The sequence below is a fragment of the Leisingera sp. ANG-DT genome, assembly GCF_000813785.1.
Classification (GTDB): Bacteria; Pseudomonadota; Alphaproteobacteria; order Rhodobacterales; family Rhodobacteraceae; genus Leisingera.
Window position 1 is genome coordinate 54,324 of the sequence record NZ_JWLE01000005.1, and the last position, 54,744, is coordinate 109,067.

Sequence of the window (54,744 nt, forward strand, 5' to 3'; positions counted from 1 at the left end):
CGTCACCTCAGCCCGCAGCGCGCCCAGCTCGCCCTCTGCCTCAGAGCGCTGCGAGCGTGCCTCGGCCTCGCGGGCCTGAGTTTCGGTGCGCGCCTCGTCCGCCGCTTCCAGCGCCTCCTCAGCCATCTCAGAGGCTTCACGCGCCTCTTCCTCAGCCGAGACAGCCGCCTCAAACTTCTCCGCCGCCAGCTTCAGCGCCTCCTGCGCCTCGCCTTGGGCAGCGCGGGCCTTCTCTGCCTCGCCCTCGGAACGGCCCAAGGCGCGCTGGCAGTCCTCGACCGCGCGCCGCGCCGACTGGTGGCGGGCCGCCAGACGGGCGACATCCTCTGTCACCTGCGCCAGGTGATCTTCACGCGCCTGCAGGATGGAGCCCGCATCGCGTGCCAGCTCAGCAGCCTCCATCAACTTGCCGTCATGGCCGTCGCCGGCCTTGGACAGCTCGCGCTGTTCCCATTCCAGCCGCTCGATGGTTTCGCCAGCGTCCTTGTTCAGGCCGGTCTCGCGTTCGATATCGTTGCCCAGCTGCACGATCCGGCTGCTGAGCCGTTCGATGGTCTGGCGCGCCTGCGCCTCCTGATCGCCCAGCGAGTCGCGCTGCACCACCAGCCGCTGCAGGATAGCGGCCGCAATAGCCTCTTCCTCGCGCAGGGGGGGCAGTTTTTCCTCAAACGTGCCGCGCTGAGCGGCAGCGGCGCGCACCAGCGCTTCCGCCTTGGCGGCCTGCTCGACGCGCACCCGCAGCTCATCCTCTGAAGACAGCCGCGCCTCATCCGCCTCGCGCCAGCGGCGGTAGAGCAGCATGCCCTCGGCCAGCCGCAGCTTCTCGCCGATCTCGCGATAGCGCTGCGCCTGCCGCGCCTGTTTGGCCAGCTGCGCCAGCTGTGCCGCCAACTGCTCGATCACGTCATCGACGCGCAGCAGGTTGGCCTCGGTGTTCTTCAGCTTCAGCTCCGCCTCGTGGCGGCGCTGATAAAGCCCCGAAATACCAGCCGCCTCTTCCAGAATGCGCCGCCGTGCCTTGGGTTTGGCGTTGATCAGCTCCGCGATCTGCCCCTGCCGCACCAGCGCCGGCGAATGCGCACCGGTGGAGGCATCGGCAAACAGCATCTGCACATCGCGCGCCCGCACGTCCTTGCCGTTGGACTTATAGGCGCTGCCCACATCGCGGGTGATGCGGCGCACGATCTCCAGACCGTCGGCATCATTGAACCCCGACGGCGCCAGCCGCTCGGAGTTGTCGATGTTGAGGCTCACCTCGGCAAAGTTGCGCGCGGGCCGCGACGAGGTGCCGGCAAAGATCACGTCCTCCATGCCGCCGCCGCGCATCGCCTTGGCGCGGGTTTCCCCCATCACCCAGCGCAATGCCTCCAGAAGATTGGATTTGCCGCAACCGTTTGGACCCACAACCCCTGTCAGCCCATCGGCAATGACCAGTTCGGTAGGATCGACAAAGCTTTTGAAGCCGTTCAGCCTGAGCTTGGAAAACCGCAAAGCTGCCCCTTCGTGATTCCGTATCGAGAAAGTTCAGCGGTTCCTACCCGCTGAGTCAACGCTCCGCACCCCCAAATCGGGGCAAAATCTGTTCAAACCACACCATATCTTGTGGATAACCCGCAGGATCCGGCGGTGTTTTGCCAAACAGCAGCCTGTCAGGCCTCAAAGGGACCGCAACAACCGCCCCAGCCGGGCAATGCCTTCCTCGATGGCTGTATGGTTGGAATTGGAGAAACTCAACCGGATCGTGTTCTGGCCGCTGCCATCGGCGAAAAACGCCTGACCGGGGACAAAGGCCACCCGCTCCGTCTCCAGCGAACGCGCCAGCAAGTCTGCCCCGCTCATGCCATCCGGCAGGGTCACCCAGATGAACATCCCACCCTCGGGCCGGGTCCACTCCACGCCCTCCGGCATATGTTCCGCCATGGCCGCCAGCATCACGTCGCGGCGGCGCTGATAAACCGCGCGCAGCTGTTCGACATGTGCGTCGAAACAGGTCTCTGCCACGCCATGCACAGCCATCTGGTTGATCGACGAGGTATGCAGGTCCGCCGCCTGTTTCAGCAGCACCATCTGCGCAATCACCGGCTTGGCCGCCACCGCCCAGCCGATCCGCACGCCCGGCGCCAGCGTCTTGCTGAAGGTGCCGCAGTAAATCGTCCGGCAGTCCTCAATTGAGCCCTTCTGTTCAATCTCCAGCGCCAGCACCGGCGGCACCGGCTCCCCGTCATAGCGCAGCGACTGATAGGCCGCGTCCTCAATGACCGCGCAGTCCAGCGCATCCGCGATGTTCAGCAGCCGCAACCGCCCGGCACGGTCCAGCGTCTCGCCGGTCGGGTTGGCAAAATCCGGCGACAGATAGGCGAATTTCACCGCACTGCCCGCCTCTGATGCACCCTCGGCATAGCTTTCCGCAGTGCGGTTCCCGGTCAGTGACAGCCGGTCATAGCGCGGCTCATAAGCGTTGAAGGCCGCCAGCGCCCCCAGGTAGGTCGGCCAGCCGACCAGAGCAGTGTCACCCGGCGACAGGAACAGCTTGCCCAGGTAATCCAGCGCCTGCTGCGAGCCGGAGGTGATCAGCACGTTCTCAGCCTCGCAGACAATCCCGATCTTCGCCATCTCCGCCACGATCCACTGGCGCAGCGGCAGGTAGCCTTCGCTCACGGAATACTGCAGCGCCTGCACCTGCCGCTCCGGCGTCAGCGCGGTCTTGAAGGCTTCGGCGAACTCATCCGCCGGGAACAACGCCGGATCGGGGATACCGCCGGCAAAGGAGATGATGTCCGGCTGGTCCAGCAGTTTCAGCAATTCACGGATTTCGGACGCCTTCATCCGGCTGTTGCGGGTGGCAAAGATCTGGTCCAGCTGCATGGCTCTCTCCTCGCTGAGCTTCCATGATCACGGTAGGAGGCTCCAAAATAAAGTCAATAATGCTGACCTATTGTTACAGCCTTCGTGATGCGTTGCTCTTGCAGCCACCCGCCCCGCGTGGTCATATAAATTGACCAATCCGCCAGAGCGACCAGATGCCCTTCCAGAAAGTCCAGCCCGAGAAACTCTCCGCCTCCGTCGTCAAGCAGATCGAGCAGCTGATCCTGCGCGGCATCCTGTCGCCCGGTGAACGGCTGCCTGCCGAACGGGAACTGGCCGAACGGCTCGGCGTTTCCCGCCCCTCCTTGCGCGATGCCATCGGTGAGTTGCAAGACCGCGGCCTGCTGGCGTCCAAGGCCGGCTCCGGCGTGTTTGTGGCCGATGTTCTGGGTTCCGCCTTCTCCCCTGCCCTGATCCAGCTTTTCGCCACCCATGATGAGGCGGTGTTCGACTACCTCTCCTTCCGCCGCGACATGGAAGGGCTCGCTGCCGAGCGCGCAGCCCGGTTCGGGTCGGACTACGACCTGCAGGTGATCCAGGCGATCTTCGACAAGATGGAAGCAGCCGGCAATCCCGCCGTGTCCGAGGAAGCGGCCAAGCTCGACGCCCAGTTCCACTCCGCCATCATGGACGCCAGCCACAACGTGATCATGCTGCACATGATGCGCTCAATGTTCGATCTGCTGCGTGAGGGCGTGTTCTACAACCGCCGAATCATGTTCCAGCAGCACACCACCTATGAGGCGCTTCTGGAGCAGCACCGCGCCATCAACGCCGCTTTGCAGGCCCGCGACCCGCAAGCCGCCCGCACCGCGGTCGAGGCGCATCTGGATTATGTCAAACAGGCCCTCACCGACCACCAACGGGCTGAGCGCAACGCCGAGGTGGCAAAGCAGCGGCTGGAGCATGAGACGGGGAAGGGGTAACCGTCAGCGTTGCAGTTGCCGGATAGCATCTTCTATGGACTGAATACGGGCCGCTGAGTTCGGATGCGATGACATCCACTCCGGTGGCTCGGCCATTTCGGACTGCACGGTTTCAAAGAAGGTTATCAGCCCTTCGGGCGCATACCCCGCACGCGCGGCCAGCTGAACGCCGAATTCATCCGCCAAAGCCTCCTGCTCCCGGCCGTACTGCAGCGACAGCAGTACATTGCCTTCAAGCAGAATGTCCTCAAGCAAGGGCCCGGTGTCCCCGGCCACAAATGCTACAACCGCATACAGGCCGAGTGAGCGGTAAACCTGGCGAAGTCCGTGCTGCTCTACCACATGACCGATTTCGTGCCCGAGGACCCCGGCCAGAACGTCCTCGCCAGGAAAACGGTCCATGAACGCGTCGGACACCATAACGGTGCCGCCAGGCAAGGCGACAGCATTGGGTCCCATTCCAGGCATCTCGCGGAACAGCAATTGAAAACTGACACCATTCGGGGTGTCCTGCAGATGTTCCAGAAGCGTCTGGAATACCCTTCTGGCGCGTTCCTTTTCATCTGCACCAAGTTCGGAGGGCTCCATCAGAGCAAAATCCACAGCTTCAATGGTGCCCCGGTCCATCTGCTGCAGCACGACAGGAGGGGTCATCGCCGCAGCTGCCGACGCCAGCACGTCCAGGCCGTATTTCCAGACCAGGAATGCGGACAGGACCGCCAGGGCCGTAAATGCGGCAAGACGCGGCCGGAATTGCTCAAGCGCATGCAACCAATCGCCGCCGGCGCCGCCGCTCAGCGTCAGGACGGCATCGTGGTCATCCGTTTCAAACATCGTGCCATCCGGCAGCGTCAGCCGGCGCGGCTGGCGCCCCAGCGGCGGATCCAGCGAGACGTCCGCCCAGGCGGAACTGCCAAGCGTCTCCCCATCACGGGTGACGATATCCACCTGCCTCACGGCCGTGCCTTGAGGCTCAAGGTGCAACAGCAAGTCTGCCTGCATCAAGCGGGACGAAAGGCGCGCATAGGCGCGCCCTTCGATCTTTACCGGCAAAGGATAGTTTGCTCCCATTTAGACCGGGAGCCCCACGTCAATGCCTTCGAAATCGGTATAGGCATCGCCCACAGCAGAGGTCCGGCGGCCCTGCACGTCAACAAAGCTGTCCAGAGACGATCCCAGCACCACCCCGGTATGGGCGGTCAGATACCGGACCATGCGGACCTGAGCCCACGGCAAAAGCAAACCCAGGCTGCAGACCACGGCAACCATGTTGGTCACAGCGAGCCACATAAGGGTGCCTGCGGAGATATCGGACCTGAACTGATGTCCCCCTTCCAACGCGGTGTTGTTGTACACGGCGTTCCGGGTCATCGCGTGATACAGCAGGACAGCCGGCAGGAACGCGAGGAAAAAGATCCCGTAGAAGCCGGCCATGAAGAGCAGCACCGCGGTTGGGTCCGGATTCGGCGATGCAAAGGAGTCCTGGAAGGAAGTCATTACCGTTGTGCCCAGCGGTGCAAAAACCGCGGCCCCGACGATCACCACCCATGCCAGAGCGGCAAAGAAGGCTTTGTAGAATGGCCCCAAAGGCGCCTCGAAATGAAACGCTGCGGTGCCCAGGCTGTGGTTGTCAATGCTGAAGCGTTTGACTGCCCGGTCCAGCAGCGGGAAGGTCAGATAGGCGGTGAGCGCAGTAAGGATGGGATAGATCAAGTAGACGAGAAAGGCCTTTCCGTACCCCGCCGAGAAACCGAAGCGGACGTTGGAAAAGCTTGTCATCCGCGCATTGAACATCATCGCCCGGATGATCAGCCAGGGAAAGACGAAAACCAATGCCAGCAGCAGAACCGGAGCCAGCATGGGTACCATCGTCAGAATAATGTTGTAGATCACAAAGGCCCCGAAAACGATCAGCCGCCCGACAAGAATCTGGCCTCCGGTTGCGTGATAGTCGAAGTTGCGGCCTTCGACATAAGTGTTGTTGTAGAAATACTTGTGACGGCGGACTTTAGCCCAAGCCGAATAGATGCCCAGCGTCAGGATGCTGAGCAAAAGATTTACAATCCAGATCCCAAACCATTCTTTCGCATTGCCGCGAAACTCAAATCCGCTGATGTTTGCGCTCATTTGCCAATGTCTCCAATAATGCCGCAGGCCGCTTTTCCGTAATCCGGCCATGCCCAAAAAACATGCGGGTTGCCTACCTGCATAGGAAGAACATTTCCAGACTGGACAACTTTAAATGCAGTCCTGTTGCCCAAAGGCGCGCCTCATGCCGGGAAAGGTTGCACTTGCAAGTCAAAACGCCAGCGTTGCCTGCCGCCAGTAAAAAACCCGGCCACTCGGACCGGGTTCTTTTAACTTGTCTGTATCAGCCAGCGCTTAGTGCAGCTTGGCGTCCACATCCGCGATGGCGGCGTCGATCAGCTTGTTGGCCTCGGCGGCGGTCATCTGCTTGGAGATCACCTGGTCCGCAGCGGCAACAGCGATGGAGATCGCCTGGTCGCGCACTTCCTTCACAGCCGAAGCCTCTGCCGAAGCGATCTGCTCCTCGGCAGCCGCCAGACGGCGGGCGATGGAGGTTTGCAGATCGGCCTTGGCCTGCTCGGCTGCGCGGGCAGCTTCGTCACGGGCGGCAGCCACGATCTGATCGGCCTGGGCCTGAACTTCCTGCTGCTTGCGCTCATAAGACGCCAGAACGGTCTGGGCCTCTTCACGCAGGGCGCGGGCTTCGTCCAGTTCCTTCTGGATGCCTTCGGCGCGGTTGTCGAGCTGGCCAGCCAGCAGCGACGGCACCTTGGCAAACAGCAGGATGCCGATGAACAGGATGAACGCCAGCGCAACAACCAGGTTGGTGTTGGACAGGTCCATGCCGCCGCCGGCCGCAAACGCGGGCGAAGCCGCGCCAAGGGTCAGGGCAAGAGCGAGAATATTGCGCATGTCCTTATCCTTTCGTCCGCTCGGCAACTGCCGCGGCAACTGCGTCTTTGTCTGCCGAACCGCCCAGAGCAGAAACCAGCGCTTCTGCAGTATCGGTGGCCACGGCCTTCACGCTTTCCAGCGCGCCGGCCTTGATTTCGGCGATAGCCTTCTCGGATTCGGCAGCCTTGGCAGCGATCTGTTCGTCTGCTTTGGCGATGGCCTCATCCAGCCCGGCCTGAATTTCTGCGCGGGTCTCGGCAGCAATGCGCTGCGCTTCCGCACGGGCATCCGCCAGAGCTTTGTTATATGCGTTTTCGGCCTCGACAGCCTTGGCTTTCAGGTCTTCAGCCGCGGCGAGGTCGTTGGTGATGGTCCCCTGACGCTCGGCCAGCACCGCAGCAATGCGGGGCAGCGCGACGCGCGACAGGATGAGGTAGATCACGACCAGGGCGACCACGAGCCAGAAGATCTGGTTCCCGAAGGTCGAGAAGTCCAGCTGCGGCATTGCGGAACCGCCGCCGTGTGCTGCCTCTTGCGTATTTGATGCCATGTCGTCCTCCCAGGAACTTGCCGTTACACCGGGCAGCGCAGGATCTGCACTGCCCGGCCGTAAGGAAATAGGTTCCTAAGGTCTTAGACGGCGAACATCAGCAGCAGAGCGACCAGGAACGAGAAGATGCCCAGTGCTTCTGCAAACGCGATGCCGATGAACAGGGTTGCGGTCTGGCCGGCAGCTGCCGACGGGTTACGCAGAGCGCCTGCCAGGAAGTTGCCAGCCACGTGGCCCACACCGATTGCGGCTGCGCCGGAACCGATTGCTGCCAGGCCTGCGCCGACGAACTGACCGAGTTGTGCGATATCGCCTTCCATGATTTCTCTCCTTACGATGGAATGTGGTGATTTCTAGTTTGGGCGGGGCCGGTCATGGCACCGCCCGGTAAGCTTTCAGATCCTGGCCTTAGTGGCTCGGGTGCAGTGCATCCTTCAGGTACACGCAGGTCAGGATGGTGAACACGTAGGCCTGAATGAAGGCCACCAGAACTTCGAGTGCATAAACCGCGGTGATGGCAAAGATCGGCAGGAAGCTGAACATGCCCAGTGCTGCGGCGAAGCCTGCGAACACTTTCAGAACCGCGTGGCCGGCCATCACGTTACCGGCAAGACGGATGGAGTGGCTGACGGGGCGCACGAAGTAGGAAATCAGTTCGATGATGGCCAGGATCGGGCGGAGCGCCAGCGGCGCGCTCGACACCCAGAACAGGCCCAGGAAGCCAACACCGTTCTTGACGAAGCCAACAACGGTCACGGTCACGAACACCAGCGCTGCCAGAACCGCGGTCACCGCGATGTGCGAGGTGGTGGTGAAGGAGCCGGGGATCAGACCCAGGAAGTTGGCCATCACGATGAACATGAACAGAGTCATGATGTAGGGGAAGAACTTGACGCCGTCCTTGCCGGCCACGTCCTCAACCATCTTGTAGATGAAGCCATAGGCCAGTTCCGCAACCGACTGGGCGCGGCCCGGCACGATGGCGCGGCGCGAGGAGCCCAGAACCAGCAGCGCGAACACGGCGGCAACAGCCAGCGCCATCCACAGGGTCACGTTGGTCGGGGTGTACCAGGAGATGTGATCGCCGAACAGCGCGCTCACCTGGAACTGATCCATCGGATGGATCGCCAGCTTTGCTTCCGCCGGAGCGAAAATCAGACCCGACACAACTACCAGTGCCAGAGCTGCGAAAAAGAAAATTTTGCCCATCGGTCCGCTTCTCCTGTCGCCGGTCGCCGATCCCGTCGGATCAATCCCGGTCTTGCGCATTTTTGTCGGCCTCTTCGGCCAGTTTCTCTTTCTGGATCTCCTGCGCGGTGCGAAGCATTGTCTTCACCCCAGCCGCCAGGCCCAGCATTATGAACAGCACCATGAAGATGGGCAGGGTTCCAAACAGATGGTCCAGCCCGTATCCGATGCCAAAGCCGATCCCGAGACCGGCCACCAATTCGATCACCATCCGCCAGGCCTGATTGGCCAGGGAATAATGCTCATCCGCGCGCGGCTTGGGCTCCTGGGCCTTACGCGCCGCCGCCAATTTCTCCTCCAGCTGCGCCATGCGCTGCTTTTGGTCGTCATCGGTCACGGGCGCCATCCTCACGCGAATTTCTAGTGAGGGTGCTAAGGCCACGGAGCCGAGGAGTCAATTACAAGGATTGAAGATTCAAAATACCCCCATTCCATTGTTTATGCGCAGTATTTTTCTAACTCCTATGCGCCGCGCCGCTCTGCCGCAGGTGCCGTTAGCGCCAAACTGCACCGGAATCCATATTCAACCAAAAGGTTGATTTTAGCCGGCGGGCGGTTTCGGCAGCCGCCAGCGCACAATCCGCCCGTCAATCAGCAGCAGCCCTGCCAAGATTGCTGCCATGCCCCACAGGTGCTCTGCCAGCAGCGTCTCGCCCAGAATGTAAGTGCCCAGAAACAGCGCCGACACCGGCGCAATCAGCGTCGGCATGGTGATATTGGTCGGCCCCACCTTGGGCAGCACCCAGTAGAACGCGATGAAGGCCGCCGAGGTCAGCACAAAGCCGATCACCAGCAGCGACGCCCAAGTCTCCGCCTTTGTGATCACCGGCATCCCTTCGCTCCACAGCGCCAGCGGCGCAATCGCCGCGGTCGACCCGGTCAGCGCGATCGCCACCAGCACCACCGGCTCCATATCCCGGAAGCTGCGCGCGAAATTGACGGAGAAGGCATAACACAGCGGCGCGCACAGGGTGATCAGCACCGCCCAGGCTTCCGAGGACTGGCCGCCCTCCAGGATCGGCAGCGACAACAGCACTATCCCGAGGAACCCGCAGATCACTCCCAGCGATTTCAGCACCGTCGCCCGCTCGCCGCCGGGCCAGAAATGCGACACCACCACCGCCAGCGCAGGTGTGGTCGCATTGACGATCCCCGCCACGCCGCTGGCGATGTGCTGCTGGCCCAGCGCGTAGAAAGCAAACGGCCCCGCATAACTGAGCACGCCAAAACCGAACAGCGCCAGCCAGCGCCGCGCATTGACCGGCACGGTCTTCCGCGCCGCCAGCACATAGATCCAGCAGCCCAGCGCTCCAAAGCCCACACGGCCCATGGAAACCGACAGCGGCCCCAGCTCGCGCAACAGGATGGCGTTGAACATGAAGGACATGCCCCAGCCGATGCCGAGAATGAAGATCACCGCCCAATAGCGCAACGCCATGCCAACTGCCCTCTCGAAATGCCTTGCACCGATCCATCGCAGTTTTTGCAGGATTGTCGACCCGCTTCTTGCCCTTTAGGAGTATCAGGCATGAGCGACACCCTCGACACCGTCTTTGCAGCCTTGGCCGACCCGACCCGCAGGGCGATCCTGACCATGCTGCTGGAGGACGACATGGCCGTGACCGACGTGGCAGAGCCGTTCGAGATGTCACTGGCGGCCATTTCCAAGCACCTGACCATCCTCACCCGCGCCGGCCTCATCGCGCAGGAAAAGCGCGGCCGGGTCAAATGGTGCAAGCTGCAGCCCGACGCCATGCGCGCCGCCTCTGTCTGGATGCAGGGCTTCGGCCAGTTCGAGCCGGTGAACCTGGATGCCTTCGAGCGCTTCCTGGAGGCAGAGCACCTGTCAGAGGACAGCCAGACCGGCAGTTAGGGCCACTGGCCCCTAGCGGACGACAAACACCGAAATTTCGGAATGCAGCACCAGATGGCTGGCGTGGGACGAGAACACATAGTCCAGGATGCCGGGCATATGTGTTGCGATCACGATCAGGTCCACCTCCAGCTCCTTGGCTGTCCGGGCCAGGATAGAGTCCATCTCCGACCCCACATCCACGGAATGCACTGGCAGCGCCTCAACCCTTGCGCCACTGCTTTCGGCCATCTTGCTGGCCAGTGCAGCCAATTCATCCCCGGACGGCCCCAGGGTGTGTGCGCCTTCAATCTGCTCGCCCGTCACATGGACCAGCGTCACGCGTGAGCCATGATTGGCGGCAAAATCCGCGGCCACGTTCAAGGCCTTCTTGACCGCCGGGGGCATGTGCAGGTCGACGGGCACCATGATATGTCTGAACATCTTTCCCTCCTTCTCCTGACGTGTCCCTCGGGACCAGTATACAGGAAAACAGGGGGCTTGCGTTGACCTGCCGCAAGCGCGCCCAGCAGGAAGTGCTCAGGCGGGCAGCGTTCAGGCGCGCACCGGCTTGGCGTCGCCTTCCAGCAGCATCACCAGTGCGGCCACCGACATCACCACCCCGATCAGCACCATGCCCGGCGGCGCGCCGCGGCCCAGCGCAATCTCCCACAGGATCACCCAGCTGGGGGTCAGATAGGTATAGGCCATGACCTTGGCCGATGGCAGCCGCAGGGTGGCGTATTGCAGCAGCACAAAGGTGGCAGCACTGGCAAAAAACGCCAGATAAAACAGGCCGATCCAGACTATGCCCGGCAGCTGCATCCAATCAGTCGCCAGAATGTCCTGCCAGCCGAACGCCGCCAGCAGCCCGCCGCCCGCCAGCAGCATGCCGAAGGTGAACACCACCGCAGGCTCACCCCGGTTCAGCTTGCGCACCATCGGCGTGTAAATGGCGTGCAGCACGCAGCCCCAGAAATAAATTATCTCGCCCTGGCCGATCTGAAATGCCGCCAGCGCCTGCAGGTCACCGCGCACGATCACCCAGACTGCGCCCGCGGCCCCGATCGACAGCGCCAGCGCCATCCAGCGGGTGGTGACCTGCCGCAACAGCAGCCAGCCGAACCCCGCGCTCATCACCGGCACCAGCGTGAACACCGCCGCCGCGCTGACCGGCGCCGCGGTCTGCAGCCCGTAGAACATCAGCACGAAGTAGCCGCCGAACAGCCCGCCCAGAACCGCAAACCGCCAGGGCGCCTGAAAATGCACCCGCCGCATTCCGGTGGTCGCCATGGCGGCAACGCCAATGACCACTGCAGCAATGCCGAACCGCGCCGCGTTCAGCGCCGCCGGCGCAATCTCATTCGCCACCATCACGCCCAGCGAGAACGACCCCGCCACCAGCGCCGAGAACAGCAGCATCGCCAGATGCCCGCGCAGCGCCTCGCTCACAGCTGCCATTCCTTGGCCTGTTCCTTGAGGAACTTCAAAAACGCCTGCACCTTGGTGGTGCGGTGCAGGTCCACATGGGTCACCAGCCAAAGGGTGCCCTCCCATTCTTCCTGCGGCGCCATCATTTCCACCAGGTTCGGGTTCTGCCGGGCCTCCCAGGCTGCCATGAATCCAATGCCCGCGCCGCTGTGCACCGCGTTCTGCATGGTGAACCCGTTGGAGCAGCGGAACGAGATCGCCTCAGCCGGCGCATGGGTCCGCAGCCAGCGCGAAAACGGCGCGCGGCTGTTTTCATCGTCATTGCCGATGAAGCGGTGATTGGCCATGTCCTCGACACCCTGCAGCACGCCGTATTTTTCGGCATAGGCCTTGGAGGCATAAAGCCCGACCTGCTGCTTGATGAAGGGCTGCACCACATTGTCCGGCTGATCCGGGGCGTTGCCCGCCCGCACCGCCACATGCGCCTCGCCGTATTCCAGCCGGAACAGGCGGTCGCCGGTCAGATAGCGGATGATAAGCCCCGGGTGCATGTCCTGGAATTCCTTCAGCGCCGGCACCAGCATAGGTGCAAAAGACGCCAGCGACGTCACCACCAGCTCACCGGAGACATCATCACCCTGCCCCTTCAGCCGGCCGACCAGCTGGCTGAACTGGTCATCGGTTGCCTGCGCCACTCGCAAAAGGTCCTGCCCAGCCTCCGTCGGCGTGTAACCGCGGGCGTGGCGCTGGAACAGCTTCACCCCCAGCCGTGCCTCGATGGCGTCGATATGGCGGATCACCGTGGCATGGTGCACGCCCAGCACTTCGGCCGCACCGCTGACCGTGCCCATCCGGGCGACCTGATAGGCGGTGCGCACCTCATCCCAATTGTCCATGGCTGCCTCCTTGCCAATCCGCGCGACATGCGCACACGCGCACACTCGATGTTACTTTTGCGGCGTTGCGTTCGCAAATGCAATAACCCAAATCTCTGTCAGCAACAAGCACAGGAACACCAAAATGACCCGCACCGTTCTGCACCTCGACTCCTCCGCCCGCACCGAAGGCTCGGTGACCCGGGACCTCTCCGCACAGATCGTCAGCCGCCTGGACGCGGACACTGTGATCCGCCGCGACCTCGCCGCGCCGCTGCCGCTGCTGGACGGCGCCTGGATCGGCGCCAACTTCACCCCGGCCGACCAGCGCAGCGAGGCAGACAAGCAGCTGCTCGCCCTCTCCGATGCGCTGGTCGCGGAACTGAAACAGGCCGACACCATCGTGATCGGCGCGCCGATCTACAATTTCTCGGTGCCCTCCACGCTCAAGGCCTGGATTGACCTGGTGGCCCGCGTCGGCGTCACCTTCCGCTACGAGGAAACCGGCCCCATCGGCCTGCTGGAAGGCAAACGCGCCATTGTCGCGGTGGCCTCCGGCGGCACCCAGGCCGGATCCGACATCGACTTTGCCACCACCTACCTGCGCCATGTGCTGGGCTTCATCGGCATCACCGAGGTTGAGATCGTGGCCGCCGACGCCATGTCCATCGACGCCGAGGGCGCCCTGGCCAAAGCGAAAAACCAAATCGAAGCGCTGGCGGCCTGATCCCCGCACTGCCCCGCGCTCCTGCCGCCAGCCACCCCCGGCTGGCGGCCTTTTTGCGTTTGGCAGCGCGGCGGGGCCTGTGCCACTCTGCCCGCATCCGCATTTCAAACCACAGGCATTCCCATGAAGAAGATCGGCATTCTCGGCGGCGTCGGCTGGGCCTCCACCCTCGATTACTACCGCGCCATCTGCGAGGGCGCCGGGCGGTTCTTTGCGGACCGCGGCGCGGGCTCGCCGCTACCGGTGCCGCCGATCACCATCGAATCCGTAGTGCAGGCCCAGACCCGCGCCTTGCGCGGCCGCCCGGGGGATGAGGCCAGCTGGGCCGCTTTTGATGCCGTCTTCCGCGAGGCGATGCTGACGCTGGAACGCGCCGGCTGCGACTTCGCCCTCATCGCCTCCAACACCCCGCACGCCCGCCTGCACGCGATCCGCGAGGGCGTGGTGATGCCGATCCTCAGCATCTTCGACGCCACCGCAGAAGCCACCGCCGCAACCGGCGCCAGCCGCGCGCTGGTGCTCGGCACCGCCGTCACCATGCAGGCCCGCAACTATGCCAGCGTGCTCGCCGCACACGGGGTCGGTGCGAACGATACCCTGCCGCAGGACGAGATCGCCGAAATGCAGATGATGATCGACGAAGACTTCTACGGCGGCGCTTCCGCCACCGCACAGGCCCGCCTGCTGCGGTTCTGCAAGAAACACGCGCAGCCCGGCACCGCCATCCTGCTGGCCTGCACCGAACTGCCGCTGGCCTTCCCCGATCATATCGACGACGTCAGCTTCGAGGCAGGCGGCTTCCTGTTCGTGAACCCCTCCGCCGCCCATGTTACCGCCGCGCTGGATCTGGCGCTGGCGGACGAAAGGGCCGGTTAGACCCAGCGCACCTCAACGCCGATGCGCTCAAAGAACGCCATCACATCATCGCGCTTCATCGCCACCGTGCGGTCGTTGACCAGCGGATGCATATAGATCACGTCGGCCTCCTGCGCCTGCGCATCCATATAGAAGGTGACGCCTTTCTCCGCGCCGGTGATCATTGCCAGCGGGCTGACCGCGCCGGGACGGATGCCGAGGTTCTCCAGCAGCCGGTCAGCGGAACCAAAGGACAGGTTTCCGATGCCCAGCTCAGCGCCCAGCGCCTTCAGGTCGATCTCGCGGTCCTGCTGCAGCGTCACCAGATAATTCCGCTTCTTCTTGTCCCGCAGGAACAGGTTCTTCAGCCGCAGCGCGTTTTCACCCGGCACCATGAACTGCTCCTCGACGCCCTTGGCGTCCTCCACCGTGCGCAGCGGCACATGGGTATGCAGCTGATAAGCAATACCCCAGTCGTCCAGCTGCTTCAGCAGCGCATCCGAGGAGATGGGCAGGCTATCCTGATAGGCCGATGACGCATCCATGATCTTACTCCGCAAGCCGTTCCGGTTTGCAGCGCAGATCACAAAAAACGGACACGGGACGCAAGAGGTGTTCCGCCCCCTGCGCCCCGTTTTGCGCCATCTCTGTGAAGGGCGGGCGCGACCGCCCGCCGCCCGGCCAGATCACGCCTCGGCGAAATCCGCCCGCCGCGCCTCCTCGTAGTGGTCGAAGTCGGTGCTGAACCAGCCGGTGCCGCGGGTGGCGCTGGCCAGGGTACTGCACAGATCATCCTGCGCCGACATCGGCAGCAGCGTCTCGAACACGTCCCAGCCCGCGACGCCGTCTTCGGCCTCGAAGCCCAGGATCTGGCCTTTCATGCCGCTCACCACCGGCACCAGCCCGCCGGTGAACACCGACGGCACATGGATATGCACCCGCATGATCGGCTGCAGCAGCACCGCGCCGGCCTCCGCCAGCGCCTCCTTCACCGCGTTCTTGCCCGCGGTGCGGAACGCATAGTCGGAGCTGTCGACCGAATGGTGCTTGCCATCTTTCAGCGTCACGCAGACATCCACCACCGGATGGCCATTGAGGCCCAGCGCCAGCGCCTCGCGCGCGCCCGCCTCGACCGAGGGGATGTAGTTCTTGGGCACCGCGCCGCCCTTCACCGTTTCCTCGAACACAAACCCGCTGCCGCGCGGCAGGGGCTTCACCTCGATCACCACATCGGCGAATTGGCCGGCCCCGCCGGACTGTTTGCGGTGGCGGTGATGCACCTGCACGGGTTTCTTGATGGTTTCACGCAGGGCCGGCGGCACCGCCCCTTCTTCCACCTCGACGCCGAACTCGTCCTTCAGCGCCTGCTTGATCCGGCGCATGTGCAGCGGCCCCTGCAGGTTCAAGAGCACATGGCCGCTGGCCTCGTCCTGGCCCAGCACCAGCGCCGGGTCGATTTCCGCCAGCCGTTCCAGCGCGGTGGACAGGCGCGCATCGTCGCGCTCATTCACCGGGGTGATCACCCGCCGGAAGGTCGAGGGCCGCGGCTGCGCCCACTCCGGCAGCGGCGATGCTCCGTCCGGCCCATAGGCAAAGCCCAGGTTCAGATGGTCAGACTTCACCGCCTGCCCCATGTCGCCCGGCGTCAGGCTGGTATTGGCTGCCGATCCCATGCCGGTCAGCGATCCCAGCGCCGCACCGCCAACCGGCACGCCGTTGCCGACACTGCCGTCCAGCGCCCGCACCATCACCGTCTTGCCCAGATGCTTGACCAGATCCGCCATACAGCCGACCGCCACCACTTTGCCGTCCTGCGACAGCCGCTCCAGCGCCACACCCACATCCGGGGCCTCATGGCGCAGCGACTTCATCAGCCGCATAATCCCGTTCTTATGCTCTGCCGATCCCATCAGCGCCGGGATCAGGTCGTTGTGCTGCAGCACCTTGGTGGCCACCTCATAGGCCTCCTCCGCCATCACCTGCTGATCCTCGATCAGCTCCTCCAGCAGCGTGTCGTCAAAATCCGCCAGCGCCTCCAAAAGCTCAGTGCGCGCCTCCTGCTCACGCGCGTACATCGCCACCGGCAGCTCGATCAGCGCCGAGGGCTTGCCCTCCTGATACTGCCATGCGCGTTCGGAAATCAGATCCACAGCACCCACAACCTGACCATCCTCGCGGATCGGCACCTGCCGCAGGATGATGTTGTGGCTGCAATAGGCCTGAAGCGCGGCAACGATCTCTGCCACCCGGTCCGCTGCCTGGTCCATACGATTGACAAAAATAAAGGCGGGAACTCCCGCCTCCTCCAGCTTGCGCAAGTAAGGCGCGCTGAGGACCGCAGCGCCGGCATCCGCCGGAACGCAGAGGACGGCAGCATCGCTGGCCGCCAAGGCCGGTCCCGCCTGCGCCAGGTTATCGGCGCCGCCCGCAATGTCGATCGCGGCCCAGTCCTCCCCCATAAATGAAAAAGGCTGCAAAGCGGCGACGCCTGCAACCTCCTGCCTCTTGCCCGCGGCACTGTCCAGATTGGCCAGCGCCGTAGCCAGCGTTGATTTGCCAGACTGCGACGGTCCCAGAATAGTGAAAACGCGCATGTTCTCAGATCCTCCCTTAGCTGATGCGAATGCCCGCCTAGGACCGCAGCCGCCAAGGGCGTGCAGCTTGCCTGTGCCAAAGATCTGCCTCGGTGCTCTTCTGAGCGCCCCCTGCCGGTGAGTGGACAGCAAGGGGCCGTTCTCGATGTTGGCCAAGCGTCCGCCCCTGAGTCAAGCGCGCAGAGGGCGTAGCGGCGGCACCCCGCGCACAGTTTTGACGCATCCGCCGCCGATTTCCCCTCTCCCCCGGCCTTCCCTTGGGTAAGCTATCCCCATGAAAATCACCCGCAACACGCCCGAACAGCTGATCCTGTCCGATACACCCTGGCTGATCGGCATCATGCTTGTCTTTTTCATCCTGGTCTTTGCCGGCGCCGGCCTCGGCATGCTCAGCCAGGGCGGCGACCTGATCCTGCCAGGCCTCGTCTTTGCCCTGGTTGGCGGCGGCATGGGCGCGCTGGCCTTCTGCCTGTTCGTGCGCCGGGTGCAGGTGATCCTCGACCGCCCCGGCGGCAGCGTGGTGATCCGGCGCCAGTCGGTGTTCGGCTACAGCAAGGTGGAGCACCATCTCGCCGACCTCTCCCACGCCGAGGTGGAAAGCACCACCAGCCGCCGCGAGGGCCGCACCCGCACGCTCCACCGCCCGGTTCTGGTGCTCGACGGCGGCATGAGCGCCGGCCGCCACCCGGTGGTCGAGGCCTACACCAGCGGCCGCGGCGCCCAGCACCTGGCGGAGGCGATCAATGCCTGGCTGCCGGCCAGCGAACAAATGCAGGAACACTCTCAGTAACTGACAAGCATCTTCGCCATCCCGTTCCAGGCACGTTTTTTAGTTGAAACCGTCGCTATTGTCAGAGCTACTAACTCCTGCTCGCACAATTTCAGAATTCTCCTGAGCCATTTCCCCTCTGCCAAGCAAGGCATAACTACAGATGCAGATCACCCGTGAAACGCCGGATCAATTGATATTAGAGTATCAAGACTGGCTGGCGCCGGTTGCGCTGAGCATCATCGCACTGGTCCCGGCCTTTTATTCTCTTAGGTGGACTTGGCACGGAGACATCTCAATTGCTGCGGTTCTGGCAGCTATAGCAGTTGTTTTGCTCGGACTGGCCGCATTGAGCCTGGATCGAAGCCAACTGATTTTCGACCGGCAAAGTGATCAAATGACCCATCGCAGAAAGACAGCCCTCCAATTCGATGAACTGAAGGTCCCACTAGCTGCGGTAGAAACCTACACGCTCGACATTGCGGCATCAGAAACGGGCAAGCCGGAATACCAGCCCTCACTGCTGATCAAATCGGATGAAGGCTACTTCTTCCGCCCGCTGATCTCGCGCCCTGGCACTTCCTCTGCACATATTGAAACAGCAAACCGCGTCAACGACTGGCTGGAAGCCGCAAAGGTTGACTCCGGCCCCTAATCCGCGTATCGCCTGCCCAAACATCCGGGAGATCTGAGTCTTCCGGTCCCTGCCCGTGCCAGGGATCGCCCCCCACCAGCGTGTTACGCCCGTGGGGGCAAACTCGTTTGGTTTGCCCCCACGACTGACACCAGGACCGGCGGGCATTTGCGCATGGTTCGCTTGTCCCCTACATACGGGGGCGCCACACGTTGAAACCGGCATTAGGAGGCCGCAGGCATGTTTGAAAATCTATCCGAACGCCTTTCCGGCGTCTTTGACCGGCTGACCAAACAGGGCGCCCTGAACGAGGAAGACGTCAAATCCGCCCTGCGCGAAGTCCGCGTGGCCCTGCTGGAAGCCGACGTCTCGCTGCCGGTTGCCCGCGATTTCGTCAAGAAGGTTCAGGAACAGGCCACCGGCCAGGCCGTCACCAAATCGGTGACCCCGGGCCAGCAGGTCGTGAAGATCGTCCACGACGCGCTGGTCGACGTGCTGCGCGGCGAGGAAGACCCCGGCAAGCTCAAGGTCGACAACCCGCCCGCCCCCGTTCTGATGGTCGGCCTGCAGGGCTCCGGTAAGACCACCACCACCGGCAAGCTGGCGAAACGGCTGAAGGAGAAAGAGGGCAAGAAGGTCCTGATGGCCTCGCTCGACGTCTACCGCCCGGCGGCGATGGACCAGTTGGCTGTCCTCGGCACCCAGATCGGCGTCGACACCCTGCCCATCGTGCCCGGCCAGAAACCCGTCGACATCGCCAAACGCGCCAAGCAGCAGGCGACGCTCGGCGGCTATGACGTCTACATGCTGGACACCGCCGGCCGCCTGCACATCGACGAGACCCTGATGCAGGAGGTCGAAGACGTCCGCAACGTGGTCTCCCCGCGCGAGACCCTGCTGGTGGTCGACGGCCTGACCGGCCAGGTCGCCGTTGAGGTGGCCGAGGAATTCGACGCCAAGATCGGCATCTCCGGCGTGGTCCTCACCCGGATGGACGGCGACGGCCGCGGCGGTGCGGCGCTGTCGATGCGCGCTGTCACCGGCAAACCGATCCGCTTTGTCGGCCTGGGCGAGAAGATGGACGCGCTGGAGACTTTCGAGGCAGACCGGATCGCCGGCCGCATCCTGGGCATGGGCGACATCGTGGCGCTGGTCGAAAAGGCCCAGGAAACCATCGAGGCCGAACAGGCCGAGAAGATGATGAAGCGCATGATGAAGGGTCAGTTCAACATGAACGACCTGAAGATGCAGCTTGAACAGATGCTCCAGATGGGCGGCATGGAGGGCATGATGCAGATGATGCCTGGCATGGGCAAAATGGCCAAGCAGGTGCAGGACGCCGGCATGGACGACAAGGTGCTGAAGCGCCAGATCGCCATGATCCAGTCGATGACCAAGAAGGAACGCGCCAACCCCGCCCTGCTGCAGGCCTCCCGCAAGAAGCGCATCGCGGCCGGTTCTGGCATGGAAGTCTCCGACCTCAACAAGCTTCTGAAGATGCACCGGCAGATGGCCGATGTGATGAAGAAGATGGGCAAGATGGGCAAAGGCAAGATGCTGAAACAGGCCATGAAGGGCATGTTCGGCAAAGGCGGCATGCCGGATATGGGCGGCATGGATCCCAGCCAGATGGACCCCAAGGCGCTGGAAGCGGCAGCCAAGGCCATGGGCGGCAAAGGCGGCCTGCCCGGCGGCCTCCCCGGTCTCGGCGGCGGCATGGGCCTGCCCGCGGGCCTCAGCGGATTTGGCAAGAAGAAGTAATCATGCAGCTCCCCGCCATCCCTCAGCTTGAAACCGAACGCCTGGTCCTGCGCGGACCGGAGGCGGCGGATTTCGGGCCGGTGGCAGCGTTCTTCGCGGATGAAGCACGCTCCTGGGGATTTGGCGGGCCGCTGGACCGCAACGAGGCCTGGCGCTGGTTCACCATGTCGGTGGGCCACTGGGCGATGCGCGGCTTCGGCTTCTGGACCATCACCTGCAAGCAGACCGGCGAGCCGCTTGGCATCACCGGCATCTGGCAGCCCGAGGGCTGGCCGGAACCTGAATTAGGCTGGGTTGCCTTCCCGGCGGGCGAAGGCCGCGGCATCATGGCAGAGGCCGCACTGGCCGCCCGCACCCACGCCTATGAGGTGATGGGCCTGCCCGCACTGTGCTCCAACATCTTCCCGGGCAACACCCGCTCGGTGGCGCTTGCCGAACGGCTGGGCGCGGTGTTCGAAGCTGAATTCGACAACCCCAAGCACGGGCGCGAACTGGTCTACCGCCACCCTGCCCCAGAGGCGCCTTGCGACGGCGGGATGGAGGCCTACGCATGATCTCCCATCTGTCCCGCACTGCGCAGCCCGGCGCGTCCCGCAGCCGTTTAACGGAAAATTACGCAGTCTCCACGATACTCCTTCACCGGATGGGTGAAAAAGACGCCGGGCGGCCTGCCGCCCGGGCAATGGGGTACGATATGAAAGACGCGCAACGGCGGTATCCACGGCTGGTTTCCAAGCGGCTGATGCTGATTTCTCCGGCGGATCCGGATTTTGACGCCCAGGCTGCCTTCCTGGCGCCGGACGCGCCGCGGTTTATCAATGTTGCGGATGACGCCGATTCTCTGTGGTGGTCGATCGCCACCATCATCGGCCATTGGCACCTGCACGGCTACGGCCTGTTTGCCGTGGTGGAGCGCAGCACCGGCGACACCGTGGGCCTGGTCGGCCCCTGGTTCCCCAAGGGCTGGCCGGAACCGGAACTGTCCTGGCACCTGATGGAGACCGGCGAGGGCAAGGGCTATGCCAGCGAAGCCGTGCAATGCGTGCTGGACTGGCTGTTCAACGCGGCCGGCTGGGACACCATCGTCTCCTACGTGCCGGAAGAAAACACCGCCTCCATCGCCCTGGCCCGCCGCGCCGGCGCCCAGCCGGAACGGCTGGTCTCCTTCCCGCTGCAGCCGGCGCCCGGCCTGCGCTGCTGGCGCCACTCGCCCGCCGCCCGCCGCTCCGGCCCTGAAGCCGCCCGGGGGCTTTTGCACTGATGCGCCTGCGCGGGATCATATCCTGGCGCCGCCGCGCCCTTCCGCTGGAAGGAGCGCGCTGATGCCGTTTGACATCCCGGTGATCGAAACCCGCCGCCTGGTGCTGCGCGGCCCCGAAGCGCAGGATTACCCTGACTTCAAGGCCACCTTCAGCTCTTACCGCTCGCGCTTCATGGGCGGGCCGCTGAACACTTACGAGGCCTGGATGCTCTATGCCGCCGAGATCGGCCACTGGCAGGTGCGCGGCTTCGGCATGTGGATGATCCACGACAAGGCCAGCGGCGAAACCTATGGCATGGCCGGCGGCTGGCAGCCCGCAGGCTGGCCGGAGCGCGAGATCGCCTGGATCATCTGGCCCGGTGCCGCTGGCAAGGGCTATGCGCTGGAGGCAGCCCATGCCGCCCGCCAGCATTTCTATTCAAATCTGGGCTGGGAGACTGCGGTCAGCTATATCGACCCCAAGAATCTCGACTCGATCCGGCTCGCGGAACGGCTCGGCGCTGCCAAGGACCACGGCGCCGCCACCATCGACGGCAACGACGCCGTCTACCGCCACCCCGCGCCGGACGCCCTGAAGGACAGCCAGATTGCGCATGGGATCGACATGGAAATCAGCCATTACGCCGACCCGCTCTTCAAACCGGAGGGCTGGGCCATTGACTAATGTGCGCGCGATTTCCCGGATGCTGCGCTGCGGCGGTGCACAGGTGGTGCACAGCCGGCGCACGCCTGGCACCCCCTCGACGGCACCCCGCCCTGCTGTATTGCGGAGACCCCGATGACAACAGATATCCAAGATCCCGTTGCCCGCGCAGCCGCGCTGCTGAAGGGCCACCGCGAAAGCATCGACCGTCTGGATGCAATCCTCGTCTATACTCTGGGCGAGCGGTTCAAGCACACCCAGGCGGTGGGCCGGCTCAAGGCCGAACACGACCTTCCCCCGTCCGATCCCACCCGCGAAGCGGCCCAGATCGCACGGCTCGAAGACCTGGCGGATCAGGCCGATCTGGACCCTGAATTCGCCAAGGCATTCCTGAACTTCATCATTGATGAAGTCATCCGCCACCACAAGAAACACCAAGAATAACAACCAACAACAGGACAACCGGGGCATACCCCGGACAACGCCATCAAAGGAGATGTACCCATGGCAATGAAAATCCGTTTGGCCCGCGGCGGCTCCAAAAAACGCCCCTTCTACCGCATCGTGGCTGCTGACAGCCGCATGCCGCGCGACGGCCGCTTCATCGAGAAGCTGGGCACCTACAACCCGCTGCTGCCGAAAGATTCGGAAGACCGCGTGAAAATGGACCTGGAGCGCGTGCAGCACTGGCTGGACCAGGGCGCGCAGCCGACCGACCGTATCGCCCGCATGCTGGAAGCCGCAGGCGTCCGCGCCAAGGCCGAGCGCAGCAACCCGAAAAAAGGCACCCCGGGCAAGAAAGCCCAGGAGCGCGCAGAAGAGAAAGCTGCAAAGGCTGCTGAAGCCGCCGAAGCAGCTGCAGACGCGGAATAATTCCGTGGAGCTGCGGGGCGCTTTTCCCGAAGAGTTCCGCAGCCAGCTTGATCTGCTGATGCGGCTCCGGCGCGACGTGCGCCGGTTCCGCAGCGATCCGGTGGAGGAGGCAGTGCTGATGCGCTGCCTCTCTGCCATTCAGCTCGCCCCGTCCGTGGGCTTGAGCGAACCCTGGCGCATCCTGCGGGTGGAAAGCGAAACCGCCCGCGCCTCTGCGCTGAAGAATTTCGAAGCCGCCAATGCCCAGGCGCTGACCGGGTATTCCGGCGAAAAGGCTGAGCGTTATGCGGAACTGAAACTGTCCGGCATGCGCGATGCTCCGGTGCAGCTGGCCGTCTACTGCGACGATGAGACCACCCAGGGCCACGGCCTGGGCGCCGCCACCATGCCGGAGATGCGCCGCTATTCGGTGGTCACCGCCATCACCCTGTTCTGGCTGGTGCTGCGCGCCGAAGGGCTGGGGCTGGGCTGGGTTTCGGTGCTGGAGCCCCAGCAGCTGAACCGCGACCTGAACGCGCCCAAGGGCTGGCAGCTGATCGGCTATTTCTGCATCGGCTACCCGGAGCGGCTGTCGGACACGCCGGAACTGGAAGAAACCGGCTGGGAAAGCCGGATGGCGGACCTGCCGCTTGAAACCCGCTGAGGCCTGTCATGGGACGGTTGATAAGGCTTGTGTTTTTTGTTGCAGTGGCCTTTACCGCGGGCATCTTCTTTGAACGCAACCATCAAAGTGAACTCTGCGAACAATCCGGCGGCCAATGGCTGCGCGCGGGGTTCTGTGCAAAGGACTGACAGCATGAGCGATCTGATCTGCGTAGGCGCCATTTCCGGGTCCTTCGGGGTGCGCGGCGAGGTGCGGCTCAAGAGCTTCTGTGCCATCCCGGAAGAGATCGAGGACTACTCGCCGCTCAGCAATGAGGACGGGAGCAAGACCTACTCCCTGACCATCACCCGCCCGATCAAGAACGGCTTTGCCGCGTTGCTGGAAGGTGTTGAAACCAAGGAAGAGGCCGACGCCATCAAGGGATTGCGGCTGTTTGCCCGCCGCGATCAGCTGCCGCAGCTGCCGGATGACGAGTTCTACCATACCGACCTGATCGGGCTGGAAGTCTATGACACCGGCGGCACGCTGCTGGGCACGGTGAAATCGGTGCAGAACCACGGCGCCTCCGACCTGCTGGAGATCCACGGCCCCGGCCTCAAGGCAACCGTGCTGCTGCCCTTCACCCTGGAAGCGGTGCCAACCGTGGATCTGACCCAGCGCCGCATTGTCGCCGACCCGCCCGAAGGGCTGTTCTGAAAGGTGCATTAGGGGCTTTGCTCCCTCGCGCTACTGGCGCTCAGCCCCAGGATACTACCTGCCAGAAGAAGACTGGATCTCTTGTACATCTGGCCGAAAATATCCCGGAGCGCGAGGCAGAGCCTCGCATAACTCCGCTTTCTTCGCAGCGCGCCATCGCCTATGAGGACGCCATGACAGACACGCCCTCCCGCTCCCATGGCCGCAAGGCCATCCGCCCCACGCTGAAACCGCGCGAGCTGATGACGCCGACGCCGGACCTGGCTGGCGTGTGGAAGGCCAAGATCATCACCCTGTTTCCCGCGGCCTTTCCCGGTGTGCTGGGCGAAAGCCTGACCGGCAAGGCGCTGCAGGAGGGCCTTTGGCAGCTGGAGACCACCGATCTGCGCGAATTCGGCGTTGGCAAGCACCGCAATGTCGATGACACGCCCGCAGGCGGCGGCGCCGGCATGGTGCTGCGCGCCGATGTGCTGGGCGAAGCGATCGAACACACGATGGCGGATACCCGCGGCAACTGGCCCCTGGTCTACCTGACCCCGCGCGGGCGGCCGATGAACCAGCAGATGATGCATAATTTTGCCCAATGCGACGGCATCACCCTGCTTTGCGGGCGGTTCGAGGGTGTCGATGAACGGGTGCTGGAGCATTACGGCATTCAGGAGGTCTCATTGGGGGACTTCGTGATGACTGGCGGCGAACTGGCGGCACAGGCGCTCATTGACGCCACCGTGCGGCTGATTCCGGGGGTTCTGGGCAACCACGCCTCGACCGAGGAGGAGAGCTTTTCCTCGGGCCTTTTGGAACACCCGCAATACACCCGCCCTGCCGAATGGAAGGGCCGGGAAATCCCCGATGTGCTGATGTCCGGCCATCACGGCAAGATCGCAGACTGGCGCCACGGGATGAGCGAAGAGATCACCAAGGCCCGCCGCCCGGACCTGTGGGAGGCCTACATCCGCTCCAAGGACAGCGGCAAGCCATAGCGCAAGTGACGCACCAGCCTGGCTTTTCCCCAATGCAAGCCGTTGCCGCATTGGCGAACCCGTGTTTTACTCCTCCTGCATAAGTTAAATGACAGGAGACAGCAGGGTGGCTGGGAAATTTGAACTCTACACCGACAACGCAGGCGAATTCCGCTTCCGCCTGAAGGCAGGCAATGGCGAAAACATTCTGGCCAGCGAAGGCTACAAGCAGAAGGCCAGCGCCGAGAACGGTATTGAATCGGTCCGCAAGAATGCCGGCGACGACGCGCGCTATGAGCGCAAGGAAACTGCCGCGGGCAAACACATGTTCAACCTCAAGGCCACCAACGGCCAGGTGATCGGCACCTCGCAAAGCTACGCCAGTGCCTCTGGCCGCGATAACGGCATCGAGTCGGTCAAGAAGAACGCGCCAGACGCGGCGCTGGACGACCAGACCGCCTGAAACAGCACCGGGCCCTGTCCGGGCCCGGCCGCAGCCGGCTAGTTCGGCATCTTGTTGTTTTTCCAGACCGTCAGCGTTGTTCCCTGCTTGAAGGTGACATCGCCCTTGGACTGGTTCCGCTCCGTTTCCCAGCCAATATCACTGCTGCCCAGCCGGTCATCCGGGAAGTGGGTCTTGAACTTCCAGTCGCCAGCCGTGGACGAGCGGGTCAGCACAACCAGGCAGTGGGGCACCATCTTCACACCGCCGCCACCGGATTTTTCAACCAGTTTCACGTTCAGGGCCTTGAACATGTCATCCAGGCTGGATTTGCCCTGTTCAAAGTCGGAAACCGCGGATTTGATATCGTTGAGCGAAACGGCAGCCCCGTCACGCTTGAGCGCATAGCCCCAGCCCGGCGCCGAGGCCGGCGGCCCCATCTTCAAGGTCAGCGAGGTCAGTTCGTCCGTCACCTGATTGGCCTGGGTCTTTTTGCCGGTGGCATAATGCGTGAACCCCTTGAACTTTGCGGCAATGGACGTTGCCCGGTCGAAGGCTTCCTTTTCAAGAACCGGGGTTGCCCACATTGAGGCATTGCCGCCGCTGTACTGCTTGCGGTCAAAGCTGGCTGCGATCTGCTTTTCGACTTCCGAACGGTTGGCAATCACCCGTTTCCCGTCCTCCTCGGTATAGGTGATTTTCACCTTATTCCACTTCTCGGTCACCTGCGCGGTGCCGGCGGAATTGCCGCTCTGATCCGGGGTCACCCCGTCCTGCGAAGAGGCCCGCATCGCCTGCCGTTCCATGCCGGTCTGCGCACCGTGGCGGCCGGTGCCGTGGCCTTCGCCGCCGTCCTCTGCCTTGATGCGCTCTTCCTGCCATTGCTGTGCCTCGGCCTGCTTCTTGATCAGCGCCTCGATCTGGCTGCGGGCCTGATCCACCGGCACGCTGTCCAGCATTTCATCCAATGCCGTGATGCGGGACTTGATATTGCCCAAGGCTGTGACAAAGGCTTTTTCTTTTTCCAGCTTCTCGGCCTTCATCTCCTCGACATTTTTCAGCAGCTGGCCGCGGGACTGCTCCAGCACCTGTTTGGCCTTCTCAAGCCGCTCGGCGCTGGCATCGACCTGCTGTTGCTTCTTGCTGATATCCTTGGCTTTGGTCAGCCCTGACAGGGTTTCCTGCAAGTCCTTCAGCACCCCGGCTTCGCGGGTCACGGCCGTTTCCAGCTTGCCCAGCTTCGCGATTTCCTCCTTGATCCGGCTGGCCAGCATCTTGGCTGCTTTGCCGCTATCCGACTGCGCGAACTCCTCGCTGCGCTTTTCCGCGTCTTGCTCATCCGATGCCAGCGCCGCCTTCACATATCCGACCATTTCCTTGTCGAGCACCTCCAGCCGGGCATAGGCCTGCTTCCATTCGCCCTTCTCGAAATGTTCGGCCACAGCCCCGAAATGCTGGCGCAGTGCCTTGCGCTCATCATCCATGATCTTGCCCTTGACCTTGTCGAACCGGGCGGTTGTGGCCTTGAGCCGGGTCTTGGCGTTGGTTTCTTCCTTGGAGGCCTCCTTGCCGCCGCCGATCAGCTTGATCAGCTCCTCCATCCGGGTGTTGAGAGCGATCAGGGTCTTGGCCGCTTGTGCCTGGTCCGTGTCCTTCTGCTCCTCGATCTGCCCGAACAGGATGCGCAGCTCCTTGCGCTCGTCATCCGTGATCCTGCCCTTGATTTTGTCAAAGCGGCTTTCCACCGCCTGCAGCCGTTTCAGGAAACGCTTGTCCGGATCAACTTCGCCGCCCGCATCCAGGTCCACGGCCACAAGCTCGTAGCCGAACTGGGTGCCCTTCATCAGCGGCTTCAGTTTCTTTTCAGGCATCCTGCCCTTCACCAGGCTGAGCCGCAGCGTGCCGTCCTTGACAGAACACTGCCCCACCGCCCGCTGTTTGGCTTTGGACTTCAGCTCCTTCAGCAGGGGCGGTGCCGCCTCGCCGACAATCAGGATGGACTGGGCTGCACCGTTCAGCGTGACCTCATCATAGAAGTAGAAATCGCCCGGTGTGGTATCCAGCTTCTTGAGCTCTTTCTTCAATTCCGCCTTGTAGGATTGTTCGCTGTTGAAAATATCCATCTTTTTGAATGGCATGCTGTCTCCCCTCCCTGGTGAGGCGCGCCCGGCCGGCTGCATATGCTGACGCTGCGTAAATAAATGTATTTGAACGGTAACCGCAGATCCGCAGCCGATCAAAAGGAAATCAATGCCTGCGATCCGGGCGCCGCCGCAGAATTCCCTTGAAACATTGGCGCAGCAGGCCTAAAAGCCGCTCGTCTGGTGCCGGGAATCGGCCCCGGGCCGTTGGCTGTTGGATCAGCCCCGGAAATCTTCTTCGGTTTCCTTCAGGATCCAACCCGCCAGCAGCAAGGAACAGACGGCGTGATCTCTGGCGGGCTGCCTTTGGCGGGACCCGGTGAAGACCAGGAGCTCTCATGACGGCACAAACCTCTGCGGAATGAACCGCAGGCAATTTAGGAGAGTTGCGATGGACCTGATCGCACAGCTGGAGGCGGAACAGATCGCCGCCCTGGGGAAAGAGATCCCCGACTTCAAAGCCGGTGACACCATCCGTGTCGGCTACAAGGTGACCGAAGGCTCGCGTTCGCGCGTGCAGATGTACGAAGGCGTTTGCATCAGCCGCAAAAACGGCTCGGGCATTGCCGGTTCGTTCACCGTCCGCAAGATTTCGTTCGGCGAAGGCGTGGAGCGTGTGTTCCCGCTGTTCTCGACCAACATCGACTCGATCGAAGTGGTGCGCCGCGGCCGCGTCCGCCGCGCCAAGCTGTACTACCTGCGCGCCCGCCGCGGTAAGTCGGCCCGTATCGCAGAAGATGCGAACTACAAGCCCAAGAAAGCCTGAGGAGCGGTATCATGAAAAAAGACACCCATCCCGATTACCACTTCATCGACGTCAAAATGACCGACGGCACCGTCCTCAAGATGCGCTCCACCTGGGGTGCTGAGGGTGATCAGCTGGCCCTGGACATCGACCCGACCGTGCACCCGGCCTGGACCGGCGGCACCTCGCGCCTGCTGGACGCCGGCGGCCGCGTGTCCAAGTTCAAGAAGAAATACGAAGGCCTGGGCTTCTAAGCCGCCTGCCGTATTTTGCAGAACTCCCGAAGGCTGCCCCGGACGGGCAGCCTTCTTTCTTTTTCTCCTGACGCTGGGGCCGGACGTGCGCCCCGCGGGAAAGACAGCCCCCTCGTGAAACAAGCCCTGGCCAACGCACTGCAAGAGCGCGGATATGAAACCCTGACCCAAGTGCAGGAGGCTGTGACCCAGCCTGACGTGGAAGGGCGCGACCTGCTGGTGTCTGCACAGACCGGATCGGGCAAAACTGTCGGCTTCGGCCTGGCGCTGGCCCAGGATCTGCTGGGCGAAGAGGACGCGTTCGGCGAGGCCGCGGCACCGCTGGCGCTGGTGATCGCCCCGACCCGCGAACTGGCGCTGCAGGTGAAACACGAACTTGGCTGGCTCTACCGCGAGGCAGGCGCACGGATTGCGTCCTGCGTCGGCGGCATGGACATGCGCGATGAGCGCCGGGCGCTGGAACGCGGTGCCCATATCGTGGCGGCCACTCCGGGCCGTTTGCGCGACCATATCGCGCGCGGCTCCATCGACCTCAGCCAGGTACGCGGCGTGGTGCTGGACGAGGCCGACGAGATGCTGGACCTCGGCTTCCGCGAGGATCTGGAGTTCATCCTGGGCGAAGCGCCCGAAGACCGCCGCACCCTGCTGTTCTCCGCCACCGTGCCGCCGGCAATCGCCAGCCTGGCCGAGACCTTCCAGCGCGACGCGATGCGGATCAAGACCGCAGGCGAGACCAAGCAGCACGCGGATATCGAATACCGTCTGATGAGCGTCGCGCAAGCGGACGCGGAAAACGCCATCATCAACGTGCTGCGCTACTATGAGGCGCCCAGCTCCATCGTCTTTGCCAACACCCGCGCAGCGGTGAACCGTCTGGCCGCGCGCCTGACCAACCGCGGCCTGCCGGTGGTGACCTTGTCGGGCGAGCTGTCCCAGACCGAACGCAGCCATGCGCTGCAGGCAATGCGCGACGGGCGTGCCCGGGTTTGCGTGGCCACCGATGTGGCGGCCCGCGGCATTGACCTGCCGGGGCTGGAACTGGTGGTCCATGCGGAGCTGCCCTCGAACCACGAAACCCTGCTGCACCGCTCCGGCCGCACCGGCCGCGCGGGCCGCAAGGGCGTCAGCGCCCTGATCGCTCCGCCCAAAGCGCGCTCCAAGGCCCTGCGCCTGCTGAAATGGGCCAAGCTGACCGCTGAGCATTGCGAAGCGCCGTCTGCCGACGACGTGCTGGCCCGCGACGAAGAGCGGATGCTGGCCGATCCGGTCTGGCAGGAGCCGGTAGCCGAAAACGAACAGGCAGGCGTGCAGACCCTGCTGGACACATTCACACCCGAACAGATCGCCGCAACCTATCTGCGCCTGTTCCGCAGCCGCCACTCGGCGCCTGAGGACCTGCGCCCGGCAGACACGCCGGAGCCGCGCAAGGAGCGTAAGGAACGCAAAGCCTTCGGCCCCTCTGTCTGGTTCTCCCTGTCGGGCGGCCGCGAGGCCGGCGCCGACCCGCGCAAGGTGCTGCCGATGCTGTGCAAGGCCGGTAATATCGACCGCGACGCCATCGGCGCAATCCGGGTGCAGGATAACGAAACCTTTGCCGAAATCAGCAAAGACGCGGTTGAGGGCTTCCTCAAGGCGCTGGACGGCAAGACAGAGCTGGAGCCGGGCGCTGTGCTGACGCAGCTGGCAGAGGCACCCGAACTGGCCCCTGCCCCGCGCCGCGGCCCCGGCGGGCCGAAGGGCGGCTTCAAAGGCGACCGGAAACCGCATCGCGGCAAGGACGATGGCGCCAAGCCCTACCGTGCCAAATCCGATCACCGCGAAGACAGCCGCCCGCCCCGCAAGGAATGGAGCGACAAGCCGGAGCGCAAGGAACGGAGCGACAAGACTGCAGGCAAGGACTGGGGCGGCAAGCCCGCGCGCAAAGACTGGGACAGCAAACCGGCCCGCAAGGAGGACCGCCCCAGCAAGCCCAAGCCGGCTGTGACCGCCAAGCCCAAAGGCGCATCGGATCCCTCCAAGCGGATGACCCGGCCCGGCGCACCCGCGGCCAAGCCGTTCAAGGCCAAAGGCCCCAAGCCGCCGGTCGGCAAGCCCAACAGCAAGAAGAACAAGGCGCGCGCCGCTGCAGCCGTGTCCGCAAAGGGCGGCAAGGGCGGCGACGCCCGCCCCAAGCGCAAGCCTGCGGGTCCTGCAAAACACAGGTGATACACTAAGTTTACCAGACTGCCCGCACCGCTTTTCTTGGCGGAATCCAGAGCCTATACAGGGGCCCAAAGCGAAAGACGTGCACAAAAGCACGAGCGAAGGGACCTGTACATGGCGCATATCATTGTCGTCGGCAACGAGAAGGGCGGCGCGGGCAAATCGACCGTTTCCATGCATGTCGCAACCACCCTGGCCCGTCTGGGCCACAAGGTCGCGGCGCTGGATCTGGATCTGCGGCAGCGCTCGATGGGGCGCTACCTGGAGAACCGCAAGGATTTCTGCGTCAAATCCGGCCTGGACCTGCCAATGGTGGAAATCCATGAGCTGCCGGAGATCGACCCGGCCAGCCTGCAGCCGGGCGAAAACATCTATGACCACCGGCTGTCAGCGGCAGTCTCGGCGCTGGAGCCGGGCCATGACTTCATCCTGATCGACTGCCCCGGCTCGCACACCCGCCTCAGCCAGGTGGCGCATTCACTGGCCGACACGCTGATCACGCCGCTGAATGACAGCTTTGTCGACTTCGACCTGCTGGCGCATGTGGACCAGAAGGGCGAGACCATCACCGGGCCGTCCGTTTATTCCGAAATGGTCTGGAACGCCCGCCAGCTGCGCGCGCAGGCCGGGCTGAAGCCGATCGACTGGATCGTGATCCGCAACCGCGTCGGCACCCAGCGCATGGTCAACAAGGAAAAGATGGAACGCGCCATCAAGATGCTGTCCAAACGGATCGGCTTCCGCATCGCGCCGGGTTTTTCAGAGCGGGTGATTTTCCGCGAGCTGTTCCCGCGCGGTCTGACGCTGCTGGACCTCAAGGACATCGGCGTCAAGCAGCTGAACATCTCCAATATCGCCGCCCGGCAGGAGCTGCGCGACATGATGAAGGAAGTGAACCTGCCCGGGGTCGAGATCAGCATCTGACCCCGGCTGTGCAGCCGCCTAGCTGTCGCAGCCGCAATTGCCGCGGTAGATCGTGTACAACTCCATCGGCTCTGCCACGCCGCGCAGCATGTAGCGGCCCAGGGACACCAGGTCATGATTGGTGCCACGGGCCGCGGTTTTCACATCCTCGGACATGATGATGTTCTGGCCGACAGAACGGTGCATCCCGGCAATCCTGGCGGTCTGGTTCACCGCCTGGCCGATCACGGTGAAATCCAGCCGGTTCTCCGCCCCGATGTTACCATAGAGAATATCGCCGGCGTGCAGCGCCAGGGTGAAGCCGGCAGTCGGCAATTCCAGCTCCTCACGCTCAGTGTTATAGGCGCGCACCTTGCCGCACAGCTCATTGGCCGCGGCCAGCGCTGCGTGGGCGTCTTCTTCGATGCTGCCAAGATTGAACATCGTCAGCATGCCGTCGCCCATGAATTTGAGGATATTGCCGCCATGCGCCTGGATGGTTTCGACCGCCAGGCCGAAGTACCCGTTCAGCATCTCGATCAGCTCAGTCCCCGGCAGCCGTTCGGCCAGCTGGGTGAACCCTTTGAGGTCGAACAGGCAGATCACCGCGTCGATCTGCTGCGAGGAGCCGCGCTGGATTTCCCCGGACAGCACCCGGCGCCCGGCATCCCGGCCCAGATAGACCTGCAGCAAGTCGCTGGCCATCTGCCGGTTGGAGGAGGATTTCAGCGCTAGCCCCAGATGCGGCAGGGTGGTGCGGATCAGGTCCAGCTCGCGGCCGGAAAAGCCGCCGGGCCGGTCAGAGGCCCAGGAGACCAGCATCCCTTCGCGCGGGTGGCGCGGATCATTGGGTTCGTCATCGGGCGGCGAGAAGCGAACGCCCTTGGCAAAGTAATCCGTTGCGCCGCGCTCCCGCAGTTCGGGCAGCAGGGGGAACTGTTCCGGCGCATTATCTTCCAGCCGCTCGCGAAACTCTTCCAGATTGTGCTCCAGGATGTGGAAGAACGGACTGCGCAGCCATTCTTCGCGCGGGGATTCGCGGTATTCGTAGTGTTCGTGGCTGATGCCGTCAGCGCGGGTCCAGTTGAAGCCGATGCCGCCGAACTTTGGGTGAAACGCCCGCTGCGCCAGATGGAACCGCCACAAGGGCACCCCCGCATCAACCAGACGCTGGCAGTACCCCTGCAAAAGATCCTGCTGCGGCGCCCCATGCAGGCCCTGCTCCATCAGCCAGGCAATCAGCGGCCCTGAATTGACATCAATCTGTATCATCGCTTCACCTTCAATCCCGCTGCTTTATCTGGGGGCTGGGCCTTGCAATGTCTATGGTTCAATCCCTGCTAAATTGCGCAGCATATACCGCAAAATTGCAACCTCGCCGGTTGTGAAGCGGGCGCAGATCCGTGTGTCGAACTCCAGCGCGTGCTCGCGCAGATCCTTATACGCCGCCTCACCGGCCGGGGTCAGCGCCAGATGTTCGGCCCGCCGGTCGTTTTCATCGCGGGTCCGGGTCACGAACCGCTTCTCCGACAGCTTGGCCACCGCGCGGCTGATCTTGGTCTTGTGGATCTTGGCGCGGCTGCCGATCTCCTTGGCGGTCATCTGGCCGTAGTTGCCCAGATGAAACAGCACCCGCCACTCGGTGCGCAGCATTCCGTAGCGGTTCTTGTAGTGCTTCTGGAACCCCAGCGAGCTTTCCTCGGCAGCGCGGTTCAGCAGGTAGGGCAGGAAATCCTGCAAAGCGAAATCATCTTTTTCGTTCATTTTCGTCCCCTCTCCCTTGTTAGTTACAAAAACAACTAATATCCCGCAAGCAGCAAGAGGAGAAACGCGCGATGAATCGGCCAGCCGATCCCCATGAAATGATCCAGGCCCCCTCTCTTCAGGGGCCGCACGAGGGCTATATGCCCGGCTTTGCAAACGACTTTGAAACCGAGGCGCTGCCCGGTGCGCTGCCGCAGGGCATGAACAGCCCGCAAAAGTGCAACTATGGCCTTTACGGCGAACAGCTGAGCGGCACCGCCTTTACCGCCGATGTGCCGGAGCGGACCTGGTGCTACCGCATCCGCCCGTCGGTCAAGCATTCGCACCGCTATGAGAAAACCGACCTGCCGCATTGGAAGTCTGCACCTTGCGTTGATCCGGACGTGATCTCGCTGGGCCAGTACCGCTGGGACCCGGTGCCGCATTCGGATGAAGGCCTCACCTGGCTCACCGGCATGCGCACCATGACCACCGCGGGCGATGTGAACACCCAGGTCGGCATGGCGAGCCATATCTATCTGGTCACCGAGTCGATGGTGGACAGCTACTTCTTCTCCGCTGATTCCGAGCTGCTGGTAGTGCCGCAGGAAGGCCGGCTGCGCTTTGCAACAGAGCTGGGCATCATCGACCTGGCACCGCAGGAAATCGCCATCATCCCGCGCGGGCTGGTCTACCGGGTCGAGGTTTTGGAAGGCCCCTGCCGCGGTTTTGTCTGCGAGAACTACGGCCAGAAATTCGAACTGCCGGGCCGCGGCCCGATCGGCGCCAACTGCATGGCCAACCCGCGCGACTTCAAGGCGCCGGTGGCGGCGTTCGAGGACCGCGATGCGCCCTCCACCGTGACCATCAAATGGTGCGGCCAGTTCCATGAGACCAAGATCGGCCACTCGCCGCTGGATGTTGTCGCCTGGCACGGCAACTATGCGCCTTATAAGTACGACCTGACCACCTATTGCCCGGTCGGGGCGATCCTGTTCGATCACCCGGACCCGTCGATCTTTACCGTGCTGACTGCACCGTCCGGCGTGCCGGGCACTGCCAACATCGACTTTGTGCTGTTCCGCGAACGCTGGATGGTGGCCGAAAACACCTTCCGCCCGCCGTGGTACCACAAGAACATCATGTCGGAGCTGATGGGCAATATCTACGGCCAGTATGACGCCAAGCCGCAGGGCTTTGTGCCGGGCGGGATGTCCTTGCACAACATGATGCTGCCGCACGGGCCGGACAAGAACGCCTTTGAGGGCGCCTCGAACTCCAACCTCGGCCCGGAAAAGCTGGACAACACCATGTCCTTCATGTTCGAGACCCGCTTCCCGCAGCATCTGACCGCCTTTGCAGCCAAGGACGCGCCGCTGCAGGATGACTATATCGACTGCTGGAGCGACATCGAGAAGAAGTTCGACGGCACGCCCGGCCTGAAATGAAACGGTGAGGGGGCGCTGCCCCCTCTGGGCCGGTCCGGCCCATTCACCCCCGGAGTACTTCCGGAAAGATGAAAAGGATCTTCGGATCCGGAAACTGGAGACACTATGCCTCTGCTGAAATCCTGGGTGGCCTCGGCCAATGATGCGAACCACCCGTTCCCGCTGAACAACCTGCCTTATGGTGTATTTTCCGTTGAGGGCGATGACCCGCGCTGCGGTGTTGCCATCGGCGACATGATCCTGGACATGCAGGCCGCCGAGGAAGCCGGTCTGGTCCAGCTGGCCGATGCGCCGCTGTTCGACGTGCCCTATTGGAACGACCTGATGGAGGAAGGCCCCGCCGTCTGGGCCGCGCTGCGCAACCGTTTGACCGCGCTGCTGTCCGAAGGTGCTGCCGAGCAAGAGAAAGTGGAACCCCTGCTGGTTGCCACCGCCGATGCCGAGCTGCACATGCCCTTTGCGGTCAGCGAATACACAGACTTCTACGCAGGCAAAAACCACGCCTTCAACGTCGGCACCATGTTCCGCGGCCCGGAAAACGCGCTGCCGCCGAACTGGCTGCATATCCCGATCGGCTATAACGGGCGTGCGTCCTCGGTCGTGATTTCCGGCACTGATGTGCGCCGCCCCTGGGGCCAGCTGAAAGGCCCGAACGACGACACGCCGCGGTGGGCACCCTGCGCACGGTTTGATATCGAGCTGGAGATGGGCGCCATCGTCGGCACGCCGTCCGACGGACCGATCACCGTGCAGGAAGCGGATGACAACATCTTTGGCTATGTGCTGCTGAACGACTGGTCGGCGCGTGACATCCAGGCCTGGGAATACCAGCCGCTGGGACCGTTCCAGGCCAAGGCCACGGCCAACACGATCTCTCCCTGGATCGTGACCAAGCCGGCGCTGGAACCGTTCCGCTGCGACACGCCGGAACGCGAAGTGGAGCTGCTGGACCACCTGAAGGACTGCGGCCCGATGCTCTATGACATCGACCTCGAAGTGACCCTGGCGCCGGAAGGCAAGGCGGCGACCACAATCGCGCGGACCAACTACAAGGAGATGTACTACTCCGCCGCGCAGCAGCTTGCGCATCACACCACCTCGGGCTGCCCGATGAACGCAGGCGACCTCTTGGGCTCCGGCACCATTTCCGGTCCGGTGAAGGAAAGCCGCGGCTCGCTGCTGGAACTCAGCTGGGGCGGCAAGGAGCCGCTGACGCTGGACACCGGCGAGGAGCGCTCCTTCATCGCTGATGGCGACACGCTGACCCTGAAAGGCGCGGCCAAGGGCGATGGCTACACCATCGGCTTCGGCGACTGCACCGGCACTGTGCTGCCTGCGCTTGAAGACCCCTACGCAAGATAAGGAAGACCACCATGGCAAAAGCTTTTGCATCCCAAGGGGACCTGACCGAAAAGAAGATCACCTTCGATGAGATCGGCGAAGGGCTCTATGCCTTCACCGCCGAGGGCGACCCGAACTCCGGCGTGATCATCGGCGATGACAGCGTCATGATCGTCGAGGCGCAGGCCACCCCGCGGCTGGCAAACAAGGTGATCGAATGCGTGCGTTCGGTCACCGACAAGCCGATCACCCACGTGGTGCTGACCCACTATCACGCGGTGCGGGTGCTGGGCGCCAGCGCGTTCGGCGCACAGCAAGTGATCATGTCAAATGCCGCATACAACATGGTGCTGGAGCGCGGGCAGGAAGATTGGGACAGCGAATTCCAACGCTTCCCGCGCCTGTTTGAAGGCCATGAAAGCATCCCGGGGCTGACCTACCCCACCACAACCTTCACCGATCAGATGACTGTCTTCCTCGGCAACCGCCGGGTCGACATCAAACAGATCGGCCGCGCCCACACTGCTGGCGATGCAGTGATCCACGTACCGGATCAGAACGTGATGTTCACCGGCGATATCGTCGAATACCACTCGGCCTGCTACTGCGGCGACGGGCATTTCGCCGATTGGGGCCAGACGCTCGACAACATCAAAGCCTATGACGTGGACGCGATTGCCCCGGGCCGCGGCGATGCACTGGTCGGCAAAGAGATGGTCAATGCCGCCATCGAGAACACCCGCGACTTCGTCGAGAGCACCTACCGCCCGGTTCAGCGCATCGCTGCACGCGGCGGTTCGCTGAAAGAAGCCTGGGATGCTGTGCGCGCGGAATGCGACCCGAAGTTCGCGGATTACGCGATCTACGAGCATTGCCTGCCCTTCAACGTCGCCCGCGCCTATGACGAGGCCCGCGGCATTGCGCATCCGCGCATCTGGACCGCCCAGCGCGATCTGGAAATGTGGGAGGCCCTGCAGGGCTGATTTTGCAACCGGGGCGCTTTGATCCAGATCGTATCGCCCCGGAAGAACCTGTGAGACGCTAAACCATCCTCCCGGCACCCCATGCCGGGAAACGGTGAAGCTGTGCCTGACGGCACCCGGAAATTGGGAGGAGACCTGATGAACAAGATCTTTGAAGTCCCGTTGTACCCCTACGCGCGCCATGCGGATCAGGATGCTCCTGCGCCCGTGCGCCGCAAGGTAGTGGTGATCGGGGCAGGCCCCATCGGCCTGGCTGCCGCCATCGACCTGGCGCAGCAGGGCACCGAAGTGGTGGTGCTGGATGACAACGACAAGGTGAGCTTCGGCTCCCGCGCCATCTGCTTTGCCAAACGGCCCCTGGAAATCCTCGACCGGCTCGGCTGCGGCCAGCCCATGGTGGACAAGGGCGTGCAGTGGAACGTCGGCAAGGTGTTCTTTGACGACCGTCAGGTCTATGACTTCAACCTGCTGCCGGAGGAAGGCCACAAGCGCCCTGCCTTCATCAATCTGCAGCAGTATTATTTCGAAGAATATCTGGTGAACCGGGTCAGCGAACTGCAAGAGCAGGGCGCGCCGATTGAGATCCGCGGCCGCAACAAAGTCTCGGCCATCGGCACCCATCCCAGCCATGTGACGCTGGAAGTCGACACACCCGAAGGCCCCTACAACCTGGAAGCCGACTGGCTGATCGCCTGCGACGGCGCCGGCTCCCCCACCCGGCAGATGCTGGGGTTGGATTTCGTCGGCCGGGTGTTTGAGGACAACTTCCTGATCGCCGATGTGATCATGGAGGCGGACTTCCCGACCGAGCGCTGGTTCTGGTTTGACCCGCCCTTCAACAAGGGCCAGTCGGCCCTGCTGCACAAGCAGCCCGATGGCGTCTGGCGCATCGACCTGCAGCTGGGCTGGGACATCGACAAGGAGCGCGAGAAGCGCCCCGAGAACGTGATCCCGCGTCTGCAGGCCATGCTGGGCGAAGATGTGAAGTTCGAGCTGGAATGGGTCTCGATCTACACCTTCCAGTGCCGCCGGATGGAGCAGTTCCGCCATGGCCGGGTGCTGTTTGCCGGCGACGCCGCGCACCAGGTCTCCCCGTTCGGCGCCCGCGGTGCCAACTCCGGCCTGCAGGACACCGACAACCTGTGCTGGAAGCTGCAGCTGGTGATGGACGGCACCGCACCGGAAAGCCTGCTCGACAGCTATGACATCGAACGCATCCATGGCGCGGATGAGAACATCCTGAACTCCTCGCGCTCCACCGATTTCATCACCCCCAAGTCGGAGATGAGCCGGGTGCTGCGCGACGCAGTTCTGGATCTGTCCGAACAGTATGAATTCGCGCGTCCCTTGGTGAACTCCGGCCGCCTGTCGGTGCCCTGCACCTATGACGGCTCGCCGCTGAACTCAGCCGATGCGCTGAACGGCCCGGAGCGCACCCGCCCCGGCTCCCCCTGCCCCGACGTGCCGCTGGCCGACGGGTTCCTGCTGGACAAGCTGGGAGACAGGTTCACCCTGCTGACCATCGACGCCGACGCCCCAGATGAAATTGAGGAATCCGGCATCAAGGTCACCCGGCTGGCGCTTTCTATCAAGGATGACAAGACGCTGGCGCTGAAGGACCGTTACCTCGGCAGCGCCGAAAGCGGCGTCTACCTGATCCGCCCGGACCAGCATGTGGCCGCCCGCCGCCCCGGCTTCGACGAAAACCAGTTCCGGCACGCGATCCGCCGGGCCATCGGCAAGGAGTGATCAAGATGACCGAAGACCAACTGATCCTGACCGCCAACCTCGAGCGCGCCGACGACTTCTATGCCGACCTGCTGGCCGCGCATGAGGATCTAAGCAAAGACGAGAGCGATGCGCTGAACGCGCGTTTGGTGCTGGTGCTGGCAAATCACATCGGGAAACGCGCGATCCTGAAACAGGCGCTGGCCGCTGCCGCGCTGAAAACCGGGGAGGACTCCGCTTGAAAATCGAACAGATCCACCACGTCGCCTACCGCTGCAAGGACGCCAAGCAGACGGTGGAGTGGTACAACAAGATGCTGAACATGGACTTTGTCCTGGCCATTGCCGAGGACCATGTTCCTTCCACCCACGAACCCGATCCCTACATGCATATCTTCATGGATGCAGGCAACGGCAACGTCCTGGCCTTCTTCGAACTGCCGACCAAGCCGGAGATGGACCGCGACCGCAACACACCGGTCTGGGTGCAGCACATCGCCTTCAAGGTGAAGGACCGCGAAACCCTGATCCAGTTCAAAGAGCATCTGGAGGCCAACGGCGTCGAAGTGCTGGGTGTTACCGACCACTCGATCTTCCACTCGATCTACTTCTTCGATCCGAACGGCCACCGGGTGGAGCTGGCCTGCCCCGACCCGGAGGAAGAGGCGCTGCTGCAAAAGCTCGACTCGGTGAAATGGGACATGCTGGAAGAATGGTCCAAGACCAAGAAGGCGCCCAAACATGCGGAATGGCTGCACGCCAAGGAATTGAACAAGGCCTGATAGACTCAAGCAGCCAAGGCAGCCCGGCGGGCTGCCTTCTCAGCACGGGAGACCGCCGATGGGCAGCACGATCCTTTATGACTACTGGCGCTCATCAGCCAGCTACCGGCTGCGCATCGCGCTGAACCTGGCCGGGATCAGCTACACTTCGGTCCCGGTTGATCTGGTTAAGGGCGAACACAAGCGCCCGGAACACCTGGCCCGCAATCCGCAAGGGTTCGTGCCGGTGCTGGAGATCGACGGGCTGCGCCTGACCCAGTCGCTGGCGATCCTCGATTATCTGGATGAAACCCGGAACCTCGGCCTGCTGCCCGCAGACCCCGGCCAGCGTGCCAGGGCACGGGCACTGGCGCATTCCGTCGCGGTGGATGTGCATCCGGTCTGCAACCTGCAGGTTGCGAAACACGCCACAGCCCTCAGCAGCGGCGCGGACGACATGCCAAAGGCCTGGATGCAGCACTTCATCCGCCCCGGTCTGCAGGCGTTTGAAACCCTGCTGGAGGGTTTCAGCCAGGCGCCTTACTGCACCGGCGACACCCCGGGGCTGGCCGACATCTGCCTGATGCCGCAGCTTTACAACGCCCGCCGCTGGGAAGCTGATTTCTCGGACCTGCCGCGGATCTGCGCAGTGGAGGCGGCCTGCGCCGCCCACCCTGCCTTTGCTGCAGCCAGCCCGGCCCCGCCAAACTGACCGGTCCGGGCGTCCCGCTGCGTCACAAGGAACGCAGCAGCACCTTGCTGGAATTCAGCGCCTGGGCGATCCGCTGGTAATGCAGCGCCACGTCGTTGTTGCCCTCCGCCGAGCGCAGCAGAACCGTTGTGGTGTCTTCCAGAATTGCCAGCGCCTTGGCGTTGGTTTCAGCCACAGTTTCCTGCTTCACCGCCGCAACCGGGCGGCGCTTGGTCTCGCTGTCTGATGGCACAGTGATCTGCAGCCGGGGCTGGCTGTAGTCACGGTTCTGCCGGGACAGTTTTGCCAGCTCGTCAGAGGCCGTGGCGAGGGCCTCACGTGCGGCCGCGTACTCACCCTGAGCAGGCAGGTTTTTGACCAGCGCCTTCAGTTCCTTGGCCAAACAGTCCGTCCGGTAGGTGGTGCCAACAGCCTCGCAGGCTGCCGACGCGGTGCTGATCTGGGCAACAACAGCAGTGGTGACAGAGTTGGTTACCGACGCCGGGCCAACCGGGGCCGCGGTGCTGGTACTGGTGCTTGAGCTTCTGACGCCATCCGCTTCCGCTGCATCGCCGCCTGATTCCGCATCGCCGCCAAACTGGGAAGGCGACGGGGAGCCGCGCACCTGTGCCTTGTGCACGTACACCGCAGCCTTTTCCTGCAATGCTGTCCGGCCAGTCACTGCGGCGGCTTCCGCCAATGCCGGCATAAGCAATAGTGCGGCCGCCAGTGGCAATGTACAAACCGCCTTGTTTTTACTGCTGTTCATTGAACCCTCTTAACTTTGCCCTGCAGATGCAGGGTTTCTTGCCGGTGTGCGCCCTCTGACAGAGAACCCAGCCCGAACCTTTTCGCACTACATCCCCAAGGGACCGCCGGTAATTCCGATAATGTGATCCGAGGTCAGCCCTGTAGCGTCGAGCAGAAGGATCTCGAAATCCAGCTCTGTTTCACTGCTGTCAATTGCGCCGATGTAAAGGCCGTCCGGGTGCTCATCAATGAACAGAGTGATGTCAAAGAACATGGCGCCATTGGCTGGTGTCAGTTCAAAATCGCCATCGTCGAGGGATATGCCGATATAGGCATCCCCTGAGGTGAGAGAGCTGAAGTCGATCTGATCCTGCGTATCGTCGAAGTCTGTGATCACGTCCAGGAAGTCGTCCCCGGCACTGGCGTCATCGAAACTGCTGAAGACAAACACATCCGCATCCGCACCGCCGCTGAGGATATCGGTTCCCACTCCGCCGGTCAGTGTATCGGCGCCGTCTCCCCCAGCCAGCACGTCATCGCCCGCGCCGCCATCAAGCTGATCCGCCCCGTCGCCGCCATCCAGCAGATCGCTGTCATCGCCGCCCTCCAGCGTGTCCTGGCCGGACTCGCCGGTCAGGATGTCCTGGCCTCCGCCGCCGCTCAGGCTGTCTGCTCCGGTTCCGCCGAACAGATCATCGTCCCCGTCATCCCCGAACAGCTGGTCATCGTCGCCGCTGCCATACAGGGTATCGTTTCCAGCCTTGCCGTACAGCATGTCATCGCCGTCGTCGCCGCGCAGCACGTCATTGCCGAAACCGCCCCGCAGCACGTCCTCGCCAAACCCGCCTTTCAGCGTGTCATCCCCCAAGTTGCCCCGCAGCGTGTCATCACCCTCGCCGCCTCTCAGCAGGTCGTTCCCGCCGCCACCGGCCAGTTCGTCGGCTTCTGCGTCGCCATCCAAGATGTCACTGCCGTCACCGCCTTCCAGCGTGTCCGCCCCGTCACCGCCCCCCAGCACATCGGCATCCTCACCGCCGTCAAGCGCGTCGTTACCCGCGCCGCCGCTCAGCGTGTCTGCGCCTTCGCCGCCTTCCAGCGTGTCAGCACCGTCATTGCCCTCCAGCACGTCGGCATCGTCACCGCCATCAAGCGCGTCGTTTCCTGCGCCACCGCTCAGAGTGTCTTCATCTTCTCCGCCCACCAGCGTGTCAGCACCGTCGCCGCCCTCCAGCACGTCGTCGTCATCACCGCCATCAAGCGCGTCGTTGCCCGTACCGCCGCTCAGCGTGTCCTCACCTTCGCCGCCTCTAAGCACATCATTCCCGCCGCCGCCGCTGAGGCTGTCGTCGCCGTCGTCACCGCTGAGCGTATCGGCGCTGCCGCCGCCAAACAGATCATCGCTGTCCCGCCCCCCGAAGAGGGTGTCGCTGCCGCTGCCGCCAGCCAGGGTGTCGGTGCCAAACCCTCCGTACAGGAGGTCCGCCCCGGATTCGCCAAAGACCGCATCAGCACCGTCGTTGCCGGAAAGAGTGTCATCCGACAGGCCGCCCTTCAGGGTGTCATCGCCAGTGCCGCCGCCAGCCACATCGGCGTCCTCACCGCCCCACAAGGCATCCGCACCGTCACCGCCTGCCAGCGTGTCGGACGCGTCACCGCCAAACAGCTGATCGCTGCCGGTTCCCCCGGTCAGGGAGTCAGCGCCGGTTCCGCCTGCCAGAGTGTCCGCACCTGAACCGCCGTTCAGCGTGTCTGCACCGCTGCCGCCGTACAGCTCATCACTGCCCGCTCCGCCATGCAATGTGTCCGCACCGCTATTGCCATTCAGCAGGTCATGGCCGCTGTTTCCCCAAAGCAGATCCGCACCGGTCAGACCGTTGAGAGTATCGTTCCCGTCGGATCCGTTGAATGTGTCGTTCCCGCCGTAAAACAGCGCAAGGAACTCGTCCGTGGTAATGTCAGGGTCTGAAACAACGCTGCTGGCTTCCAGCTCCAGACCTGTCACCTCATACGCCAGCTCCGTGGTGCTGCCGGTCTGGTACTGGTGGTAGGATTCGATTGTGCCGGTAACCGTGAAACTGTTGTCCGAGCCAACAATCATCTGGAATTCTGCACCCTGCGCCGACCTGTACTCTGCACGAAAGCCGTCCTCCCCGGTAAACAGGATGGTCTCGCCCGTGACAAAAAACTCGGCTTCAATTTCAGTGCCGATAGCAAAGGGTTCGTAAAATGTAATCGTCGCCATCGCGGCCTCATCAAGAAAATGCAGATGTTTCGCTTGTGCCCGGGTCAAATTCCCGGCTCACCGGGGCTTTGCCTTTAAAAGGAATCTGACGGCAGGTCTCCAACCGCTCCGGGAAAATTTATCTCAGTTCTCCAGCGCTCTCCAGACCGCCTCGCCAGCTGAAGCCTTCCTGCAAGCATTAGATACAAAAATGGCACGCGGGGCCAGAGGCCCCGCCGTCGGTTCTGTTTCCCGCGCCGCCTGCCGCAAACACCGGATGCGCTGCAAAAGGCAGCCTGGTGGCACGTCCAGGGATCAGCAAGACCGGCAGAACGCTCCGCGCCCGAAGCCCAATGAACGGCACGGCTCCCGGCAGATACGGCGGCTCGCAACTTTGCAGCAGCAGCGTCCTGCGCATTCCGGATACTGCAGGCCGCCAGTTCAATGGCTCTGTATTCAATAAAAACGGCGGGCGCCCGGAGAGAGCGCCCGCCGCAGTATTCGGGAGATCAGCTCACAGCAGCCAGGTTTTCACCAGCGCGCCATCGTACATCATGCCGCCGCCCGGATCGTTCTCCCAGCCGCCGACCTGTTCGCTGACGCCATCGATGAAGTCGTTGAACATCGGGATGATGGCGCCGCCCTCGTCGCGCACCATAAGGCCCATCTCGCGGTAGAGCGCGGTGCGCTTGGCGGTGTCGAGCTCTCCCTTGGCCTGCAGCAGCAGCGCGTCGAAATCTTCCCTTTTGAACCGGGTGTCGTTCCAGTCGGCATCGGATTTGTAGGCGGTGGAGAACATCTGGTCCTGCACCGGGCGCCCGCCCCAGTAGGAGGCGCAGAAGGGTTCCTTGTTCCAGACCTCGGACCAGTAGCCGTCGCTGGGCACGCGCTCGATCTGCAGCGGGATGCCGGCCTTGGCCGCGCTTTGCTGAAACAGCGCCGCGGCATCCACCGCGCCAGGGAAGGCGTTGTCGGACACTTTCAGGACAACCGGGCCGTCATGGCCGGACTTCTGATAGTAGTGGCGGGCCTGATCCGGGTCATAGCTGCGCTGTTCGATATCGCCGGAGAACAGCGGATAGGCGGCGTTGATCGGCATGTCGTTGCCCACGCTGCCATAGCCGCGCAGCACCTTGTCGACCATCTCCTGCCGGTCCACCGCAAGTTTCAGCGCCATCCGCAGGTCGTTGGAGGCAAAGGGCGCGGTGTCGCAATGCATGAGAAAGCAGTAGTGGCCGCGGCCCGAAATGCTCTCGATCCGCAGGCCGGGTGCGCGGCCCAGAAGATTGGCGATTTTTGGCGACACCCGGTTGATGAAATGCACCTGACCGCTTTGCAGTGCGGCGGTGCGGGCGGTGTCGTCGTTCAGCACCAGAATCTCGATCTCATCGGCGTGGCCGCGGTCCGCGTCCCAGTAGTTCGCGAATTTCTTGAAGGCATGGCGGGCGCCAGGCTCGTTGACCTCAACCGTGTAGGGGCCTGTGCCAATGCCCGCAGCGGGCGCATCCATACCGCCACCCGGCTGCACCACCAGGTGATAATCCGCCATCAGATAGGGCAGGTCCGCATTCGGCGTTTCCAGGGTGACGCTGAAGTAATCGCCATCCGCCTTCATCGACTCGATGCCGCGCATGATGCCCAGGGCGCCGGACTGGCTGTCCTCGTTGGAGTGGCGCTGCATGGTCTTCAGCACGTCCTCCGGTGTCAGTGTCTTGCCGTTGTGGAACTCCATCCCTTGGCGGATCTTGAAGGTCCAGGTCTTGGCGTCGGCGCTGGCCTCAACCGTTTCCGCCAGGCGCGGCACGATTTCGCCCTGCGGGCTGACTTCGACCAAAAGATCGCCATAGGCGGTCAGCACGTTGTTGGCGACCGAACTGGCTGCCAGGGCCGGATCCAGGCTGTCGGTGCTGGCGCCGCCCTGCAGGCCGGACCGGATCAGCCCGCCTTTCTTCGGGCCTTCGGCCCGAGCGGCAGAGGCCAGCAGGCTGTTGGCGCTGGCGGCGGCAACCCCCAGCGCGCCGAGGCGGCCGATGAATTCGCGGCGGGTCATGAAGCCTTTGACCGCCCGTTCCACGTAGTGGCTGATGATGTCGGACATATTGTTTCCCTGCTGGCTGCACCACGCCCTGGACAGGGCAATACAGCCTGTTGCTGTTCAAACGCCCCGTCTGGGGCAGGCCAGGATGTGGTGGCAGAAAATGGTTTTGCCCGCTACGTCCATTTTGGTTAAATGATGCAAACCAATTTAGGAGGCCGCCGGTGCCGGAGCAGACCAAGCATTTTGCCCCGCTGCCGTTTTTGCAGCTGGACCGCACATCGGCCACGCCGCTTTATCTGCAACTGGTCCAGCAGTTGCGGCGGATGATCCGGGACGGCGGCATCAAACCCGGACAGAAACTGCCGTCGACCCGCTGGCTGAAGGAGCATCACGGCATTGCCCGCAGCACCCTGGTTGCTGCTTTCGAACAACTGGCCAGTGAAGGCTACCTGCAAAGCTGCACCGGCTCCGGCACCTTCGTGAACCCGGAATTTCCCGGCCTGCATCCCGGCAGCGGTATTGCTGCGGAAGCGCCGCAACCGCCGCGGCTGTCGCAGCGCGGCAGGGCGGCTGCGGAGGGGCTGGATCCCTCCTATTTCGATCCGGTCCGGGTGCGCCCGTTCCTCGCTAATATTCCGGCCATCGACCTGTTTCCGCACAAGGTCTGGGGCCGCATCGAAAACCGCATCCGCAACCGGCTGGACAGCAGCATGATGGCCTATGGCCAGCCAGGCGGCTATGGGCCGCTGCGCGAGGCGATCTGCGACCATGTGCTGAACCGGCGCGGCCTGAAATGCAGCCCCGCTCAGGTGATTGTCACCAACGGCTCGCAGCAGTCGCTGAACCTGATTGCCGCGCTGCTGCTCGACCCCGGCGGCAGGGTGCTGATGGAGGATCCCTCCAGCCCGGTGGTGCGGCTGAGCTTTCAGGCCCAAGGCGGAACCGTCGTGCCGGTCCGGGTAACGGAAACCGGCGCCGCAGTTCCGCAGGACGGCCCGCAGACCGATGGCGCGCGGCTGGCCTATCTGACCCCCTCCTGCCAGTACCCGCTGGGTGCGGTGATGCCGATTGCGCAGCGGCTGGAGTGGATGGACTGGGCCCGCCGCAAGGAGGCCTGGCTGATCGAGGACGATCTGGACAATGAGTTCATGTTCGGCGGCCGGCCCGATCCGGCGATCTATTGCGACGACCATCAGGGCCGCACGATCTATGTCTCCAGCTTCAACAACGCGCTGTTCCCGTCGCTGCGGCTGGGATTCATCATCGCGCCCCCGGCGCTGGCCCGGCCGCTGATGGCGCTGAGCGCGATCACCGACCGCGGCCCCAATACCTGGCTGCAGGCGGTGCTGGCAGAGTTCATCAGCCAGGGCCACCTGAGCACCCACATGCGCCGCATGCACAGCGCCTATGTCCGCCGCCGCAGGGCGATGATCAGCAGTTTTGACCGCATCGCCAGCCCGCATGTGTCGCTGCGCCAGAACACCAGCGGCCTGCGGGTGATTGCCGATCTGCCGCCGGGCACCCGGGACATGGATGTTCTGGACAGGCTGGACGCAGCCGGGCTGTCTGCCTATGCGCTGTCCTATTACTGCATGCAGCGGCAGGACTTGAACGGGCTGCTGCTTGGGTTCGGCTGCACCCACGAAGATGGCATTCCTGCAGCCGTTGAGAAACTTTGCTCCCTGTTTGATCCGGGGGATTGATGACGCGATCCTTCCGCATGAATGGAAGGCGGCGCTATCCTGATCCTCACGGAAAGCAGATCACCCGTCGAGGCCAGGCATGCCCCAGGTCTCTGCCATACTGCGCCAGTCCAGATACAGCAAAGGCGCCCGCTGGGCGCCTTTCATGCAGTTCCTGGCGGGAACGGGTGAATGATTTACAGCCTCAGTGGGTCCAGGGGCTGCGGCGGTTGGTGGCGAAATTGTCGCCGTAGCCGCCCGGGCGGATATTGGCCTTGCGCTCCTTCGGCTCGACAACAACCGCGTCGATGCCATGATCCTCGGCGTATTCCACCGCGGCTTCCTTGCTGTCGAACCGCAGTTTCACCTGCGCCTGGGTATCAGCGGAGGACGTCCAGCCCATCAGCGGGTCCACTTCACGGGCCGAGGCAGGCGCAAACTCCAGCACCCATTTCCGCGTCTTGGCCATGCCGGATGTCATGGCGTTGCGTGCCGGCCGGTAAATCCGCGCTTGCATGGGCTGTCTCCCGCTTGAGTCTCAAATCCAGCGCTTTTATGCGCCGGATGCGGCTCTGCGGCAAGGTGGCATTTTGAACAGGGTTATCCGGGCTTTGCAGCGCTGCCACAGGCCTACCGCGCAAGCATCCCCAGATACGATTGCCGCGCGGCCAGAAACGCCATCAGCCGCGCCGGGTAGCCCTCCGGCGGCGCCTCGCTCACCGACGGCCGGGCCGCAATCGCCGCGCGCCAGTCCGCCATCCGGCCCTGTGCCGGCATCAGCCCAAAGTCCCCAATCACATCGAAGGTATCAAAGTAACGGAAAATGGTGCCCCAGACCCCATCCACCATGTGAAAGTTCTCTCCGGCAAAGAACTCCCCCGCCACCTCCGGCGCGATCCGCTCCAGCCGTTCGCGCAAGGTGTCCGCAGCCGCTGCAAACGCCGCCTCATCCGGTGCATTATAGAGCTTCCCGATGGCCGCCAGCGTGTCCGAGCCGTATTCAATCCAAGCCCGGTGCCGCGCCCGCTCCAGTGCGTCGGCAGGATGCAAGGAGCCGGGTGTCGTCTCATCCAGGTATTCCGCAATCACCTGGCTTTCGAACAGCACCCTCCCACCGGTCTCCAGCAGCGGCACCCGGCCGGTCGGCGACAGCGCCCGGAACCAGTCCGGTTTGCCTGCCAGGTCGATATAGGTGCGCCGGTGCGGAATGGATTTCTCGCTCAGCACAATCACCGCCCGCTGCACATAAGGGCACAGATGGTGGCTGATCAGATGCAGGTCGCTCATGGGCTTCTCCAGTTAGATGCACTTGCATGTATACCAGATGGGCAGGTACCCTTGAATGTCAATGCACTTGCATCTAAATTCCCGCCATGACCGCATCTGCCCCCGATCCCTTTGCCGTCTGGCTGCCGCTGGCGCGCGCGCACAAGACCATCCTCACCGCGGTGGAGGCCGCGCTGAAACAGGCGGGCCTGCCCGGCCTCGACTGGTACGATCTGCTGTGGGAGCTGGAATGCGCAGGCGATGCGGGCCTGCGCCCCTATGAGCTGCAGGAAAAGCTGCTGCTGCCGCAATACGGCGTCTCACGGCTGGCGGAGCGGCTGGCCAAGGCTGGATATCTCACCCGGCAGGACTGCAGCGGCGATGGCCGCGGCCAGGTGCTGCTGCTCACCGCCGAAGGCGCCGAAACCCGCGCGCAGATGTGGGCGGTTTACTCGGACACCATGCAGCAGGCCGTTACCCCGCATTTCAGCCCGGGCGAGGCGCGGCGGCTGTCAGAGCTGCTCGGAAAGCTGCTGCGCCCCGCGTCTGCTGACAAAATCTGACACCATATCCCGGATTGCGGCCCCCGCCCCCTTGCACAGGAACAAAAACAGACCAAAATCGGCGCCGTTCTAAGGAGTCGCCTGATGCCCTACGCCCATTCCGACAAAACCATGCCGATGATGACTCAGCGCGCGCCGCAGCAGCGGCCCAAGCTGGAGGGCGGCAAGCGGTTTGTCATGAACACCACTTTCGCCCCCGCAGGCGACCAGCCCACCGCGATCAAGGAACTGTCCGAGGGCGTGCTGGACGGCGAGCGCAACCAGGTGCTGTTGGGCGCCACCGGCACCGGCAAGACCTTCACCATGGCCAAGGTGATCGAGGAAACCCAGCGCCCGGCCATCATCCTTGCCCCCAACAAGACGCTGGCGGCGCAATTGTACGGCGAATTCAAGGGCTTCTTCCCGGACAACTCGGTCGAATACTTCGTCTCCTTCTACGACTACTACCAGCCGGAGGCCTATGTGCCGCGCTCCGACACCTATATCGAGAAGGAAAGCCAGATCAACGAGCAGATCGACCGGATGCGCCACTCGGCCACCCGCGCCCTGCTCGAACGCGACGACGTGATCATCATCGCGTCTGTCAGCTGCATCTACGGCATCGGCTCGGTCGAAACCTACTCCGCCATGACCCAGGACCTGAAAGCAGGCGAGATGTACGACCAGCGCCAGATCATGGCCGATCTGGTCGCCCAGCAGTACAAGCGCAACGACCAGGCCTTCCAGCGCGGCTCATTTCGGGTGCGCGGCGACACTCTGGAAATCTTCCCCGCCCACCTGGAGGACCGCGCCTGGAAGCTCTCCTTCTTCGGCGAGGAGCTGGAGCAGATCACTGAGTTTGACCCGCTCACCGGCGAAAAGACCGGCACCTTCGACCAGATCCGCGTCTATGCGAACTCCCACTATGTGACGCCCAAGCCGACCCTCAACCAGGCCATCATCTCCATCAAGCAGGAGCTGAAGATGCGGCTGGCCCAGCTGGAGGGCGACGGCAAACTCTTGGAAGCGCAGCGGCTGGAACAGCGCTGCAACTTCGACCTGGAGATGCTGGAGGCGACCGGCCATTGCAACGGCATCGAAAACTACTCCCGCTACCTCACGGGCCGCGCCCCGGGCGAGCCGCCCCCGACCCTGTTCGAATTCATCCCCGACAACGCCATCGTCTTTGCCGATGAATCCCACGTCTCCGTCCCGCAGATCGGCGGCATGTACAAAGGCGACCACCGGCGCAAGTTCACCCTTGCGGAACACGGCTTCCGCCTGCCGTCGTGCATGGACAACCGCCCGCTGAAGTTCGAGGAATGGGACGCCATGCGCCCGCAGTCGGTGTTTGTCTCCGCCACCCCGGCGGCCTGGGAGATTGAGCAATCCGGCGGCGTCTTTGCCGAACAGGTGATCCGTCCCACCGGCCTCCTGGACCCGGAGGTCGAAATCCGCCCCGTGGACATGCAGGTCGACGATCTGCTGGACGAGGTGCGCAAAGTCACCGCAAACGGCTTCCGCACCCTGGTCACCACGCTGACCAAACGCATGGCCGAGGACCTGACCGAATACCTGCACGAACAGGGCATCAAGGTCCGCTACATGCACTCCGACATCGACACGCTGGAGCGGATCGAAATCCTGCGCGACCTGCGCCTCGGCGCCTTCGACGTGCTGATTGGCATCAACCTGTTGCGTGAGGGCCTGGATATTCCCGAATGCGGCCTCGTCGCCATTCTGGACGCTGACAAGGAAGGCTTCCTGCGCTCCGAGACCTCGCTGATCCAGACCATCGGCCGCGCCGCGCGGAACGCCGACGGCCGCGTCATCATGTATGCCGACAAGATCACCGGCTCGATGGAGCGCGCCCTGGGCGAGACCAACCGCCGCCGCGAAAAGCAGATCGCCTACAACCTCGAGCACGGCATCACGCCGGAGACGGTCAAGAAAAACGTCGAGGATGTTCTGGCCGGCCTTTACGAGGGCGACGTCGACATGAACCGCGTCACCGCCCAGATTGATAAACCGATGCACGGCGCCAACCTGGAGGCGCATCTGAACGGCCTGCGCGACCAGATGCGCAAGGCCGCCGAGAACCTGGAGTTCGAAGAAGCCGCCCGCCTGCGCGACGAGGTCAAACGGCTGGAGGCGGTCGACCTCGCCATCTCCGACGACCCGCTGGCCCGGCAATCGGCGGTGGAGGCGGCGTCGGAAGCAGCCGTCAAATCGCGGGGGCGGTCAACGGCCGGCAAGGCCGGGACGCGGGCATACCGGGGCAAGTCACAGAAGAAATTTTCGTAGAAATTCGAACCGTCATTTCAGGTGTAAGTTTACAACTCAAATCAACCAATAGTAGGTTTTCGCCAGTTAGCATGGAGACCTTATGATTCGAGTTAGCTTTACAAAATTCTTGGATTTCGTAGCGCAAACGGGCGAGCCGAAAGCCACAACCGCAGTGCAGGCGTGGCGCCAAAGCAATACCCCCTACGATCCAACCCGCGACTACTATAGAAGAGTTCGAACAGAACTCATCAACTATGAAAAAACTGGTGAAGAGCGGGATTGGGAAGAATTTGTCGCCTCTCAAAACCCAAAGAAACAAAAGAACTTCGAAAGGATCATCAGCTCTTACATGAACTGGCGTGACAAACACTCAGACATTGATTGGTTTGTTCCGCCGCGCGGCGAATGGGCGTCAGCAGAGTTTCAACTTACGATCAACCCTGAAATGGGCCTAACACTGGACGGCCAAAGGCATGCCATCAAGTTGTTCTTTAACAAGAACAAGCTTTCGAAGCTAAAAGCCCAGATGGCAGGGTTGATAATGGACAAAGCGCTATCAGACATCGCTCCGAACACTAAGTTTGCGATTTTCGATATCAACGAGAAGAAATTGCACACTTATGAAGGATCAAGTGACAAACTAAAGTATCTCCTAGTCGGCGAAACAGCTCACTTGTCCGCAATGTTAAATGCGATCAGAGATACCGGCTAAAAACCACTCAACATTTGTTCACCCAGCGCTCGATCCCGAGGGTGGGCGTTCGCGCCCGCCCTGGGGGGCGGGTCGGGCGCGATGCACGGCTTTGCCGTGCAAGGTCTCCGAAAATCCACCGCACACCCATTAACCATTTATAAATAAACAAGGTTTCGCAGCGAAACCTCCTTTCATTTACACCCGCACCCAGCCACGGTTCCCCCGCCCCGGCACACAAAAAACCCCTCCGGAAATTCCGGAGGGGGACCACTCTTCACCACACATTCCAAATCAGTTGTCGGCGGCGGTCTCGGTGCCGGCGTCTTCCGGCGGAGTCACTTCGATGCCGGGCACGGTGATCTCGGCGTCCTTCATCTCCACGTCGACATCCGGCACCTTCACGGTGGCGGTTTCCCCGGTCAGCTCGACCGATCCGACCTCGGCATCGAATTCCGGCAGGTTGCCGCCCTCGACGCTCACATCCACATCCGGCAGGCGGGCCTCTTCGGTCTGGTCGACGTCGATCATGTAGAACGCGGCGGCAATGGCGATAACGGCGGCCACTCCGATGGCAACGGCAGATCCGGTCTTCATGGGTTTTCCCTCTCGATTACCTGGCACCACAACGGTGCGTCGCAGGGATAACGGCCCGGGGGCGCAAAGGGTTCCCAAGAGATTTCCGCCGGTTCCGCCCCAGCCATGCCGCCCCCCTTGCCCGACTCACCCCTTCGGGCGCAGACTGTCAGGCACCTTAAACCTGCGCGCGCCCCGGATTGCCGCTTGCTGCGCCTAGGGCTGATGCCGCCGCCAGATCAGTGAGCCGGAACGCTCCCGCGGCGGCCAGGACCTGCGCCACGCGCCGCCGGGGTCCCGCCCCAGACAGGAGGACCCTTCGATGATTGCCTCACGCCTGAAACATCATCTGGAGGCACAGGGCTTGCCCTTTGCCACCGTCCGCCACCCCTATACCGCCACCGCGTCCGAATGCGCCGAAGCCGCCCATGTGCCGGGCGGCCATCTGGCCAAATCGGTGCTCATTCACATGGAGGAAGGCCCCTTCCTGGCGGTGATCCCCTCTGACCAGAAGGTCGATCTGCACAAGCTGCAGTCGATGGTCGACCGCCGCCTAGGCCTGGCGCCGGAAATTGAACTGGATCAGGTCTTTGACGATTGCGACCCGGGCGCGGCGCCTTGCGTCGGTGCCGCTTATATGGTGCCCACGGTGATCGACGACAGCCTCACCGGGCTGGACAAGGTCTGGTTCGAGGCCGGAGATCACAAGACGCTGGTGGAGATGAAGGGCGCCGATTTCGACACCCTGATGAAGGACGCCAAACACGGCTCCTTCTGCACAGTGCACTGATTGGGCACGAACCGGGCACTGACACCCCGGCCCGCCGCCCCAAGCAACGGGGCGGCCCGGCTGGCGGCGGTCAGAAGTCGAACAGATCTTCCAGGAAGTTCTTCGATTTCTTCTTGAAGGACTTCTTTTCGTACTTCTTGTCATACTTCCGGCCATCTTCCCGGCCGTACTCCCGGCTGCGGTCGTCATAGCGCTGCGGCACTGGCTGCACGGGCTGGGCAGAGCGTTCGATGATCTTGTCCAATTCGCCCCGGTCCAGCCACACCCCGCGGCAGCGCGGGCAATAGTCGATCTCGACCCCGGCGCGGTCGGACATGACAAGTTCGGTTCCGTCAATCGGGCACTGCATTCGCGTCTCCTTGCACAACTCCAGCCTTTCACGTGGGAACCGCTCAGCCGCGGCGCAAGACAACAGGGGCGTAAAAACCCGCAATTTGCGGCTTTCCGCCCGTTTCCAGACAGCTGACGCATGGTAAGCTGCCCCAAACCACGGAGGCTTACATGAGCAGCAAAACCATCCTCGCCGGGCTTCTGGCCCTGATCCTCTCCTGCGTGCCGGCCTTGGCGGACGGCGGCGGCGGCGGCGGCAGCCGGGACGGGATGGACAGCGGCGGCGGCCAGCGCAGCGGCCTCAGCTCCAAGGCCACCCAGGCAGTTGTAAAAACCCTGACCAGCGGCTTTGAGCGCTGCGGCACCCTGCCCCAGGTCTACAAATTCGATTGCTACCGCCACACCTACAAGCTGGCAGCCCAGAAGCTGAACGGCAACCAGGCCTATGCCGAGGCCTACAAGGCGCTGGTGCTGGTCGAGGAAACCCTGACCACAGCCGTCAAGCAGAACCTGGATCCGGCCCAGAAGCCCAAACGCAAGGGTCTGAACCTTTACCGCGCGGTCAAACCGGCGGCAGTGCCGCAGATCAAACGCCAGACCGAGCGGGCGATGAAACAGGCCGAAACCATCCTGCTGCGTTCACCCGCCAGCAAGAAAGAGCATTATACCCGCATTGCCCAGGCAGTGAACTCGAACAAGGTTCTTTTGCGCTCTGCCCTGCTGCCCGGCGGCATGATCCGGCTGGCCTGGAACCTGCTGAAAGTGGCGGTTCCGGCTTAAGGCAAGCGCGCTTCAGCGCACCACATGCACGGCACAGGCCGCGTGGCGCACCACGTGGCCTGAGGTCGATCCCCAGATCAGGTCCTGCATCGCCGGACGGTGCGAGGCGAGGATGATCAGGTCAGGCTGGTTCTGCTCTGCATAGTCCAGGATGGTGCGGCCGGAGTGGCCCTCCACCAGCACGCCTTCGGCATCGGGCAGGGTCTTGGCCAGCCCGTCCAGTTCCGCCTGCAGCGCGGTGCGGGTGTCCTCCATGAAATCCGCCGGGATGTAGGAAATCGCATAGGCCGGCACCTGTTCGATCACGTGCAGCAGCGTCACCTTGGCCCCCGGCGCCGACAGCAGCCGCGCCACCTTGAGCGG

The 54,744-nt window shown here is 63.2% G+C and carries 59 protein-coding genes (2 of these 59 running past the window's edge); 33 read left to right on the top strand and 26 right to left on the bottom strand.

Annotation, left to right across the window (positions count from 1 at the left end; genetic code table 11):
* Positions 1-1,491, bottom strand: partial view of a chromosome segregation SMC family protein gene (locus tag RA21_RS05490; RefSeq protein WP_039147157.1) — the 5' end (the start) only. It extends 1,965 nt beyond the left edge of the window; 1,491 of the gene's 3,456 nt are visible here — the first part of the coding sequence; it begins with the start codon at positions 1,489-1,491; the stop codon falls past the left edge of the window.
* 165 nt (positions 1,492-1,656) lie between these two features.
* Positions 1,657-2,865, bottom strand: a complete 1,209-nt coding sequence (locus tag RA21_RS05495; RefSeq protein WP_039147160.1) for an aminotransferase-like domain-containing protein — start codon at positions 2,863-2,865, stop codon at positions 1,657-1,659.
* Between the two features lie 155 nt (positions 2,866-3,020).
* On the opposite strand from RA21_RS05495, the gene RA21_RS05500 reads away from it, so the two are divergent.
* Positions 3,021-3,791, top strand: coding sequence for a FadR/GntR family transcriptional regulator (locus RA21_RS05500; protein ID WP_019296631.1), 771 nt, complete (start codon positions 3,021-3,023; stop codon positions 3,789-3,791).
* Positions 3,792-3,794: 3 nt separating this feature from the next.
* On the opposite strand, the gene RA21_RS05505 is transcribed toward RA21_RS05500, so the two are convergent.
* The 8 genes from RA21_RS05505 to RA21_RS05540 form a co-directional block, all read right to left on the bottom strand.
* Positions 3,795-4,862 carry a M48 family metallopeptidase gene (locus RA21_RS05505; RefSeq protein WP_052257602.1) on the bottom strand — a complete coding sequence of 356 codons (1,068 nt, stop codon included), beginning with the start codon at positions 4,860-4,862 and terminating at the stop codon, positions 3,795-3,797.
* Positions 4,863-5,969, bottom strand: a complete 1,107-nt coding sequence (locus RA21_RS05510; protein ID WP_241480919.1) for a YjgN family protein — start codon at positions 5,967-5,969, stop codon at positions 4,863-4,865.
* 204 nt (positions 5,970-6,173) lie between these two features.
* Positions 6,174-6,731 (bottom strand): F0F1 ATP synthase subunit B, encoded by a 558-nt coding sequence (locus RA21_RS05515; RefSeq protein ID WP_019296634.1) that lies wholly within the window; start codon positions 6,729-6,731, stop codon positions 6,174-6,176.
* 4 nt (positions 6,732-6,735) lie between these two features.
* Positions 6,736-7,263 (bottom strand): F0F1 ATP synthase subunit B', encoded by a 528-nt coding sequence (locus RA21_RS05520; RefSeq protein ID WP_039147162.1) that lies wholly within the window; start codon positions 7,261-7,263, stop codon positions 6,736-6,738.
* An 83-nt stretch (positions 7,264-7,346) separates the two neighbouring features.
* On the bottom strand, positions 7,347-7,583 hold the full coding sequence (locus RA21_RS05525; RefSeq protein WP_008553903.1) for a F0F1 ATP synthase subunit C: 237 nt from the start codon (positions 7,581-7,583) through the stop codon (positions 7,347-7,349).
* An 88-nt stretch (positions 7,584-7,671) separates the two neighbouring features.
* Positions 7,672-8,472 carry a F0F1 ATP synthase subunit A gene (locus RA21_RS05530; protein WP_039132155.1) on the bottom strand — a complete coding sequence of 267 codons (801 nt, stop codon included), beginning with the start codon at positions 8,470-8,472 and terminating at the stop codon, positions 7,672-7,674.
* 40 nt (positions 8,473-8,512) lie between these two features.
* Positions 8,513-8,857, bottom strand: a complete 345-nt coding sequence (locus tag RA21_RS05535; protein WP_175392902.1) for an AtpZ/AtpI family protein — start codon at positions 8,855-8,857, stop codon at positions 8,513-8,515.
* A 195-nt stretch (positions 8,858-9,052) separates the two neighbouring features.
* Positions 9,053-9,949 carry a DMT family transporter gene (locus RA21_RS05540; protein ID WP_039147164.1) on the bottom strand — a complete coding sequence of 299 codons (897 nt, stop codon included), beginning with the start codon at positions 9,947-9,949 and terminating at the stop codon, positions 9,053-9,055.
* Positions 9,950-10,039: 90 nt separating this feature from the next.
* Between RA21_RS05540 and RA21_RS05545 the strand changes: the two genes are divergently transcribed.
* Complete coding sequence (locus tag RA21_RS05545; protein ID WP_019296639.1) at positions 10,040-10,384, top strand: ArsR/SmtB family transcription factor; 345 nt, start codon at positions 10,040-10,042, stop codon at positions 10,382-10,384.
* Between the two features lie 12 nt (positions 10,385-10,396).
* Here RA21_RS05545 and RA21_RS05550 read toward each other — a convergent pair whose 3' ends face one another.
* The 3 genes from RA21_RS05550 to RA21_RS05560 form a co-directional block, all read right to left on the bottom strand.
* Positions 10,397-10,807, bottom strand: a complete 411-nt coding sequence (locus RA21_RS05550; protein WP_019296640.1) for a universal stress protein — start codon at positions 10,805-10,807, stop codon at positions 10,397-10,399.
* A 111-nt stretch (positions 10,808-10,918) separates the two neighbouring features.
* Positions 10,919-11,824 carry a DMT family transporter gene (locus tag RA21_RS05555; RefSeq protein ID WP_193748052.1) on the bottom strand — a complete coding sequence of 302 codons (906 nt, stop codon included), beginning with the start codon at positions 11,822-11,824 and terminating at the stop codon, positions 10,919-10,921.
* Positions 11,812-12,690, bottom strand: coding sequence for a LysR family transcriptional regulator (locus RA21_RS05560; protein WP_039138016.1), 879 nt, complete (start codon positions 12,688-12,690; stop codon positions 11,812-11,814). The genes RA21_RS05555 and RA21_RS05560 overlap by 13 nt, the downstream gene beginning before the upstream one ends.
* A 124-nt stretch (positions 12,691-12,814) precedes the next feature.
* Between RA21_RS05560 and RA21_RS05565 the strand changes: the two genes are divergently transcribed.
* On the top strand, positions 12,815-13,396 hold the full coding sequence (locus tag RA21_RS05565; protein WP_039147166.1) for an FMN-dependent NADH-azoreductase: 582 nt from the start codon (positions 12,815-12,817) through the stop codon (positions 13,394-13,396).
* A 123-nt stretch (positions 13,397-13,519) separates the two neighbouring features.
* Positions 13,520-14,272 carry an aspartate/glutamate racemase family protein gene (locus tag RA21_RS05570; protein WP_039147167.1) on the top strand — a complete coding sequence of 251 codons (753 nt, stop codon included), beginning with the start codon at positions 13,520-13,522 and terminating at the stop codon, positions 14,270-14,272.
* On the opposite strand, the gene RA21_RS05575 is transcribed toward RA21_RS05570, so the two are convergent.
* Complete coding sequence (locus RA21_RS05575; protein ID WP_039147170.1) at positions 14,269-14,796, bottom strand: prolyl-tRNA synthetase associated domain-containing protein; 528 nt, start codon at positions 14,794-14,796, stop codon at positions 14,269-14,271. The two genes, RA21_RS05570 and RA21_RS05575, sit on opposite strands and share 4 nt — an antisense overlap.
* Before the next feature lie 141 nt (positions 14,797-14,937).
* The gene (locus tag RA21_RS05580; protein ID WP_039147173.1) at positions 14,938-16,845 is read right to left on the bottom strand and encodes an elongation factor G; all 1,908 of its coding nucleotides are present in this window, start codon (positions 16,843-16,845) and stop codon (positions 14,938-14,940) included.
* Positions 16,846-17,119: 274 nt separating this feature from the next.
* Between RA21_RS05580 and RA21_RS05585 the strand changes: the two genes are divergently transcribed.
* The 12 genes from RA21_RS05585 (at position 17,120) to RA21_RS05640 (ending at position 25,511) form a co-directional block, all read left to right on the top strand.
* Positions 17,120-17,635, top strand: coding sequence for a hypothetical protein (locus RA21_RS05585; protein ID WP_039147175.1), 516 nt, complete (start codon positions 17,120-17,122; stop codon positions 17,633-17,635).
* Between the two features lie 142 nt (positions 17,636-17,777).
* Positions 17,778-18,269: a hypothetical protein gene (locus RA21_RS22565; RefSeq protein ID WP_152610497.1), complete on the top strand. Its 492-nt coding sequence runs from the start codon at positions 17,778-17,780 to the stop codon at positions 18,267-18,269.
* A 219-nt stretch (positions 18,270-18,488) separates the two neighbouring features.
* On the top strand, positions 18,489-20,009 hold the full coding sequence (gene ffh / locus RA21_RS05595; RefSeq protein ID WP_039147176.1) for a signal recognition particle protein: 1,521 nt from the start codon (positions 18,489-18,491) through the stop codon (positions 20,007-20,009).
* 2 nt (positions 20,010-20,011) lie between these two features.
* A complete protein-coding gene (locus RA21_RS05600) occupies positions 20,012-20,563 on the top strand; it encodes a GNAT family N-acetyltransferase (RefSeq protein WP_039147179.1) in 552 nt (183 codons plus the stop codon).
* Positions 20,564-20,652: 89 nt separating this feature from the next.
* Positions 20,653-21,270 (top strand): GNAT family N-acetyltransferase, encoded by a 618-nt coding sequence (locus RA21_RS05605; RefSeq protein WP_039147182.1) that lies wholly within the window; start codon positions 20,653-20,655, stop codon positions 21,268-21,270.
* 61 nt (positions 21,271-21,331) lie between these two features.
* Complete coding sequence (locus RA21_RS05610; protein WP_039147184.1) at positions 21,332-21,934, top strand: GNAT family N-acetyltransferase; 603 nt, start codon at positions 21,332-21,334, stop codon at positions 21,932-21,934.
* Positions 21,935-22,048: 114 nt separating this feature from the next.
* Positions 22,049-22,357, top strand: coding sequence for a chorismate mutase (locus tag RA21_RS05615; protein ID WP_019296653.1), 309 nt, complete (start codon positions 22,049-22,051; stop codon positions 22,355-22,357).
* Between the two features lie 60 nt (positions 22,358-22,417).
* A complete protein-coding gene (rpsP, locus tag RA21_RS05620; RefSeq protein WP_019296654.1) occupies positions 22,418-22,786 on the top strand; it encodes a 30S ribosomal protein S16 in 369 nt (122 codons plus the stop codon).
* A 4-nt stretch (positions 22,787-22,790) separates the two neighbouring features.
* Positions 22,791-23,429: a 5,6-dimethylbenzimidazole synthase gene (bluB, locus tag RA21_RS05625; protein ID WP_039147186.1), complete on the top strand. Its 639-nt coding sequence runs from the start codon at positions 22,791-22,793 to the stop codon at positions 23,427-23,429.
* Positions 23,430-23,582: 153 nt separating this feature from the next.
* Positions 23,583-24,086: a ribosome maturation factor RimM gene (gene rimM, locus RA21_RS05630; RefSeq protein ID WP_039147187.1), complete on the top strand. Its 504-nt coding sequence runs from the start codon at positions 23,583-23,585 to the stop codon at positions 24,084-24,086.
* Positions 24,087-24,259: 173 nt separating this feature from the next.
* Complete coding sequence (trmD, locus tag RA21_RS05635; protein WP_039147188.1) at positions 24,260-25,069, top strand: tRNA (guanosine(37)-N1)-methyltransferase TrmD; 810 nt, start codon at positions 24,260-24,262, stop codon at positions 25,067-25,069.
* Between the two features lie 106 nt (positions 25,070-25,175).
* Entirely contained in the window at positions 25,176-25,511 is a 336-nt protein-coding gene (locus RA21_RS05640) for a YegP family protein (protein WP_019296659.1), read from the top strand.
* Between the two features lie 38 nt (positions 25,512-25,549).
* Here the strand turns inward: RA21_RS05640 and RA21_RS05645 are convergent, their stop codons facing one another.
* Entirely contained in the window at positions 25,550-27,628 is a 2,079-nt protein-coding gene (locus RA21_RS05645) for a hypothetical protein (RefSeq protein WP_152610498.1), read from the bottom strand.
* 394 nt (positions 27,629-28,022) lie between these two features.
* Between RA21_RS05645 and rplS the strand changes: the two genes are divergently transcribed.
* From rplS to RA21_RS05665, 4 genes are all read left to right on the top strand, one after another.
* Complete coding sequence (gene rplS, locus RA21_RS05650) at positions 28,023-28,397, top strand: 50S ribosomal protein L19 (protein WP_019296661.1); 375 nt, start codon at positions 28,023-28,025, stop codon at positions 28,395-28,397.
* An 11-nt stretch (positions 28,398-28,408) separates the two neighbouring features.
* Positions 28,409-28,630: a 50S ribosomal protein L31 gene (gene rpmE, locus RA21_RS05655; protein WP_039147194.1), complete on the top strand. Its 222-nt coding sequence runs from the start codon at positions 28,409-28,411 to the stop codon at positions 28,628-28,630.
* A gap of 114 nt (positions 28,631-28,744) precedes the next feature.
* Positions 28,745-30,835 carry a DEAD/DEAH box helicase gene (locus tag RA21_RS05660; RefSeq protein WP_039147197.1) on the top strand — a complete coding sequence of 697 codons (2,091 nt, stop codon included), beginning with the start codon at positions 28,745-28,747 and terminating at the stop codon, positions 30,833-30,835.
* A 111-nt stretch (positions 30,836-30,946) separates the two neighbouring features.
* Complete coding sequence (locus RA21_RS05665) at positions 30,947-31,756, top strand: division plane positioning ATPase MipZ (protein ID WP_019296664.1); 810 nt, start codon at positions 30,947-30,949, stop codon at positions 31,754-31,756.
* 18 nt (positions 31,757-31,774) lie between these two features.
* Here RA21_RS05665 and RA21_RS05670 read toward each other — a convergent pair whose 3' ends face one another.
* Positions 31,775-33,007, bottom strand: coding sequence for an adenylate/guanylate cyclase domain-containing protein (locus tag RA21_RS05670; RefSeq protein ID WP_019296665.1), 1,233 nt, complete (start codon positions 33,005-33,007; stop codon positions 31,775-31,777).
* Positions 33,008-33,058: 51 nt separating this feature from the next.
* Positions 33,059-33,499, bottom strand: a complete 441-nt coding sequence (locus tag RA21_RS05675) for a MarR family winged helix-turn-helix transcriptional regulator (RefSeq protein ID WP_019296666.1) — start codon at positions 33,497-33,499, stop codon at positions 33,059-33,061.
* Between the two features lie 71 nt (positions 33,500-33,570).
* Between RA21_RS05675 and hmgA the strand changes: the two genes are divergently transcribed.
* The 7 genes from hmgA (at position 33,571) to maiA (ending at position 40,450) form a co-directional block, all read left to right on the top strand.
* Entirely contained in the window at positions 33,571-34,926 is a 1,356-nt protein-coding gene (gene hmgA / locus RA21_RS05680) for a homogentisate 1,2-dioxygenase (RefSeq protein WP_039147200.1), read from the top strand.
* Positions 34,927-35,031: 105 nt separating this feature from the next.
* Positions 35,032-36,288: a fumarylacetoacetase gene (gene fahA / locus RA21_RS05685; protein WP_039147202.1), complete on the top strand. Its 1,257-nt coding sequence runs from the start codon at positions 35,032-35,034 to the stop codon at positions 36,286-36,288.
* A gap of 11 nt (positions 36,289-36,299) precedes the next feature.
* A complete protein-coding gene (locus RA21_RS05690; RefSeq protein WP_019296669.1) occupies positions 36,300-37,250 on the top strand; it encodes an MBL fold metallo-hydrolase in 951 nt (316 codons plus the stop codon).
* A gap of 138 nt (positions 37,251-37,388) precedes the next feature.
* On the top strand, positions 37,389-38,999 hold the full coding sequence (locus RA21_RS05695) for an FAD-dependent oxidoreductase (RefSeq protein ID WP_039147205.1): 1,611 nt from the start codon (positions 37,389-37,391) through the stop codon (positions 38,997-38,999).
* A gap of 5 nt (positions 39,000-39,004) precedes the next feature.
* Entirely contained in the window at positions 39,005-39,220 is a 216-nt protein-coding gene (locus RA21_RS05700) for a DUF2783 domain-containing protein (RefSeq protein ID WP_036762139.1), read from the top strand.
* On the top strand, positions 39,217-39,759 hold the full coding sequence (locus tag RA21_RS05705; RefSeq protein WP_039147208.1) for a VOC family protein: 543 nt from the start codon (positions 39,217-39,219) through the stop codon (positions 39,757-39,759). Before RA21_RS05700 ends, RA21_RS05705 begins: the two co-directional genes overlap by 4 nt.
* Before the next feature lie 58 nt (positions 39,760-39,817).
* Positions 39,818-40,450 (top strand): maleylacetoacetate isomerase, encoded by a 633-nt coding sequence (gene maiA, locus RA21_RS05710; protein ID WP_039147211.1) that lies wholly within the window; start codon positions 39,818-39,820, stop codon positions 40,448-40,450.
* A 22-nt stretch (positions 40,451-40,472) separates the two neighbouring features.
* Here the strand turns inward: maiA and RA21_RS21950 are convergent, their stop codons facing one another.
* The 3 genes from RA21_RS21950 to RA21_RS05725 all read right to left on the bottom strand — a co-directional run bounded on the left by RA21_RS21950 (position 40,473) and on the right by RA21_RS05725 (position 45,498).
* On the bottom strand, positions 40,473-41,069 hold the full coding sequence (locus RA21_RS21950) for a hypothetical protein (RefSeq protein ID WP_206540045.1): 597 nt from the start codon (positions 41,067-41,069) through the stop codon (positions 40,473-40,475).
* 216 nt (positions 41,070-41,285) lie between these two features.
* Positions 41,286-43,421, bottom strand: coding sequence for a calcium-binding protein (locus tag RA21_RS23410; protein WP_152610500.1), 2,136 nt, complete (start codon positions 43,419-43,421; stop codon positions 41,286-41,288).
* A 493-nt stretch (positions 43,422-43,914) separates the two neighbouring features.
* Positions 43,915-45,498 carry an ABC transporter substrate-binding protein gene (locus RA21_RS05725; RefSeq protein WP_039147213.1) on the bottom strand — a complete coding sequence of 528 codons (1,584 nt, stop codon included), beginning with the start codon at positions 45,496-45,498 and terminating at the stop codon, positions 43,915-43,917.
* Between the two features lie 161 nt (positions 45,499-45,659).
* Between RA21_RS05725 and pdxR the strand changes: the two genes are divergently transcribed.
* Positions 45,660-47,141, top strand: coding sequence for a MocR-like pyridoxine biosynthesis transcription factor PdxR (gene pdxR, locus RA21_RS05730; RefSeq protein ID WP_052257605.1), 1,482 nt, complete (start codon positions 45,660-45,662; stop codon positions 47,139-47,141).
* 184 nt (positions 47,142-47,325) lie between these two features.
* On the opposite strand, the gene RA21_RS05735 is transcribed toward pdxR, so the two are convergent.
* Together RA21_RS05735 and RA21_RS05740 are read right to left on the bottom strand one after the other, a co-directional pair.
* A complete protein-coding gene (locus RA21_RS05735) occupies positions 47,326-47,637 on the bottom strand; it encodes an ETC complex I subunit (RefSeq protein ID WP_019296678.1) in 312 nt (103 codons plus the stop codon).
* 113 nt (positions 47,638-47,750) lie between these two features.
* Complete coding sequence (locus tag RA21_RS05740) at positions 47,751-48,407, bottom strand: glutathione S-transferase family protein (RefSeq protein ID WP_039147216.1); 657 nt, start codon at positions 48,405-48,407, stop codon at positions 47,751-47,753.
* 86 nt (positions 48,408-48,493) lie between these two features.
* Between RA21_RS05740 and RA21_RS05745 the strand changes: the two genes are divergently transcribed.
* The 3 genes from RA21_RS05745 (at position 48,494) to RA21_RS05755 (ending at position 51,926) form a co-directional block, all read left to right on the top strand.
* A complete protein-coding gene (locus RA21_RS05745; RefSeq protein WP_039147218.1) occupies positions 48,494-48,949 on the top strand; it encodes a MarR family winged helix-turn-helix transcriptional regulator in 456 nt (151 codons plus the stop codon).
* Between the two features lie 84 nt (positions 48,950-49,033).
* Positions 49,034-51,232: an excinuclease ABC subunit UvrB gene (gene uvrB / locus RA21_RS05750; protein WP_039147220.1), complete on the top strand. Its 2,199-nt coding sequence runs from the start codon at positions 49,034-49,036 to the stop codon at positions 51,230-51,232.
* A gap of 109 nt (positions 51,233-51,341) precedes the next feature.
* A complete protein-coding gene (locus tag RA21_RS05755) occupies positions 51,342-51,926 on the top strand; it encodes a hypothetical protein (RefSeq protein ID WP_206540046.1) in 585 nt (194 codons plus the stop codon).
* Between the two features lie 273 nt (positions 51,927-52,199).
* Here the strand turns inward: RA21_RS05755 and RA21_RS05760 are convergent, their stop codons facing one another.
* A complete protein-coding gene (locus RA21_RS05760; protein ID WP_019296683.1) occupies positions 52,200-52,502 on the bottom strand; it encodes a hypothetical protein in 303 nt (100 codons plus the stop codon).
* Between the two features lie 301 nt (positions 52,503-52,803).
* Between RA21_RS05760 and RA21_RS05765 the strand changes: the two genes are divergently transcribed.
* Positions 52,804-53,271 carry an aminoacyl-tRNA deacylase gene (locus tag RA21_RS05765; protein WP_019296684.1) on the top strand — a complete coding sequence of 156 codons (468 nt, stop codon included), beginning with the start codon at positions 52,804-52,806 and terminating at the stop codon, positions 53,269-53,271.
* Between the two features lie 70 nt (positions 53,272-53,341).
* Here RA21_RS05765 and RA21_RS05770 read toward each other — a convergent pair whose 3' ends face one another.
* Entirely contained in the window at positions 53,342-53,620 is a 279-nt protein-coding gene (locus RA21_RS05770; protein WP_039147224.1) for a TFIIB-type zinc ribbon-containing protein, read from the bottom strand.
* A gap of 152 nt (positions 53,621-53,772) precedes the next feature.
* Here RA21_RS05770 and RA21_RS05775 point away from each other — a divergent pair, with 152 nt between their 5' ends.
* A complete protein-coding gene (locus tag RA21_RS05775; RefSeq protein WP_039147226.1) occupies positions 53,773-54,381 on the top strand; it encodes a hypothetical protein in 609 nt (202 codons plus the stop codon).
* Positions 54,382-54,393: 12 nt separating this feature from the next.
* Here RA21_RS05775 and RA21_RS05780 read toward each other — a convergent pair whose 3' ends face one another.
* Positions 54,394-54,744: the 3' portion of a universal stress protein gene (locus tag RA21_RS05780; protein ID WP_019296687.1), read on the bottom strand. 57 nt of this gene lie beyond the right edge of the window; the window shows 351 of its 408 coding nt (coding positions 58-408); the start codon falls outside the window, past its right edge — the gene reads right to left on this strand; the stop codon is at positions 54,394-54,396.

Excerpts from the sequence above, each read along its gene's own strand:
- RA21_RS05495 (WP_039147160.1), bottom strand. The coding sequence starts at position 2,865 with ATGCAGCTGGACCAGATCTTTGCCACCCGCAACAGCCGGATGAAGGCG.
- RA21_RS05500 (WP_019296631.1), top strand. The coding sequence starts at position 3,021 with ATGCCCTTCCAGAAAGTCCAGCCCGAGAAACTCTCCGCCTCCGTCGTC.
- RA21_RS05505 (WP_052257602.1), bottom strand. The coding sequence starts at position 4,862 with ATGGGAGCAAACTATCCTTTGCCGGTAAAGATCGAAGGGCGCGCCTAT.
- RA21_RS05510 (WP_241480919.1), bottom strand. The coding sequence starts at position 5,969 with ATGGCCGGATTACGGAAAAGCGGCCTGCGGCATTATTGGAGACATTGG.
- RA21_RS05515 (WP_019296634.1), bottom strand. The coding sequence starts at position 6,731 with ATGCGCAATATTCTCGCTCTTGCCCTGACCCTTGGCGCGGCTTCGCCC.
- RA21_RS05520 (WP_039147162.1), bottom strand. The coding sequence starts at position 7,263 with ATGGCATCAAATACGCAAGAGGCAGCACACGGCGGCGGTTCCGCAATG.
- RA21_RS05525 (WP_008553903.1), bottom strand. The coding sequence starts at position 7,583 with ATGGAAGGCGATATCGCACAACTCGGTCAGTTCGTCGGCGCAGGCCTG.
- RA21_RS05530 (WP_039132155.1), bottom strand. The coding sequence starts at position 8,472 with ATGGGCAAAATTTTCTTTTTCGCAGCTCTGGCACTGGTAGTTGTGTCG.
- RA21_RS05535 (WP_175392902.1), bottom strand. The coding sequence starts at position 8,857 with ATGGCGCCCGTGACCGATGACGACCAAAAGCAGCGCATGGCGCAGCTG.
- RA21_RS05540 (WP_039147164.1), bottom strand. The coding sequence starts at position 9,949 with ATGGCGTTGCGCTATTGGGCGGTGATCTTCATTCTCGGCATCGGCTGG.
- RA21_RS05545 (WP_019296639.1), top strand. The coding sequence starts at position 10,040 with ATGAGCGACACCCTCGACACCGTCTTTGCAGCCTTGGCCGACCCGACC.
- RA21_RS05550 (WP_019296640.1), bottom strand. The coding sequence starts at position 10,807 with ATGTTCAGACATATCATGGTGCCCGTCGACCTGCACATGCCCCCGGCG.
- RA21_RS05555 (WP_193748052.1), bottom strand. The coding sequence starts at position 11,824 with ATGGCAGCTGTGAGCGAGGCGCTGCGCGGGCATCTGGCGATGCTGCTG.
- RA21_RS05560 (WP_039138016.1), bottom strand. The coding sequence starts at position 12,690 with ATGGACAATTGGGATGAGGTGCGCACCGCCTATCAGGTCGCCCGGATG.
- RA21_RS05565 (WP_039147166.1), top strand. The coding sequence starts at position 12,815 with ATGACCCGCACCGTTCTGCACCTCGACTCCTCCGCCCGCACCGAAGGC.
- RA21_RS05570 (WP_039147167.1), top strand. The coding sequence starts at position 13,520 with ATGAAGAAGATCGGCATTCTCGGCGGCGTCGGCTGGGCCTCCACCCTC.
- RA21_RS05575 (WP_039147170.1), bottom strand. The coding sequence starts at position 14,796 with ATGGATGCGTCATCGGCCTATCAGGATAGCCTGCCCATCTCCTCGGAT.
- RA21_RS05580 (WP_039147173.1), bottom strand. The coding sequence starts at position 16,845 with ATGCGCGTTTTCACTATTCTGGGACCGTCGCAGTCTGGCAAATCAACG.
- RA21_RS05585 (WP_039147175.1), top strand. The coding sequence starts at position 17,120 with ATGAAAATCACCCGCAACACGCCCGAACAGCTGATCCTGTCCGATACA.
- RA21_RS22565 (WP_152610497.1), top strand. The coding sequence starts at position 17,778 with ATGCAGATCACCCGTGAAACGCCGGATCAATTGATATTAGAGTATCAA.
- ffh (WP_039147176.1), top strand. The coding sequence starts at position 18,489 with ATGTTTGAAAATCTATCCGAACGCCTTTCCGGCGTCTTTGACCGGCTG.
- RA21_RS05600 (WP_039147179.1), top strand. The coding sequence starts at position 20,012 with ATGCAGCTCCCCGCCATCCCTCAGCTTGAAACCGAACGCCTGGTCCTG.
- RA21_RS05605 (WP_039147182.1), top strand. The coding sequence starts at position 20,653 with ATGGGTGAAAAAGACGCCGGGCGGCCTGCCGCCCGGGCAATGGGGTAC.
- RA21_RS05610 (WP_039147184.1), top strand. The coding sequence starts at position 21,332 with ATGCCGTTTGACATCCCGGTGATCGAAACCCGCCGCCTGGTGCTGCGC.
- RA21_RS05615 (WP_019296653.1), top strand. The coding sequence starts at position 22,049 with ATGACAACAGATATCCAAGATCCCGTTGCCCGCGCAGCCGCGCTGCTG.
- rpsP (WP_019296654.1), top strand. The coding sequence starts at position 22,418 with ATGGCAATGAAAATCCGTTTGGCCCGCGGCGGCTCCAAAAAACGCCCC.
- rimM (WP_039147187.1), top strand. The coding sequence starts at position 23,583 with ATGAGCGATCTGATCTGCGTAGGCGCCATTTCCGGGTCCTTCGGGGTG.
- trmD (WP_039147188.1), top strand. The coding sequence starts at position 24,260 with ATGACAGACACGCCCTCCCGCTCCCATGGCCGCAAGGCCATCCGCCCC.
- RA21_RS05645 (WP_152610498.1), bottom strand. The coding sequence starts at position 27,628 with ATGCCATTCAAAAAGATGGATATTTTCAACAGCGAACAATCCTACAAG.
- rplS (WP_019296661.1), top strand. The coding sequence starts at position 28,023 with ATGGACCTGATCGCACAGCTGGAGGCGGAACAGATCGCCGCCCTGGGG.
- rpmE (WP_039147194.1), top strand. The coding sequence starts at position 28,409 with ATGAAAAAAGACACCCATCCCGATTACCACTTCATCGACGTCAAAATG.
- RA21_RS05665 (WP_019296664.1), top strand. The coding sequence starts at position 30,947 with ATGGCGCATATCATTGTCGTCGGCAACGAGAAGGGCGGCGCGGGCAAA.
- RA21_RS05670 (WP_019296665.1), bottom strand. The coding sequence starts at position 33,007 with ATGATACAGATTGATGTCAATTCAGGGCCGCTGATTGCCTGGCTGATG.
- RA21_RS05675 (WP_019296666.1), bottom strand. The coding sequence starts at position 33,499 with ATGAACGAAAAAGATGATTTCGCTTTGCAGGATTTCCTGCCCTACCTG.
- hmgA (WP_039147200.1), top strand. The coding sequence starts at position 33,571 with ATGAATCGGCCAGCCGATCCCCATGAAATGATCCAGGCCCCCTCTCTT.
- fahA (WP_039147202.1), top strand. The coding sequence starts at position 35,032 with ATGCCTCTGCTGAAATCCTGGGTGGCCTCGGCCAATGATGCGAACCAC.
- RA21_RS05690 (WP_019296669.1), top strand. The coding sequence starts at position 36,300 with ATGGCAAAAGCTTTTGCATCCCAAGGGGACCTGACCGAAAAGAAGATC.
- RA21_RS05695 (WP_039147205.1), top strand. The coding sequence starts at position 37,389 with ATGAACAAGATCTTTGAAGTCCCGTTGTACCCCTACGCGCGCCATGCG.
- RA21_RS05700 (WP_036762139.1), top strand. The coding sequence starts at position 39,005 with ATGACCGAAGACCAACTGATCCTGACCGCCAACCTCGAGCGCGCCGAC.
- maiA (WP_039147211.1), top strand. The coding sequence starts at position 39,818 with ATGGGCAGCACGATCCTTTATGACTACTGGCGCTCATCAGCCAGCTAC.
- RA21_RS23410 (WP_152610500.1), bottom strand. The coding sequence starts at position 43,421 with ATGGCGACGATTACATTTTACGAACCCTTTGCTATCGGCACTGAAATT.
- RA21_RS05725 (WP_039147213.1), bottom strand. The coding sequence starts at position 45,498 with ATGTCCGACATCATCAGCCACTACGTGGAACGGGCGGTCAAAGGCTTC.
- RA21_RS05735 (WP_019296678.1), bottom strand. The coding sequence starts at position 47,637 with ATGCAAGCGCGGATTTACCGGCCGGCACGCAACGCCATGACATCCGGC.
- RA21_RS05740 (WP_039147216.1), bottom strand. The coding sequence starts at position 48,407 with ATGAGCGACCTGCATCTGATCAGCCACCATCTGTGCCCTTATGTGCAG.
- RA21_RS05745 (WP_039147218.1), top strand. The coding sequence starts at position 48,494 with ATGACCGCATCTGCCCCCGATCCCTTTGCCGTCTGGCTGCCGCTGGCG.
- uvrB (WP_039147220.1), top strand. The coding sequence starts at position 49,034 with ATGCCCTACGCCCATTCCGACAAAACCATGCCGATGATGACTCAGCGC.
- RA21_RS05760 (WP_019296683.1), bottom strand. The coding sequence starts at position 52,502 with ATGAAGACCGGATCTGCCGTTGCCATCGGAGTGGCCGCCGTTATCGCC.
- RA21_RS05765 (WP_019296684.1), top strand. The coding sequence starts at position 52,804 with ATGATTGCCTCACGCCTGAAACATCATCTGGAGGCACAGGGCTTGCCC.
- RA21_RS05770 (WP_039147224.1), bottom strand. The coding sequence starts at position 53,620 with ATGCAGTGCCCGATTGACGGAACCGAACTTGTCATGTCCGACCGCGCC.
- RA21_RS05775 (WP_039147226.1), top strand. The coding sequence starts at position 53,773 with ATGAGCAGCAAAACCATCCTCGCCGGGCTTCTGGCCCTGATCCTCTCC.